The sequence below is a fragment of the Agarivorans sp. 2_MG-2023 genome (assembly GCF_030548085.1).
In the GTDB taxonomy this organism is placed as follows: domain Bacteria; phylum Pseudomonadota; class Gammaproteobacteria; order Enterobacterales; family Celerinatantimonadaceae; genus Agarivorans.
In genome coordinates, this window is the sequence record NZ_JAUORQ010000012.1 from 115,344 (window position 1) to 157,802 (window position 42,459).

The 42,459-nt window shown below is 44.5% G+C and carries 39 protein-coding genes and 1 tRNA gene (1 of these 40 cut by a window edge); 15 read left to right on the top strand and 25 right to left on the bottom strand.

The window, feature by feature from the left end; genetic code table 11:
* From Q4549_RS17450 to Q4549_RS17475, 6 genes are all read right to left on the bottom strand, one after another.
* A protein-coding gene (locus Q4549_RS17450) for a cystathionine gamma-synthase family protein (protein WP_303553640.1) crosses the window boundary here: on the bottom strand, positions 1 to 832 show its 5' portion. The gene continues 404 nt to the left of window position 1, outside the view; 832 of the gene's 1,236 nt are visible here — the first part of the coding sequence; it begins with the start codon at positions 830 to 832; its stop codon lies beyond the left edge, outside the window.
* A 77-nt stretch (positions 833 to 909) separates the two neighbouring features.
* Positions 910 to 2,052 carry a beta-aspartyl-peptidase gene (gene iadA / locus Q4549_RS17455; RefSeq protein WP_303553639.1) on the bottom strand — a complete coding sequence of 381 codons (1,143 nt, stop codon included), beginning with the start codon at positions 2,050 to 2,052 and terminating at the stop codon, positions 910 to 912.
* 54 nt (positions 2,053 to 2,106) lie between these two features.
* Positions 2,107 to 2,826: an ABC transporter permease gene (locus Q4549_RS17460; protein WP_303553638.1), complete on the bottom strand. Its 720-nt coding sequence runs from the start codon at positions 2,824 to 2,826 to the stop codon at positions 2,107 to 2,109.
* A gap of 9 nt (positions 2,827 to 2,835) precedes the next feature.
* A complete protein-coding gene (locus Q4549_RS17465; RefSeq protein ID WP_303553637.1) occupies positions 2,836 to 3,534 on the bottom strand; it encodes an ABC transporter permease in 699 nt (232 codons plus the stop codon).
* A 57-nt stretch (positions 3,535 to 3,591) separates the two neighbouring features.
* The gene (locus Q4549_RS17470) at positions 3,592 to 4,356 is read right to left on the bottom strand and encodes a transporter substrate-binding domain-containing protein (RefSeq protein ID WP_137672633.1); all 765 of its coding nucleotides are present in this window, start codon (positions 4,354 to 4,356) and stop codon (positions 3,592 to 3,594) included.
* A gap of 59 nt (positions 4,357 to 4,415) precedes the next feature.
* Positions 4,416 to 5,177: an ABC transporter ATP-binding protein gene (locus Q4549_RS17475; protein ID WP_303553741.1), complete on the bottom strand. Its 762-nt coding sequence runs from the start codon at positions 5,175 to 5,177 to the stop codon at positions 4,416 to 4,418.
* Between the two features lie 861 nt (positions 5,178 to 6,038).
* Here Q4549_RS17475 and Q4549_RS17480 point away from each other — a divergent pair.
* The 4 genes from Q4549_RS17480 to rlmA all read left to right on the top strand — a co-directional run bounded on the left by Q4549_RS17480 (position 6,039) and on the right by rlmA (position 11,649).
* Positions 6,039 to 7,580 (top strand): DUF3360 family protein, encoded by a 1,542-nt coding sequence (locus tag Q4549_RS17480; RefSeq protein ID WP_303553636.1) that lies wholly within the window; start codon positions 6,039 to 6,041, stop codon positions 7,578 to 7,580.
* A 127-nt stretch (positions 7,581 to 7,707) separates the two neighbouring features.
* Positions 7,708 to 9,990: a formate C-acetyltransferase gene (pflB, locus tag Q4549_RS17485; RefSeq protein ID WP_137672630.1), complete on the top strand. Its 2,283-nt coding sequence runs from the start codon at positions 7,708 to 7,710 to the stop codon at positions 9,988 to 9,990.
* A 90-nt stretch (positions 9,991 to 10,080) separates the two neighbouring features.
* Complete coding sequence (gene pflA, locus Q4549_RS17490; protein WP_303553635.1) at positions 10,081 to 10,821, top strand: pyruvate formate lyase 1-activating protein; 741 nt, start codon at positions 10,081 to 10,083, stop codon at positions 10,819 to 10,821.
* 30 nt (positions 10,822 to 10,851) lie between these two features.
* The gene (rlmA, locus tag Q4549_RS17495) at positions 10,852 to 11,649 is read left to right on the top strand and encodes a 23S rRNA (guanine(745)-N(1))-methyltransferase (RefSeq protein ID WP_303553633.1); all 798 of its coding nucleotides are present in this window, start codon (positions 10,852 to 10,854) and stop codon (positions 11,647 to 11,649) included.
* On the opposite strand, the gene yfbV is transcribed toward rlmA, so the two are convergent.
* Positions 11,637 to 12,098: a terminus macrodomain insulation protein YfbV gene (yfbV, locus tag Q4549_RS17500; RefSeq protein WP_137672627.1), complete on the bottom strand. Its 462-nt coding sequence runs from the start codon at positions 12,096 to 12,098 to the stop codon at positions 11,637 to 11,639. The two genes, rlmA and yfbV, sit on opposite strands and share 13 nt — an antisense overlap.
* A 303-nt stretch (positions 12,099 to 12,401) precedes the next feature.
* Here yfbV and Q4549_RS17505 point away from each other — a divergent pair, with 303 nt between their 5' ends.
* A complete protein-coding gene (locus Q4549_RS17505; RefSeq protein WP_137672626.1) occupies positions 12,402 to 13,604 on the top strand; it encodes an acetate kinase in 1,203 nt (400 codons plus the stop codon).
* A gap of 68 nt (positions 13,605 to 13,672) precedes the next feature.
* Entirely contained in the window at positions 13,673 to 15,811 is a 2,139-nt protein-coding gene (pta, locus tag Q4549_RS17510; RefSeq protein ID WP_303516023.1) for a phosphate acetyltransferase, read from the top strand.
* Positions 15,812 to 15,885: 74 nt separating this feature from the next.
* Here pta and Q4549_RS17515 read toward each other — a convergent pair whose 3' ends face one another.
* The 8 genes from Q4549_RS17515 to Q4549_RS17550 form a co-directional block, all read right to left on the bottom strand.
* Positions 15,886 to 16,446: a hypothetical protein gene (locus Q4549_RS17515; RefSeq protein WP_303553632.1), complete on the bottom strand. Its 561-nt coding sequence runs from the start codon at positions 16,444 to 16,446 to the stop codon at positions 15,886 to 15,888.
* Entirely contained in the window at positions 16,447 to 16,962 is a 516-nt protein-coding gene (locus tag Q4549_RS17520) for an RNA polymerase sigma factor (protein ID WP_303553740.1), read from the bottom strand.
* Positions 16,963 to 17,037: 75 nt separating this feature from the next.
* Positions 17,038 to 17,967 carry a DoxX family protein gene (locus tag Q4549_RS17525; protein WP_303553631.1) on the bottom strand — a complete coding sequence of 310 codons (930 nt, stop codon included), beginning with the start codon at positions 17,965 to 17,967 and terminating at the stop codon, positions 17,038 to 17,040.
* A gap of 422 nt (positions 17,968 to 18,389) precedes the next feature.
* The gene (locus tag Q4549_RS17530) at positions 18,390 to 18,743 is read right to left on the bottom strand and encodes a P-II family nitrogen regulator (RefSeq protein ID WP_303553629.1); all 354 of its coding nucleotides are present in this window, start codon (positions 18,741 to 18,743) and stop codon (positions 18,390 to 18,392) included.
* A complete protein-coding gene (locus tag Q4549_RS17535; protein WP_303553628.1) occupies positions 18,733 to 19,527 on the bottom strand; it encodes a DUF1538 domain-containing protein in 795 nt (264 codons plus the stop codon). The genes Q4549_RS17530 and Q4549_RS17535 overlap by 11 nt, the downstream gene beginning before the upstream one ends.
* The gene (locus Q4549_RS17540; RefSeq protein WP_303553627.1) at positions 19,527 to 20,261 is read right to left on the bottom strand and encodes a DUF1538 domain-containing protein; all 735 of its coding nucleotides are present in this window, start codon (positions 20,259 to 20,261) and stop codon (positions 19,527 to 19,529) included. The genes Q4549_RS17535 and Q4549_RS17540 overlap by 1 nt, the downstream gene beginning before the upstream one ends.
* Positions 20,262 to 20,375: 114 nt before the next feature.
* Positions 20,376 to 21,260, bottom strand: coding sequence for a class I SAM-dependent methyltransferase (locus tag Q4549_RS17545; protein WP_303553626.1), 885 nt, complete (start codon positions 21,258 to 21,260; stop codon positions 20,376 to 20,378).
* On the bottom strand, positions 21,250 to 22,311 hold the full coding sequence (locus Q4549_RS17550) for an AI-2E family transporter (protein WP_303553625.1): 1,062 nt from the start codon (positions 22,309 to 22,311) through the stop codon (positions 21,250 to 21,252). Before Q4549_RS17550 ends, Q4549_RS17545 begins: the two co-directional genes overlap by 11 nt.
* Positions 22,312 to 22,408: 97 nt before the next feature.
* On the opposite strand from Q4549_RS17550, the gene Q4549_RS17555 reads away from it, so the two are divergent.
* A complete protein-coding gene (locus Q4549_RS17555) occupies positions 22,409 to 22,888 on the top strand; it encodes a 2-amino-4-hydroxy-6-hydroxymethyldihydropteridine diphosphokinase (RefSeq protein WP_303553623.1) in 480 nt (159 codons plus the stop codon).
* On the opposite strand, the gene Q4549_RS17560 is transcribed toward Q4549_RS17555, so the two are convergent.
* Positions 22,847 to 23,560: an SDR family NAD(P)-dependent oxidoreductase gene (locus Q4549_RS17560; protein WP_303553622.1), complete on the bottom strand. Its 714-nt coding sequence runs from the start codon at positions 23,558 to 23,560 to the stop codon at positions 22,847 to 22,849. The two genes, Q4549_RS17555 and Q4549_RS17560, sit on opposite strands and share 42 nt — an antisense overlap.
* A gap of 85 nt (positions 23,561 to 23,645) precedes the next feature.
* Here Q4549_RS17560 and Q4549_RS17565 point away from each other — a divergent pair, with 85 nt between their 5' ends.
* Positions 23,646 to 24,548 (top strand): TIGR01777 family oxidoreductase, encoded by a 903-nt coding sequence (locus Q4549_RS17565; protein ID WP_303553621.1) that lies wholly within the window; start codon positions 23,646 to 23,648, stop codon positions 24,546 to 24,548.
* 15 nt (positions 24,549 to 24,563) lie between these two features.
* Here the strand turns inward: Q4549_RS17565 and Q4549_RS17570 are convergent, their stop codons facing one another.
* Together Q4549_RS17570 and Q4549_RS17575 are read right to left on the bottom strand one after the other, a co-directional pair.
* On the bottom strand, positions 24,564 to 25,424 hold the full coding sequence (locus tag Q4549_RS17570; protein WP_303553620.1) for a hypothetical protein: 861 nt from the start codon (positions 25,422 to 25,424) through the stop codon (positions 24,564 to 24,566).
* A 104-nt stretch (positions 25,425 to 25,528) separates the two neighbouring features.
* Positions 25,529 to 26,221 carry a DNA-3-methyladenine glycosylase I gene (locus Q4549_RS17575; protein ID WP_303553619.1) on the bottom strand — a complete coding sequence of 231 codons (693 nt, stop codon included), beginning with the start codon at positions 26,219 to 26,221 and terminating at the stop codon, positions 25,529 to 25,531.
* 244 nt (positions 26,222 to 26,465) lie between these two features.
* Here Q4549_RS17575 and Q4549_RS17580 point away from each other — a divergent pair, with 244 nt between their 5' ends.
* The 3 genes from Q4549_RS17580 to Q4549_RS17590 all read left to right on the top strand — a co-directional run bounded on the left by Q4549_RS17580 (position 26,466) and on the right by Q4549_RS17590 (position 29,276).
* Entirely contained in the window at positions 26,466 to 27,431 is a 966-nt protein-coding gene (locus Q4549_RS17580) for an acetylxylan esterase (protein WP_303553618.1), read from the top strand.
* A 2-nt stretch (positions 27,432 to 27,433) separates the two neighbouring features.
* Positions 27,434 to 28,162 carry an esterase family protein gene (locus Q4549_RS17585; protein ID WP_303515995.1) on the top strand — a complete coding sequence of 243 codons (729 nt, stop codon included), beginning with the start codon at positions 27,434 to 27,436 and terminating at the stop codon, positions 28,160 to 28,162.
* Positions 28,163 to 28,367: 205 nt separating this feature from the next.
* Positions 28,368 to 29,276, top strand: a complete 909-nt coding sequence (locus tag Q4549_RS17590) for a homocysteine S-methyltransferase family protein (protein WP_303553617.1) — start codon at positions 28,368 to 28,370, stop codon at positions 29,274 to 29,276.
* A gap of 58 nt (positions 29,277 to 29,334) precedes the next feature.
* Here the strand turns inward: Q4549_RS17590 and Q4549_RS17595 are convergent, their stop codons facing one another.
* Positions 29,335 to 31,194 carry a TIGR00341 family protein gene (locus Q4549_RS17595; protein ID WP_303553615.1) on the bottom strand — a complete coding sequence of 620 codons (1,860 nt, stop codon included), beginning with the start codon at positions 31,192 to 31,194 and terminating at the stop codon, positions 29,335 to 29,337.
* 493 nt (positions 31,195 to 31,687) lie between these two features.
* Here Q4549_RS17595 and Q4549_RS17600 point away from each other — a divergent pair, with 493 nt between their 5' ends.
* The 3 genes from Q4549_RS17600 to Q4549_RS17610 all read left to right on the top strand — a co-directional run bounded on the left by Q4549_RS17600 (position 31,688) and on the right by Q4549_RS17610 (position 34,271).
* Positions 31,688 to 32,482: a transporter substrate-binding domain-containing protein gene (locus Q4549_RS17600; RefSeq protein ID WP_137674990.1), complete on the top strand. Its 795-nt coding sequence runs from the start codon at positions 31,688 to 31,690 to the stop codon at positions 32,480 to 32,482.
* 96 nt (positions 32,483 to 32,578) lie between these two features.
* On the top strand, positions 32,579 to 33,526 hold the full coding sequence (locus tag Q4549_RS17605; protein WP_137674989.1) for an amino acid ABC transporter permease: 948 nt from the start codon (positions 32,579 to 32,581) through the stop codon (positions 33,524 to 33,526).
* A gap of 19 nt (positions 33,527 to 33,545) precedes the next feature.
* Positions 33,546 to 34,271 (top strand): amino acid ABC transporter ATP-binding protein, encoded by a 726-nt coding sequence (locus Q4549_RS17610; protein WP_154675882.1) that lies wholly within the window; start codon positions 33,546 to 33,548, stop codon positions 34,269 to 34,271.
* A 43-nt stretch (positions 34,272 to 34,314) separates the two neighbouring features.
* Here Q4549_RS17610 and Q4549_RS17615 read toward each other — a convergent pair whose 3' ends face one another.
* Positions 34,315 to 35,184 carry a LysR family transcriptional regulator gene (locus Q4549_RS17615; RefSeq protein ID WP_303553614.1) on the bottom strand — a complete coding sequence of 290 codons (870 nt, stop codon included), beginning with the start codon at positions 35,182 to 35,184 and terminating at the stop codon, positions 34,315 to 34,317.
* A gap of 140 nt (positions 35,185 to 35,324) precedes the next feature.
* On the opposite strand from Q4549_RS17615, the gene Q4549_RS17620 reads away from it, so the two are divergent.
* Positions 35,325 to 36,047: a sulfite exporter TauE/SafE family protein gene (locus Q4549_RS17620; RefSeq protein ID WP_303553613.1), complete on the top strand. Its 723-nt coding sequence runs from the start codon at positions 35,325 to 35,327 to the stop codon at positions 36,045 to 36,047.
* Positions 36,048 to 36,590: 543 nt separating this feature from the next.
* Here Q4549_RS17620 and Q4549_RS17625 read toward each other — a convergent pair.
* From Q4549_RS17625 to Q4549_RS17645, 5 genes are all read right to left on the bottom strand, one after another.
* Positions 36,591 to 39,182 carry an AAA family ATPase gene (locus Q4549_RS17625; protein WP_303553612.1) on the bottom strand — a complete coding sequence of 864 codons (2,592 nt, stop codon included), beginning with the start codon at positions 39,180 to 39,182 and terminating at the stop codon, positions 36,591 to 36,593.
* Between the two features lie 825 nt (positions 39,183 to 40,007).
* Entirely contained in the window at positions 40,008 to 41,003 is a 996-nt protein-coding gene (locus Q4549_RS17630) for a GGGtGRT protein (RefSeq protein ID WP_303553611.1), read from the bottom strand.
* Positions 41,004 to 41,014: 11 nt separating this feature from the next.
* Positions 41,015 to 41,707: an iron-sulfur cluster assembly scaffold protein gene (locus tag Q4549_RS17635; RefSeq protein ID WP_137674982.1), complete on the bottom strand. Its 693-nt coding sequence runs from the start codon at positions 41,705 to 41,707 to the stop codon at positions 41,015 to 41,017.
* Between the two features lie 146 nt (positions 41,708 to 41,853).
* Positions 41,854 to 42,252 carry a hypothetical protein gene (locus Q4549_RS17640; RefSeq protein ID WP_303553610.1) on the bottom strand — a complete coding sequence of 133 codons (399 nt, stop codon included), beginning with the start codon at positions 42,250 to 42,252 and terminating at the stop codon, positions 41,854 to 41,856.
* A 131-nt stretch (positions 42,253 to 42,383) separates the two neighbouring features.
* Positions 42,384 to 42,459, bottom strand: a tRNA-Ala gene (locus tag Q4549_RS17645).

Consider the following 42,459-nt stretch of genomic DNA (forward strand, 5'->3'; position numbering starts at 1 on the left):
CCATTGTCTCCGCACCCACCGATAATAAATGAGCCGTTTGCGAACAAAGGGCGCCACCAAAGTCACGCAGGCCTTTTTTCTTAATCTGATTAATGCCCCACATTTTAGGGTCACCGCTACGATAACCTTCAAATATGTTGGGGTAATTCGTCCAATCAAATAAGCCAGTATCACTTACCGAGCCGCCTAGCGCATTGCCATGGCCACCCACGTACTTGGATAACGAAGTAACGATTAAGCTAGCGCCCACGGTTTTTGGCTGGAACAAATAAGAAGACGTTAGGGTATTGTCTACCACGTAAAGTAAACCACGTTGCTGGCAAAGCTCGCCGATACCCGCTAAATCAACAATTTGAGTTGCAGGGTTAGCAATGGTTTCTACAAACACCATTTTGGTGTTAGCTTGGCAAGCCTGTTCTACCGCATCTGCATCGGTGGCATCAACCAAAGTAACTTCGATTCCGTAACCTTTTAAGGTGCCAAAAATGCTGCTGGTATTGCCAAATAAGAAGCGGCTAGCAACAATGTGATCACCCGCTTTTAGCAGAGTAAGAAATACTGTGCCAATTGCCGCCATGCCTGTGCCAAATACTAAGCAGCCTATACTGTCATCTAACATGGCAATTTTGCGCTGCAGGTAATCTAAGGTAGGAGTAGATTGACGAGCATAAGCATGCCCTACTTGTTTGCCTTGAAATACATCAACTAAATCTTGTGTGGCGGCATATCCATAAGGCACTGAGTTATGAATAGGTGCATGTACTGCACCGTCTTCTACACCAGCTAAGCGGTCGCAATGTACCAACTGGGTAGTAAATCCTTTAAACGTCATAGGGCTACTTCTGCTAAAAATCCAATTGAAGCTATTATGCCCTAGCCCTTAGCCAAAAACGACCCGAGGCACTTGGCTTATTTAGCCCAAATACTCTGGCCTTTAGCAATCACTTGCTTGATCTCTAGTGTATCGGGGTTCAATACCACCATGTCGGCGTCAAATCCCTTGGCAAGCTGACCTTTATTAGTAAGCCCCAGAATCTTAGCAGGGTTGGCACTGATCACCGACAAAGCAACCTCTAGAGGAACATCATAATCCTGAACAGCTTGCCTCGCCGCTTCATACAAACTCTCGAGTTTACCGGCTTGCATGCCCACTAATTCGCCTTCTGAATTGAACAGAGGCAAACTCGCATTGGCGTCAGAGCTAAAGCTCACCCGTTGCCAATCTAAGCCCTTATCAACAATGGTTTTGAGCGTTTGAGGACAACTTACCTCGCCTTCTTCGATAAACTGAGGAATAGTACTGGTAGTGAAATCGATGGCTCCGCCTTCATTCAAAAAAGCTAATGCGTCGTTAAACAAGGCTTGATTGCGATTGCAATGTGTAGGGTAAAGCTGAGTGATTGATAAGTCGGATTGCTTAATAATCTCTCTTAACATGCTCAGTTTGCCTTTACCGTCACCAACATGGAAAAAACTGATGCCCTTTTTACCTGCCAATAAGCCAGCAACACGCGCTTCGGCGGCCACTTCAATAAAGGCTTGAACCGAGGCTTGGCTGGCTCGGTGGTCGGCAATAGCAATTTCACCCACCCCAATCATTTCGGGAATGAGTACGATATCTTGCTCAATCGAGCCGGTGATGGTTTTCACTGGCAAATGATAAGAGCCAGTGTAGCAATAACAGCTTAAACCCTGCGCCGTTAACTCACGTGCCTTTCCCAACACTTGTGCGGGGCTACGGGTGACACTATCGGTACCTAAGGCACCGACCAAAGTGGTCACGCCTGTTGGCGCAGCTTCATCAAAACTTAACTCAGCGGTACGATAAGCAAAACCACCCTCGCCGCCACCGCCAGTAAAATGCACTAGCGCGTCAACAAACCCCGGCGCTAAAATTGCGCCAGCCAAATCCAAGGTGGAAAACACAGCTAGATTACTTTTCAGCTCTATGTGTGGAGCAATTTCAGCAATTTTTCCATTGGCGATCAGTAAGTCCATTTTACCCTTTGGACTTGGCGAATAGAGCTGAGCATTTTTAAGCAGAGTAAGCATGATGTGATTCTTGTTGAGCTGATAAACAAAAGGGGCTTTCGCCCCTTTCAATAATTAACTTAATGGCCGTAAATGGCGGTGCCAACGTTTTTCCCACTGCTTAAATCCAAACACCAGTAAAAAAGTGACACAGAGATAAATCAATGCAGCAAAAGTGAATGCTTCAAACGGCGCGTAATACTTGGCATAAACATCGCGAGCGGCACCAGTTAAATCAATAATAGTAACAATGCTGGCAATCGAGCTAGCGTGCAGCATAAAGATGACTTCGTTGCTGTAGGCGGGTAATGCTCTACGTAAAGCACTAGGCAAAATAATACGCGTCATCGCTTTAGCGTCAGACATACCGTAAGCTTTAGCTGCTTCAATCTCGCCACGTGGCGTCGCCACAATCGCGCCACGGAAGATTTCGGTGGTGTAGGCAGCCGTATTCAGCACAAAGGCCAATAAACATGGATAGAAGGCTTCTCGCACAATTGGCCAGAACATCGACTCTTGAATGCCTTCAATGTAGGTTACGCCGTAATAAATTATATAGAGCTGAATCAACAACGGCGTACCACGAAATACATAAGTAAATAGCCACACACTGCGACTAACTAACAGATTATCTGAGGCGCGAAGAATGGCTAGCGGTACCGCCAGAATCAAACCCAAAATCAATGATAAAAAGACTAACTGCACGGTCATAACTAAACCGTCCCAATAGCCTAGAACCGTGGTGAGGGTGAAGATGTCGTTGTTGGCGAGTAAGTTTTCGATAGATTCATACATAATAATCGCCTACCTTACCGTTCCAGCGCTAAATCGAATCTCTAAACGCTTGAGGAAAATTTCAGACACACTGGTCAGCGCAAGATAAACAAATGCTACCGGTATAAAGAATAAGAAAGGTTCATGCACTGCACCAGCAGCCTCTTTAGCTAAGCGGACCATGTCAGCTAAACCAATCACCGACACTAAGGCAGTGGTTTTAACCAGCACTAACCAATTATTACCAATCCCCGGAATAGCATGACGCATCATTTGCGGCACAGTAATTCTACGGAACACTTGCATGGCACTCATCCCGTAAGCCTTGCCTGCTTCTATCTGGCCGTTATCTACCGCTAAAAATGCTCCGCGAAAAGTTTCTGCCATATAAGCGCCAAAGATAAATCCAATGGTTGTTACGCCAGCGACAAACTCATTAATATTTATGTAGTATTCAATATCAAAATTGTCGTATACCCAATCAGAAACAGCATTAACGCCGATTTGAGCACCAAAGAAGATGAGTAGCATTAACACCAAATCAGGTACACCGCGAATAATGGTGGTGTAAGCCACAGCGATAAAATTCGCAATTCGATTTTTAGATAAACGCGCTACCGCGGCTAACATCCCTAAAGCCAATGCTACCGCCAATGATAAGAAGGCCACTTCGATAGTGATAATTGCCCCCATAAATATGGAAGGGCCGTAACCATGAAGATCTAACATAATGAGTCTCTTAGAAAGTTAACCCGAGCATTGCTCGGGTTAATGGTAGTGCAAGGCTTACTTTTTAATACTGTATTCGAAGTATTTGTCGTTAATTTTGTCGTAAGTACCGTTAGCTTTAACTGTAGCTAAGGCTTTATTGAACATTTCAATCAATTGGCCGTCACGCTTACGTGCAGCTACACCAACGCCTTCACCCAATTGTACGTTGTCGCCAAGTACTTTAAATTCAGCACCCTTCTCTACTTCAAGAATAGTACTTACACCTACAGGGAAATCGATAACAACAACGTCCAAACGGCCGCCGTGTAAATCAACCACTAGGTCATCACCAGTAGTGTAACGTTTAATGTCAGCAACTTTTGAGTAGTTGTCGGTAGCGTAAGTATCTTGAATAGTACCGCGCTGAACACCTACACGTAGCCCTTTAAGAGTGTCTGGCTTGGCAGGATCAACCGCGCTAGCTTGAGGGCCAAAAAAGCCGGTAGGCGTGTTGTAGTAAGCCTCTGAGAATAGTACTTTTTTAGCGCGTTCTTCGTTAATAGACATTGATGAGAAAATCGCATCATATTTACGTGCTAACAAACCTGGAATAATGCCATCCCATGCCTGAATAACCCACTCACACTTCACTTTCATTTCTTCACAAACCGCATTACCTAGATCGATTTCGAAACCAGTTAGAGAGCCGTCTGGCGCTTTATACTCAAATGGTTCGTAAGGCACGTCTACTGCTAAACGTACAACTTCCCAATCTTTTGCTTCAACTGCAGTGGTGCTTAGTGCAATAGCACCGATCATCGCGACTAGTGTTTTTTTCATGTGTTACTCCGTGTTGTTTGCTTTAAGCGAATAAACGCTTGTCTTCCATATTTATAATTTTAGTATTTTGGCGCTAGAAATTGCTTCATACGCTCAGAATCTGGGTTTTCAAAAACTTTTTTCGGTGAGCCTCGTTCTTCAACAATACCTTGATGGAGAAACAGTACTTGGTTAGAGACATCACGTGCAAAGGCCATTTCATGAGTAACCACTAACATGGTGCGGCCTTCTTCTGCCAAGCTGCGCATCACTTTAAGCACTTCGCCCACTAATTCAGGGTCTAATGCAGACGTAGGTTCATCAAATAGCATCACTTCGGGGTTCATTGCTAGCGCACGAGCAATCGCTGCGCGTTGCTGCTGACCACCCGACATGTGCGCGGGGTAGTAATCTTTACGATCGTACAAGCCAACCCGCTCTAACAAACTTTCAGCGTGCTCTGTGGCTTCTTTTTTGGGGATACCTAATACGTTAATGGGTGCTTCAACAATGTTTTCTAATACCGTCATGTGTGACCACAGGTTAAACCCTTGGAACACCATTGAGAGCCGAGAACGAATCCGTTCAACTTGCTTATTGTCGGAAGGTAAGCGTTCACCGTTACGCAAATGCTTAAAGCCAATTTGCTCACCATGAACCAAAATTTCGCCTTGAGTGGGGATCTCAAGTAAGTTCATACAACGTAGAAAAGTACTTTTACCAGAGCCCGAAGAGCCAATAATAGAAATTACGTCGCCTTTGTTTGCTGTAAGGTCAATGCCCTTTAGTACTTCATTATCACCAAATACCTTGTGGATATTTGAAGCTTCTAGTGCAGCCACTTCACTCATAGTTATTTTTTTACCTTGTTAATGACTGCTAGCAGCAACCATGCCTAATTCCTGAGGCGCGTACGATTGTTAAATCATTTGTTACACGTTCAACCCAACAAAAAGTATCACCGCAAAAGACAAAACTCAACATTTTATGGGGCATCTAGCGCTCTTATGATTACAAAACACCCTAATAAGCCAAATTGTCAGCATCTTTATATTCAAGCAGATTGCATAGTTATATGCTCACAAGCCAAGCTAGCGCATTTATTTTCAGTTTTAGAATTTTAGCTCAAAATTTTAGCTTATTAAGGTTTTTGCGGGTGTGAGCTAATACGCCCCAAAGAATTGTTATTTTTTTGTAAAAAGAAGCCTGTGTTAGAAGTCTATTTAAGTGACTTAGCTCTCAATCTAACAACCACAACTTTAGTAAGTAAATTACAGAATAATCAGAATTAAGCAGAATTTCATCCCGCAAAACCCACAAAAAAGTAGTAAAATTACACAAATTATGGGCTTTTTTGATGTAGATCAAATTCCAAAACTTGCTTACTTTGATACAATTTCGCTAACTAAAGTAGAAGGCAGATGTTGTGGTAGCAAACAGCAAAAGAACGGACATAGCAAACAGCGCTTCACCGCTTAATCGTCGCCGTATTTTGTATTTCTTTAATGTTTCTTTACTACAGTTACCCACTGCACTTTTTACGCTAAACTGCATGCAGTTATTTCACTTTTTATACTCACTATCCTTATATGTTGTTCGTCCTGTTGAGACGATTATCGCCAGTGAGAAGGATCTCAGGCTTAAAGCTACTTAATTTAAGCATCTGCGATTAATCAGTTTTTATTTTTGTTTTTGAGGAAACTATGTCTAGTAACAACCACCAGTCTCAAGACGAAGAGCTGAGTTATTCCGAAGCACACCGCCCTGCTTCTGAATTTGAAACTCGCTCTGACTACTTAGACCACGAACTACAAATCATGAAACCTCGTCGCTGGGGTTTAAATTTACCAGGTCGTGACTTCCGCTTTGAATGGGAAGATTTGGTTCCAGCCATTGCCGGTACTATTGGCATTATCGCCATGTACTCTGCAGTAATGATGGCTTGGGCAGACGGATTAACCGAGCGTTGGGATCACATCAACCTAGGTACTGAGTTCGCCATTGAAGTGGCGCGAGTAGAAATGCTTATACCTGCATTGCTGTTCTGTGTATTGGCCTCTGGAATATTTAATCCACGGGCGAACTTAGCCGGTAACCACGGCCCAATGATTCCATTAATTGGCGCGATTGCTTTAGCGGGTGCTCACCCACTGGCCTTAGCGATTCTGTTGGGCGTATTCGGCTTACTATTAAGTTTCTTTAAAGGTGGTTCTAAACTGGTGAACTTAACCAGTGAAGGGGTAGCCGGCGGCTTATTAGTGTTCTTAGGTTTTGGCGGCACCATGTCAATGATTGGTGACATTCAATCATGGGCTAAAGGGCTAGAATCAGTTGATGCAGGCATTGCAGCAGGCGAAATGGGTTATGTGGGCTTAGTGGTATTAGCCGCTACCATCGTGCTGTACGCATTCTTAGCTAAAGTGGGTAAGCGTTGGTTAGCTATTCCAGCTTGTGCGGTAATGGGTCTAGTGATTGCCTTAGCTTTTGGTGCTGGTTTCGACCTTACCTTTAAAACAGAAATGGGCTTACCAAACCTAAACCCTGTTTACTGGTGGGGCTCTACTGAGCAAGGTTGGCAGTTAGGTTTACCTAATGCAGAACACTTTATTGCTTCATTACCGTTCGCTATTTTAGCGGTAGCAATGTGGTCTCCTGATTTCTTAGGCCACCGTATTTTCCAAGAGTTAAACTACCCACGCGGTACAGACAAAGTACTAATGGATGTAGATGACACCATGACGACCTGTTCTGTACGTCAAATCGTAGGTACAGCAGTAGGTGGCGGTAACATCACGTCTAGCTGGGGTACGTACATGATTCCTGCAGCCATTGCTAAACGCCCAATTCCTGGCGGCGCAATTTTGCTAGGTTCATTGTGTATCATTATTGCAATCTTAGGTTTCCCAATGGATGTGGCTGTATGGCCTCCAGTAATGAAGATTGCATTATTAGTAGGTGTATTCTTACCGTTATTAGAAGCCGGCATGCAAATGATTAAAGATACTAAAGATTCACAATCTGCTGGTATATGTATCTTTGCAGCTGCAGTAACTAACCCAGTATTGGCTTGGGCTCTAACCATGTTACTTGATAACAATGGTTTGATTGGTGATAAAGAACGTCCGAAGAAACTATCGTTTGCGGACCGTATCATTATCCCAGCATCAGTATTGTTGATTTGTTTTGTCGCCATGATGGCGGTAGGTATGTTGGAAGGCAAATACGGCATTCCAGCACTACTATAGAGTTAAAGTTTTTTACCTCTTGGAACAAGCACTATACTTGTTCCAAGAACAGACAATAGCGGCATTATCGCTATTGTTTAAACCATAGAATATTCATTTGTATACCAACTTATAGGTGGGACAAAAAATGGCAGAGAAGAACGATGTTTTTGCTAGTGCTTGGGCAGGCTTTACAGCCGGCGAATGGCAAAATGAAGTTAACGTTCGTAGCTTTATTCAAGCTAACTACACTCCATATGAAGGCGATGAAAGCTTTCTAGCTGGCGCCACCGAAGCTACGGATCAGCTTTGGGACAAAGTTATGGAAGGCATTAAAGAAGAAAACCGCACTCACTCGCCGGTAGACTTCGATACTTCAGTTATCTCAACCATCACTTCTCACGATGCGGGTTACATCAACCAAGATCTTGAGACAATTGTTGGTCTTCAAACTGAAGCGCCACTAAAACGTGCGATTATCCCTAACGGCGGTATTCGTATGATTGAAGGTTCTTGTAAAGCTTACGATCGCGAATTAGATCCAATGGTAAGCAAGATTTACACAGACTACCGTAAGACACATAACCAAGGTGTATTCGACGTATACACTGGCTCTATTATGAAATGCCGTAAGTCTGGCGTTTTAACTGGTTTGCCAGATGCATATGGCCGTGGTCGTATTATTGGTGATTACCGTCGCGTAGCACTTTACGGTATTGACTTCCTAATGGCTGACAAAGTTAAGCAGCACCGCTCTTTAGAAGCTGACTTTGTAAACGGTTCAGATCTTGAAGCAACAATGAAGCTTCGCGAAGAGATCAGCGAGCAACACCGCGCTTTAGCTCAAATCAAAGAAATGGCAGCTAAATATGGTTGTGATATCTCTGGTCCAGCAACTACAGCTAAAGAAGCAGTTCAGTGGACTTACTTCGGCTACCTAGCCGCAGTTAAATCTCAAAACGGCGCTGCAATGTCGTTTGGTCGTACTACCACTTTCTTAGACGTATTCATCGAGCGCGACATCGCAGCTGGTACGCTAACTGAGTCTGAAGCTCAAGAGCTAGTAGATCACTTGGTAATGAAGCTACGTATGGTTCGTTTCCTACGTACTCCTGAATACGATGACTTGTTCTCTGGTGACCCAATCTGGGCAACAGAATCAATGGGTGGTATGGGTACCGATGGTCGTACACTTGTAAGCCGTACAGCTTTCCGTTTCTTGAACACACTTTACACAATGGGTCCTTCTCCAGAGCCGAACATTACTGTTCTATGGTCTGAGCAATTACCGATTAACTTCAAGAAATACTGTGCCAAAGTATCTATCGATACGTCGTCAATCCAGTACGAAAACGATGACTTAATGCGTAGTGACTTCGACAACGATGATTACGCAATTGCTTGTTGTGTATCACCAATGGTTGTTGGTAAACACATGCAGTTCTTCGGTGCTCGTGCCAACTTAGCTAAAACTCTTCTTTACGCAATAAACGGCGGTGTAGACGAGAAGCTTAAGATTCAAATTGGTCCTAAGTCTGACAAGATCACTGACGAAGTATTAAGCTACGACGATGTAATGGGTCGCTTAGACACATTCATGGATTGGTTAGCTGAGCAATACGTGACCGCACTTAACTGTATTCACTACATGCACGACAAGTACAGCTACGAAGCATCATTGATGGCTCTTCACGATCGTGACGTTCGCCGTACAATGGCGTGTGGTATTGCTGGTCTATCGGTTGCTGCTGACTCACTGTCTGCAATTAAGTTTGCTAAAGTTAAGCCTATTCGTGATGAAGACGGTATTGCTGTTGATTTCGATATTGAGGGTGACTACCCTAAATTTGGTAACAACGACGATAGCGTAGATGATATTGCTGTAGACCTAGTAAACCGCTTCATGACTAAGATCCGTAAGCTTAAAACTTACCGTGACGCGATTCCTACTCAGTCAGTTCTTACTATTACGTCTAACGTTGTATACGGTAAGAAAACAGGTACTACTCCTGATGGTCGTAAAGCAGGTGCTCCTTTTGCTCCTGGTGCTAACCCAATGCACGGTCGTGACGAGAAAGGTGCAGTAGCATCATTAACTTCGGTTGCTAAACTGCCGTTTGCTAACGCACAAGATGGTATCTCATACACTTTCTCTATCGTGCCAAATGCACTGGGTAAAGACGACGATACTCAAAAATCTAACTTAGCGGGTTTGATGGATGGTTACTTCTATCACAATGCTGACGTTGAAGGTGGCCAACACTTAAACGTTAACGTGATGAACCGCGAAATGTTAGTTGACGCAATGGAAAACCCTGAGAAATACCCTCAGCTTACCATTCGTGTTTCTGGTTACGCAGTGCGTTTTAACTCACTAACGCCAGAGCAACAACAAGACGTAATTACACGTACTTTCACACAAAGTATCTAATTGAACGTTAAGTAGTTCTGCTTAGCAGAGACTACGGTTATAATTAACCTTGCCCAAGTTTTTGGGCAAGGTTTTTTTTTGGAGAAACAAATGTCAAAGATTGGGCGAATTCATTCTACTGAGTCTTGCGGAACCGTTGATGGACCAGGGATCCGGTTTATTGTATTTATGCAGGGTTGCTTAATGCGCTGCCAGTATTGTCATAACCGAGACACTTGGGACTTACACGACGGTAAAGAAGTAAGCGTAAGTGACTTAATGAGTGACCTTACCCCTTATCGACGTTTTATGAACGCCAGTGGTGGTGGTGTAACCGCCAGTGGTGGCGAAGCCATTTTACAAGCTGAGTTTGTACGTGATTTATTCCGAGCGTGTAAAGAACAAGGTATTCATACCTGTTTAGATACCAACGGCTATGTGCGCAAGCATACCGAGGTCATTGATGAGCTGTTGGAAGTCTCTGATTTAGTCATGCTAGACATTAAACAGATCCACGATGATGTTCACCAAGATCTCGTTGGCGTAAGCAACAAACGTACTTTAGACTTTGCTCGCTACCTACACAAAATTGGCCAGACAACGTGGCTCCGTTATGTGGTTGTGCCGGGCTTTACCGATGATGAGCAATCGGCCCATGATCTCGGCAAATTTTTAGCGCCTTTCGATAACGTAGAAAAAATTGAACTGCTGCCCTACCACGAGCTAGGCAAGCATAAATGGACCGCCATGGGCGAAGATTACCCACTTGCGGGTGTTAAACCGCCGAGTAAAGAAACCATGGAAACCATCAAAGACATTTTATTGCAGTACCACTCAAAAGTGATCTACTAGCACTTTCTCGAAACAAAGGTTACTGCGTAAATGATAATCTGCCCGATTTGCCAAGCTAATTTGAGCAAACAACACAAACAATGGTCCTGTGAAAATGGCCATTGTTTTGATCAAGCCAAAGAAGGTTATACCAACCTATTGGCGGTACAGCACAAACACTCAAAGCAGCCAGGTGATAGCAAAGCAATGCTGCAGGCACGTCAGCATTTTCTTAACCAAGGGCATTTTGCCTTTTTGGCTAGGGCCATCAACCAAGCGCTTACGCCATTCTCAGTACAACATATCTTGGATATTGGCTGCGGCGAAGGTTATTACACCGACGCTCTTTGCCAAGGGCAAAAACAAGCGGAGTCTGTCACAGGCATAGACATTGCCAAAGACGGCATAAGAATGGCGGCCAAACGCTGCCAACAGGCACAGTTTTTTGTCGCCAGCAATCATCGCCTTCCTATTGCAGATAACAGTGTTGATTGTGTTATGCGGGTATTTGCACCTAGCGACGAACAAGAGCTATTACGAGTAAGCAAGCCCGGAGCTTACTTACTTAAAGTTGTGCCTGGGGCTCAGCATTTATCCAAACTACGCCAGCTATTATACAAAGAGCTACAAGCCCATTCAGAGCAGGCAGAAACCATGCAAGGTTGGCGTTTGGTCGAACAGAAAAAAATAGCTGAAGAGGCAGAGTTAAATCGCCAAGATATGGAGGCTTTGTGCATGATGACCCCCTTCGCTTGGAAGAAGAATCAACAACTTGAGCAGCAGTTAGCTGCGCAAAGTGAGTTTGAAATGAACTTCGAATTTGTATTACAAATATATCAGCGTGACTGATTATCTAGCTCATCGGCTAATACAAAACTCTTATCAAAACGCTTAAACGCTTTTCTTAATAAATCAGCTAATTCAGCATAACGGGGCTGAGTAACCGCCGGGGTAATACTCTCACCAGCCTCAGCTAACTTGTGATGCAAGTCACGATACCAGTTAGCTAAGCTAGGGGGTAAATGAGAATTAGCTCTACGCCCCAACCAATATAAACCATGTAAAGGCATCAAAAAGATCACCGTCGCCATCAACACAGATTGTGGTAATATTTCAGTCAAATTAGCCATATATGGCATCATTACAGTCACCACCGCAATCGCTGGCATGGTTTTCATTGCTAAAGAAGTAGCAAATATAACTCTATTCTCGGGAAATATCGGAGCCAGTACTCGCTGGTTAGGCCAGCGTTTCATGTACTCGCGCCCATCATTTAACATTTCAGAGAATTTGCCCATGGGCACCTCGCGACCTAAAATTGACTTAAACCAATAAACTAGTAATTTTTTTACATTTTCGTCTAGTTATTAGTATGACATATATGATTAAAACATGCTTTCGGTTATCATAACCTTGGCAAACGGTTTCATATAGATCAGCTTATTTGTTAAGTGTAGCTTGATTGAGACCATGGCACTAGGTCAAATCTAATTTGGCTTGGTGAGAGGTAGAATTTTTGAAGAAGGAACGTGTCTCGCTATGCCCAACGTTTTTTCTTCCACTGTCTATAATTGAACAAATTCAACAACAGGTGTCTATAAATGAGCAACAAGCTGGTACTCGTTCTTAACTGTGGTAGTTCTTCTCTAAAATTTGCTGTGCTTAACGCAGTAAGTGGCGAAGAGATTATTTCTGGTTTAGCAGAATGTTTTAATCTGGAAGATGCGCGCCTTAAATGGAAAGCGCTAGGTGAGAAAAACGAAGCAAGCCTTGGTGCTTATTCCGCTCACCGCGAAGCAATCGAATATATTGTAAAAAATATTCTAGAAACAAGCCCAGAAATCTTAAACGATATTGTTGCTGTTGGTCACCGAGTTGTACACGGCGGCGAAAAATTCACTAAATCAGCTATTATCGATGAAGCAGTGGTTGAAGGTATCGAAGCGTGTTCAGGTCTAGCGCCTTTACATAACCCTGCAGCACTTATTGGTATTCGAGCAGCTCAAGCTTGTTTCCCACAACAGCCTCACGTTGCTGTATTTGACACCGCCTTCCACCAAACCATGCCAGAAAGCTCATACTTGTACGCCCTGCCTTACAAGCTATACCGCGAAAAAGGCATCCGTCGTTACGGCATGCACGGTACCAGCCACTTGTTTGTATCGCGTGAAGCCGCTGCAATGTTAGATCAGCCTATTGAACAAACCAACGTTATTACCGCTCACCTAGGTAATGGCGCATCAATTTGTGCAGTTAAAAATGGTCTTAGCTTTGATACCAGCATGGGCTTAACACCATTAGAAGGTTTGGTGATGGGTACGCGTAGTGGCGACATCGACCCGGCGATTATCTTCCACCTGGTAGACCGCGAAGGTTACACTTTAAAAGAAGTAAACAACATGCTGCATAAACAGTCTGGCCTTATGGGTCTTACTGAAGCAAGTAGCGACTGTCGTTTTGCTGAAGAAGGTTATGGCGAAGGCAAAGAGCCAGCAATACGTGCAATGAACGTATTTACCTACCGCTTAGCAAAAAGCATTATGTCTTACGCGGCAGCGATGGATGGTAAGTTAGACGCACTTGTCTTTACCGGTGGTATTGGGGAAAACTCTGCCCTAGTACGTAAACTCACCATCGAAAAACTCGGTCTTTTAGGCTTTACCCTAGACGAGCAAGGCAACTTAGATGCACGTTTTGGTAATTCAGGTAATATTGGTACGAGTTCAAGCCGACCAATCTTGGTTATTCCAACCAATGAAGAAATGGTTATTGCGCAAGATGCTGTTGCATTAACCCAGGCTTAATACACATTCATTATCAAGGCTAAGCGTGGCTTAGCCTTGTTCTATTACTTAACTTAAGAGGTACAGCCGTGGCTCGTACAATTATGTTAATCCCAGTTGGCGTGGGTGTTGGTGTTACATCGGTCAGTCTTGGTATGGTTCGCGCCATGGAGCGCAATGGTGTAAACGTTAATTTCTTTAAGCCCATTGCGCAGCCAAAAAGCCGCGAAAAAGGCGCTGAACGTTCTACCGCAATTATTCGTCAAGCGTCAAACATTATTCCTCCAGAGCCCTTCACTCAGGCTTATGCTGAAAACCTAATTAGTGCCAATCAAATCGACGACTTGCTAGAAGGTATTGTTGCACGCTTCAACTCTGCTACGTCTAACGCCGAAATAGTAGTAGTAGAAGGTTTAGTTCCTACCTCGGAATCTCCTTACGCTACTAACGTAAACTACGGTATTGCTAAAGCGCTCGATGCTGACATGGTGTTTGTAACAAACCCAGGCAGCGATACCTCTCAGCAGCTTAAAGAACGCATGGAAATCGCATGTAACAACTTTGGCGGCTTGAAAAACAAACGCATCATTGGCTGTATCATCAACAAGGTTGGCGCCCCGATCGACGAGCACGAAATTACTCGTCCTGATCTTACTGAAATGTTTGATAACAAATCAGACCATTCAACCAACCTCGAAGTACTGCAAATGTTTGGCAAAAGCCCGCTACGCATTCTAGGGTGTATTCCTTGGAACGCCCCGCTGGTTGCGCCTCGTGCTAGAGATTTAGCTAATCACTTAAATGCCACCGTCATTAATGAAGGTGACATGGATACTCGCCTAGGCCGAGTAACATTCTGTGCTCGCAGTATTCCAAACATGGTTGAGCACTTTAATGCCGGCAGCTTATTAGTTACATCAGGCGACCGTTCAGACGTGATTGTTTCAGCCTGTTTGGCAGCCATGAATGGCGTTAAGGTAGGTGCACTACTGCTAACTGGCGGGTACCAACCAGAGCCTCAAGTACTCAAGTTGTGTGAAGGTGCTTTTGCTACTGGCTTACCAGTAATGCTAATTAACTCAAATACTTGGCAAACGTCACTAGCTCTGCAGAGCTTTAATGCCGAAATCCCTGTAGATGATTCTCAGCGTATTGAGCTAGTTCAAGATTACGTTGCTGGTCACATCGACAAGCATTGGATTGAGTCACTCACGGCTATTTCTGCACGAGCTCGCCGTTTATCACCGCCGGCTTTCCGTTACCAGTTAACAGAAATGGCGCGCAATGCTAACAAACGCATTGTTCTACCAGAAGGTGAAGAGCCACGAACTATTGCTGCTGCAGCTATTTGTGCTGAGCGCGGTATTGCTCGCCCAGTATTGCTAGGTAACCCTGAAGTCATTCAACGCACCGCGAGCCAACAAGGTGTGGTGTTGGGTGAGAATGTTGAAATTTTCAACCCAGCAGAAATCCAAGGCAAGTACGTTGCACCAATGGTTGAGCTTCGTAAAGGCAAGGGTCTAACCGAAGTGGTTGCTAAAGAGCAGCTTGAAGACAACGTTGTACTTGGTACGATGATGTTAGCCAACGACGAAGTTGATGGCCTAGTATCTGGTGCGGTTAACACCACAGCAAATACCATTCGTCCGCCACTTCAGTTAATTAAAACAGCACCGGGTTACAACCTAGTAAGCTCAATCTTCTTCATGCTATTGCCTGATCAAGTATTGGTTTACGGTGACTGTGCGATTAACCCAGACCCAACTGCTGAGCAGCTAGCAGATATTGCGATTCAATCTGCTGAGTCTGCTGAAGCCTTTGGTATTGAGCCACGTGTAGCAATGATCAGCTACTCAACTGGTAGCTCAGGCTCTGGTTCAGATGTTGAGAAAGTACGCGAAGCTACCAAGATTGCTAAAGAACGTCGCCCAGAGCTCATCATTGATGGTCCATTGCAATACGATGCAGCCATTATGGAAAACGTAGCCAAGAGTAAAGCGCCAAACAGCCCTGTAGCTGGTAAAGCTACGGTGTTTATCTTCCCAGATCTAAACACCGGTAACACCACCTACAAAGCGGTACAGCGTAGTGCTGACTTAATCAGCATTGGTCCTATGCTGCAAGGTATGGCTAAACCAGTGAACGATTTGTCACGTGGTGCCTTGGTAGACGACATTGTTTACACCATCGCCCTCACTGCAATTCAAGCAGGTCAAAGAAAGGTGTAAATACACCGTTCTAAAAAGCCGATCTTAGATCGGCTTTTTTTATACCTGCGATACAGTAATTAACAAGATCAGCGTTATTTAGCTAAACCAATTAGCAAGCCTTTTTCCTGCCACACCTTTACCGTAACGCCATCAACATTGAGCTCTTTTTGCTGAGTTATATTTAGCCACTCATCCGGTAATTTAGCTTGATAAAAAGTATGTACCTGTTGGCTTTGGCGGTTTCTCACTTTCAACTGAGCCGCAATACGCCCACCAATACTGCAATAACGACCACCTAATAACTCCCATTGTTGTTGGTCCAACTGGCTGGAATCAATCAAATTGAAATCCAAACGATTGAGGTGCTGCTGAATGTCATCGATAGACGAAGACACCACTTCCATTTGCATTTGGCTATTATGGTTATAAGCAATCTCCTTAGAAATGGCCGAGTAATTAATTCCAGTAAACATAAATATATAAACGGTAGCGGCCAATAAGCATGAGGCGGCGCTAGCCAATAACCAAGTTGTAGACTTAGGCTTTCCCTCTAAGGCTTGTAAATGTTTAAGCTGAGCAGCTGAGAGTGTTTGCTGTTTAAAGTAAGCACTAATTTGAGCTTTAAAGTTTCCGGTTTTAGGTTCCACACTCATTTAAGATACCTCCTCAACCAAATGGCTAAACTCATTACTCAAACGCTTCTTTAAACGAGAAACCCGTGACAACAACGTTCCTCTTGCAACGCCACTAGCATCTGAGATTTCTTGCATACTAAAACCCTCTACCGCCCATAAGTACAACAACTCAGCATCCTCAGCCGAGAGTTTTTGCATTAACAGCGCAACGTGCTGCTGGTCAATCACCAAAGACTCCATATCCTGCCAATGGTCTTCAGGCTTAACTAATTCGGCCTGCAGGGCATCATCGGCAACCAGTTCTAACTTTCGCCGGCGATATTGATCGATAAATTCATTGCGAATCACCCGCATCATATAGGGCTTTAATGGCTCAGGTAACCTAGCCTGCTGCAGTACCTTTTCACAACAGCTTTGCAGTAAATCATAAGCTTGTTGGTCGTTATTGCATAACGACAAGGCATAGCGATAAAGCTGATTAAGTAGCTCGTCTGAAAAAACTGGTTTTGTCGAGCGTCTAAAAATTTTAAACATCACACCCTGCTGCTTGTTAAGCAGACATTCCTTTGTAGCAGAAACAAACTCGGCGCTTTAACGCCGAGTCCCCACTCACTTACTCGTAGCTCGACGAAACAAATAGTAGCTTTTAGCTCGTTGAGCTAAATCAGCTAAACTAAACCGCTCACCACCACCTAACAGAGCGATTACCGCGCCAGCGGCTAACAAAGCAAACTCGCGCTTAAATCCGTTAAGATTTTTAATAAAGGATTTATCTATAGAAAACTTCTGTAACATAAACCACAGCATCACCAGCGCACAAAGCAACGCCCCCACTTTGAGTGTTTTTCCTTGAGCGAAAATCAATACTAAGCCCAAGGTAAGTAAAATAACCTGATGAGTAGCAAAACTGGGGATCTTGGCATAACCAGCAAAAAAGCCTGCCACAATAAAGGTCATTCCTAAAGAAAAACGAAGCAGTAGACCTAAAGTTTGCCAATCTATATGGTGCTCTTGGCTTGATAAGCGTTTGTCTACGCTATACAGCCCAGAACCAAGATTGAACAATACAAACATCATTCCCGATAAGGTGATATCCCTAATCTGCACAAAAATAGCGGGAGAAGTATAAGTACTCACCCCAACAGACGCGCCAGGCACTGTGTCTACGGGCAGTGACACCACAAAAGTCCACAACAGGAAAGCATAAAACAAGGCTAATGGGCGAACTAAAAATCCGGCGCACAATGCTAACCCCGAGAACAGCTCAAAGGCGGATAAGGCGGTTAAGAAAGACCATGGTGTTAACCAGCCAGCAGAAAACAAATAATCCTGAAATAACTCATTGATGTAACCTGTGGTCCCCATGTAGTTGGCTACCATCGCAGCTTGGCTAGAGGGGTCGAGTAACAAACTCAACTTAGAGGTTCCGCCAATTATAAACACTAAACCAAGACCTAAGCGTAACCAAAGTGCCGCTGTATCAAACTGCTTTTGCTCCATCATCATTCCCTTTTTAACGTAATTTAATAGATATTGCATAGCAGTAACGAATCAAACGAGCATTTGATTGCATAGCTTAAGAATTATTTTCAGATTTATCACTAGAAGGGACTAACAGATCAAAGCGTAGATAAAAGGGCGAACTTCCTTTTTAAAGCCAACTACAGATGATCAACAATAAAGGTAAGTTTAAAATATTGTGCTCCAGCTGAGCCATTTTTGTCATAAACAACGCCAAGTAAAACTTGAATTGCAACAAGTTTTTTAAGCCCTTAAAAACAGCGCTTCTTTTTTGAACAGTATTAAAATACTATTTAAAACAGCACCTTAGCTAAAAACACCCGTTTCATGCACACTTTAATCCACAGAATGTGTGGATAAGAAAGTTGAAAGACCAAAGTTATGCACAGGTGATAACAAATAATGAACTATAGGCTGTTATTTATTCACACTTATGTCGTTTATTCTTCATCTATAGGGACTTTGTGGGTTAAAGCTTGTATTTGATGGGCAACTCCAACAGCTTCTTCTACATCAAGCAAAACAGCGATACCTTGTCCTTCTTCTTGATCAAACTCAGCCACAGCACTGATCGTATTCAAAATGGGCTTGGCCAAGTGTCTTTCAACCACAAACAACAATACATCGCGCTGCGCTTCTAGATTCAAACCAAAGAAAGTTTTTTTACGATGAACACCCTCGCCTCGCGCGTTGTTTATTACAGTTGCTCCGGTAGCACCGGCCGCACGTGCCGAATCTAATACCAAGGCTGTTTTTTGGTCGTCAACAAAGGCCAAAATGAGTTTAAATTTCATCTTCATCTCCTGACAAAGTAGAACGAGCTAAATAGTGAGTGATTTGGGCATAAGCCAAAACAGAAATAATTGGAAATAAGCTAGCGAAAGCGATTAAACCGAAACCATCTAACAGTGGACTTCGACCAGGTACGGCTTCAGCCAAGCCTAAGCCTAATGCTGTAACTAAGGGAACAGTAACGGTGGAGGTAGTCACCCCGCCGCTGTCGTAGGCCAAAGGCACAATGGCTTTGGGCGAGAACAGTGTTTGAATCACCACCAGCACGTAGCCGGCAATAATGTAGTAATGCAGCGGATCCCCCACCACAATTCGATAAGAGCCTAAAGCCAAACCAAAGGCCACCCCAAACGCTACCGAGATACGTAAACCGCCAACCGAAACGGCCCCGCCAGACACCGCATTGGCCTTAATCGCCACCGCCAGTAAAGAAGGCTCGGCAATAGTAGTACTAAAGCCAATGGCCGCCGAAAATAAGTAAATCCAGGCATAAGCCATCCAATGTTCAGAGACTTGGTAGCTCTCTGGCTGTTCAATACCCAAAAATTCAGCACTGGTGAGTTGTTTGGCCATAGACTCACCTAATGGAAACAGCGCTTGCTCCAAGCCCAGCAAAAACAACACCATGCCTAAAATGACAAAAACGGTTCCCAACAACAGCTGCTTGGGTTGATGTAAGGGGCGCTTAATCACCAAGTATTGAAACACTAGAATGGTCACCACGATGGGAAAGATATCGCCAAGCGTGCCAAATAGAGTTTCAAAAAAAACTAACCAACTCGTCATCAATAGAAAATCCCATATAACATCACAAACATCATAGGGGTTAGGGATGCCAAAGCAATTAAGCCAAAGCCATCAAGCAAAGGGTTACGCCCCTTTATTGATGAGGCTAAACCCACACCTAAAGCAGTAACCAGAGGAACCGTGATTGTGGAGGTAGTCACTCCACCAGAGTCATAGGCTATACCTATGATTTCTTGCGGCGCAAACAGTGTAAGAATAACAATCAGTACATAGCCGCCAATAATGATTAGGTACAGTGGCCAGCCTTTAATAATGCGGATCACCCCAATCACAATCGCCAGCCCTACAGCAAAAGCCACACTTAAACGCAGCCCTGCCGCGTATTCCGCCATGCTCTCGGCGTTGTTTTCAATATGCCTAGCCTGCGCCGCGACGTCGGCTGCTTCTTTGGCGACAGCCACCAAAGCAGGTTCGGCAATCGTGGTGCCAAACCCCAAGCAAAATGCAAACGCCAGCAGCGCGCTTAAGCTGCCTTTATTAGCAAAGGCATGCGCTAAGTTTTCACCTATTGGAAACAGGCCCAACTCCAAACCCATCACAAAAAAGCTCAAGCCCAGCACCACCATCGCAGTACCCGACAGAATCTCTAATACATTGGGTAGTGGGCTATCTAAAACAAAGAGCTGGAAAAATAAAATCACCACCACTATCGGTGATATATCGCGAAGACTTTTAATGAGAGAAGAAAAGAGGTGAGAGAAACGAAAGCCCATACTAGCTCCTTGTATTAACCCTTTACCTTAAGGGTTAATACAAGCTTAGCAGAGCCTTGTTAAGGCTTATGTTTAAGGCCGATAGAAAATGAAAAGTGTGAGCTTTACAGTTGTTTAAGCGGGGCTATTCTCAAAAATGAGTACTTTTAAGCCATCGTCTGGGCTTTGTTCCAACACAGTTTCCGGGCGGTCTAAAGTCTCTATTAAACGTAATTCCGGCGCTTCACTAGCAACCGCATCCAACAAAAACTGACAACTTAACCAAGGTGCATTTAAGCACAGCATGGCGATCCCGTTTTCGCTGAGTAAACTGGGCAATTGGCGAATAATTCTAGGGTAATCTTTCTCCACTAAAAAGCTGCCTTTTTGCATTGATGGAGGATCGGCAATCACTAAGTCATAAGGCCCATGTTTGCGAAGTTTTCCCCAAGACTTAAATAAGTCGTGGCCAAAAAAACGGGCTTTCTTATCGTCTAGCTGATTAAGTCGCAGGTTATCCCGCCCCACGCTTAGCGCGGCTTTGCTCATATCAATATTAACCACCGCATTTGCTCCACCAGCAATAGCAGCAACCGCAAAACCGCAAGTGTAAGAGAACAGATTAAGCACATTTTTGTCTTCGCTATGCTGCTTTACCCACTCACGCCCTTTAGCCATATCCAGAAACAAACCAAAGTTTTGATGTGTACCAACTTCAACTTTATAGGCTAAACCATGCTCATTAACCGTTGCCGGGGTTTGTTCACTGCCCCACAAATGCTTAACCGGCGCCATAGGCTGGTCTCGCTGTTGCAAGAAAACCCCTTCCACCAAGAGCTCAGCTTTTAGCTGCTCAAGCAATTGCTGAGTTAAATTTGCACTTAAGGGGGCATAAGCCACTATCAACATAACGGGTGGCAACCACTCAATGTTAAAAGACTCGGCGCCTTCTATACAGTGCCCGCGCCCATGAATAACTCTCAGGGCTTGCTGCTCAAGCGGGGGAAGATCAAGCTTCATCTATTTTTTCACTCTCTTTCGGTTTTAAGTCATCGGGATGGCTAAGAATACGTGAGAACCAATGGCCGCTATTGCTCGACTCCAAACCAATTTTAATGATCATGGTAAGAGGTACCGACAACAACATGCCAACGCTGCCAAATAGCCAGCCCCAAAAAATCAATGATAACACCACCACTAACGACGACAGACCTAAACCTTTGCCCATGATGCGCGGTTCTACAATATTCCCCATCACCAAATTAACGCTAACGTACAAACCGGCCACCGCGAGTGATTGGCTCGCACCAAGTTGTAACAAGGCCAGTAATACCGGTGGAACCGCCGCAATTAACGAGCCCACATTAGGTATGTAGTTAAGCAAAAACGCTAAAATACCCCATAAAATGGCATAGTCTAAATCCAATAAGCTCAACACAATGGTGATAGGAACAGCGGTAAGCAAACTAATCATGGTTTTCACCGCAATATAGCTATTAACCGATTTTAGAAACTTATTCACTTGAGACATGCGCACACCGGGATTATGAATGGCGTCGTGCATGCGCTGTGGCATGGTGTCTGCTTCGAGCAACATAAAAATAGTCACTAGCAAAATAATAAAGATGTTGGCCGCGGCACCACTTAAACCGGTTAACGTATTAGCAAACAACCCCAAGACAATGCCTGGGTCGAAGTAATCGGTGACAATGTTCATCGACAAATCAATATCGAACTTGGCAGCAAACTCCCCTAGCCCAGCGAGCTGCACCAGTAACTGTTCACGATAAATAGGAATTGAAGCCCGAAAATCGTTAACGGAACTCCCCACAACACCCGCTAACAATACAATTAAACACACGATAAATAGCAGAACTAACATTACCGATAAAACCCGAGGAATACGCAAGCGGGTTAAAAAGCTGACAATGGGGCTAGCGATAATGGCGATAAACATCGACAACAAAAATGGAATAAGCACAGGGGTGGCGGCTTTTAATCCCGCCAATAAAACCACTAAAGCAGCAGCCGTGACCAAGCTATGGCGTATCGAGGTGGGTTGATTCACCATTCACTCCTAGAAATAACTGATTATGCTCAGCAGTTTAGCTTGCATATGCCTTGGCGAAAAGGCTAAATAAAACTCAATAACGAGGAGCGAGTGGCAGATGTATTATCTTTGTAGTCTTGGAAGCAATATCGAGCCATTAATTCACTTGCCTAAAGCGGTGCAAGAATTAGGCGAACGCCTACAAATAATGACCTTTAGCGCGTTTATTGAAACCACGCCCATGGAACTAGATACACCCAATAAGTTTGTTAATGCACTGGCTTGGTTTCAGTCAGAGCAATCAGCTGCTCAGTTAAAACAGTTCTTTAATCAATTAGAGGCTAGGCACGGCAGAAATCGCAATGACCCTTTATCAAGCAGCAAAGACCGTAGTTTAGACATCGATTTATTTGGCCCTTGCCATAACCTTGCTGCCTTAAGAAATACCCCCGTAGATGCATTTTTAGTAACGCTACAACAGCAACTATTTGCTAGTGCGCCCAATACCCTACCCGATAGCTTAAGCCTAACTATCAAGCTCACTAACGGGCTTGTTTTACCACTGGGTGAGAGACCTACCACCATCAACTTTAATTGAACAGCCCGTTAAATAGTCATTATTGATGAGCAGTTCTATGGATTGCCACACTGGCATTAAACCACCTTCTTTAGCTAACGGTGTTTGAGCCAGCACCTTGTCTCGATGCTGTTGATCATGTTCATCTAAAAATAACATCGGGCCCGGCTCAATCGCATTCACTCTCACCTCTGGAGCCCAATGGCTGGCATAAGATTTTACCAAATTAGCCAAGCCCGCTTTAGACGCACAATAAGAACGAAACGATTTATGGGGTTGCTCGGCATAAATATCTGTCATTGCTACCACATTACCCTTGGCCTGTTTTAACGCTGGATAAAGCGCTTCGTTAATCAAGGTTGGCGCTAGCATATGAACCGCATACATCGCGTCAAAAAACTCAGCCTGTTCTAAGGCACTGTGGCAAGGGTCATCTTCAATAAACAAAGAAGCATTGTGAATTAACACCTCTAAGCAATCACACTGTTGTTTAACTGCGTCAATAAAATCAAGCAATTGCGTTCGCTGGCTAAAATCGGCTTGAATAAGCTGCACGCCTTTATTGCGTAATTCGGCCAACTCTGGCCTCTCACTGCGATATTGACCAATAACCTGATAACCTAAGCCAAGAAACTGATGCGCAAGAAAAAAGCCTAAACGCCGCCCTACGCCAGTGATCAAAACAGTTGCCATCTAGCTTCCCATCCTTAAAAACTCTGCTATTGTTAACTAAATCAAAGAGTAACACGACTTGCCCTAACAAGGACTGCGTACCCTAATGAAAATTTTACTCACAGGCGGAACCGGGTTTATCGGTAGTCGCCTAGTCAAACACTTACAATTTAGTCACGAACTGACAGTGTTGTCACGTAACCCCATCAAGGCTTATCAAAAGCTGGGTCATAATCTATTGGCTATTCCTTCACTTGATACCTTAGATAACCTTGATGAGTACGATGCGGTGATTAACCTAGCAGGAGAGCCCATTGCCAATAAACGCTGGAGCGAGCCTCAAAAAAAACGTATTTGTGATAGCCGTTGGCAGCTAACCGAACAGCTTAGTGAAAAGTTTGCTAACAGCAGTCACCCGCCACATACCTTTATTAGCGGCAGTGCTATTGGTTATTACGGTGAGCAAGGCCAACAAGCCGTAGACGAAGCCAGCATTATTGAAGATGATTCGTTTCCGCATACGGTGTGTAAAACCTGGGAGCAAACCGCTTTAAAAGCAGCCAGCGAAAATACGCGAGTATGTTTGCTAAGAACCGGCATTGTAATCGGCATAGAAGGCGGCGCATTAGCCAAAATGTTACCCGCATTTCGTTTAGGTTTAGGCGGACCAATCGCTGGCGGCCAACAGCAAATGTCTTGGATCCACATTAGCGACATGGTTGATGCCATTATCTTTCTACTAAACAATAAAGAGTGCCAAGGTGCATACAACCTTACCGCCCCCAATCCCGTCAGCAATCACGAGTTTAGTGTCGCGCTAGCTAAACAACTCAAGCGCCCTTGCGTATTACGCACTCCGGCTTGGCTACTAAACACCGCCCTGGGCGATATGGCCACACTCATCACTGGTGGGCAAAAAGTATTGCCGAAGCGCTTAGGCAACGAAGGCTTTAATTTTCGCTATAAAGACTTAAGCCATGCATTTAAAGAGATTTTGCTGCGCAGCTAATTGATGACTCAGCGACTACTCAACCACTACCGAGCGTAGTGGTTCAATCTGCTCTTCTTCTACAAACAACTGCCGACGTCGCTCAGCTAAAAACGCATCTAGTTGAGGCAATGATTCACAACGAATCGTTCCTCCAAATAAACCGGCAGCAATGCTTACGGCCTGCTTTACCGAATTACTACAATCAACTTTTACCGCCACGTTAGCTTTAAATATCTCATCTTCTGTTAGCTCACGCTTTACAAGCGGAGACTTTCGTTTTGCCGGTGTACGCTTTTGTTGCTGATAACGACTCGCCTGCTGCTTAGCTAACTGGTCTAGTTGCTGCTGTTGATAAACCTTTAAATACGAAGCCGCCGAGCGCGCTTCCACCGGTTGTACAGATTGTTCCGGTTGCTGCAAAGCTTCACTGTTGCTGGCCTTCGCATTTAGCTGCGGCTGACTATTAGTGTTTTCAGCAATCACGCCTTGAGACTGAGTAAGCTTACTATGACTGTCGAACTGGGTGAGGTCGTGACTAAGCGCAATTCCATTTTTTGATAATTTACGACTTTCTAAAGATTGGCTACTTTCTGGTGCGGCGCTGGTTTCAATGGTTTCAGCTGGGTGAATTAGCGGGTTCTCGAGCGCTGGTTGCCTAGGTGATTGTCGCTTAAGTGATTGTTGCTCCGGCGCTTCCGAAGATAAATCCGGTGAAAGCGCCGATTTAATGGGGGCAAGCACTAAGCTCGCCTGAATCAAGCTAGCACCAGCCTTTTTCTTTAGTGGCTTTTGTGGTTGGTACAAATCGCTGAGCAGCCAATAAAACAATCCACAATGCGCACTTATCGAAATAACTAAGGCCCATATTGGAAATGGCCTCCCTCGCTTACTCATCCCTGTTTAGCCTACCTAAGCTTAAAAAACAGTAGACTCATAACCTAGGGAGTAGTTCGGCTTAATTTGTGCCATTTTTGTCAGCGCCCCTCATAAAGTGGTGACTAAAGGTTATTTTCACCAATAGAGTAAGCGACCGTTTGGCTAATGGCAGCTAAAGGCATACCACTTTGTTGCTGCCAGCTATTAAACACTTGCTGCACCGCTTTCAAACCTTTAATGCTAGTAGGCGCTTTAGTCACCACGCCACGGTTAACTAAATAAGCCACCACATCACCAGACAAAATAAAGGTATCTTTACCCATGCGACGTAAGGCATAAGACGCAGAGTTACCGCCTAAGCGAGCACCATGTTTTTTGAGAAACAGCCACAAACCTACAATGTCATCTGTGGGCCACTGGGCAATAAATTTAGCAAAGCTGCCGTGTTCGCTAGCCATATCCAAAATCATTTGGGCATTCTGTGGCACGGTAATAATTTTTTGCCGATTACGAATAATCGATGCGTCATTACATAAGCGTTCAATATGGCTATCATCCAGCATTAGCATTTTCTCGGGTTCAAAATCAAAAAATGCACGTTCAAAGTCTGGCCATTTGTTTTCTACTACCCGCCATACAAAACCCGATTGAAAAATAGTTTTTGTAAAAGCAGATAGCCAACGGTCATCGCTAATGCCGGCTAAATGTTCGCGACTTAATGGGGTGGTAAGTAGGTGTTGTAAGGCGGCATCGCCGCCTTTGCGCTCGGCAGCTCGTTGCCAAATAGAAGAAAAATCTTCAACCAAAACTTTCATCCTTTATTGGAAATCATCACTAGATAACTAACATCAATAGCAATAATTCTAAACCGCAATGGGGCCTAGGGTCACTATAGATTAAGCAAATAGTCTCTTTTGATTTTTAGGGTTGACCTGATATGCAGCTAAGCCTTTCATTCGCTTAACCATCAATCATTCACGGGCTAAATGCTTCGCTTTAGAAATCTGTAACAAAAAAGGGCTATAGTTTTCATAAACCTAGCTTATTGGTAGCCTCTTTATGCCCTGTAAACTTAAGCATAATTTTGAGTTTGAACCTGATTATGGATACAAGCTCACTCAGCTTAAAGCACTGCACCCAAACGATAAACCGCGCGGTTTTAAGGGCTTTTGGCAAGGTAAATACCAACAAGCTCTTCAAATAAAGAGCCATGTTTCCATTGAGAATACCCATAAAACGGTAAACAACTGGCGTATCTTCAAGTGCTATTACAACTCAACTAAACACCTTCGCTGCGGAGCGTGGTTATTGCTACCCAACAGCGGAGTGGTAGATTCCGCCATTATTAGCGCACATGGCTATGGCGGCATAGAGCAAGTTGATTGTGCAATTACACTCAATAACACCGCGGTCTTAATGCCTTGCTCTCGCGGTATAGGATTAAGCCCTAAACCGCCTATATCCGATAATCCCATGTGGCATGTGTTGCACAACATTCAAGACAAACAGCGCTACGTTATTGGTGGCTGCGTACAAGATTTATGGTGTGGCGTAAGTGCCTTATTGGATTTGTTCCCTCAAGTTAGCCGCAAACTAGGCTTAATCGGCAGCAGCTTTGGCGGCGGTTTAGGTATTTTTGCTAGCGCTTTTGATTCACGCATCCAACGGGCACATTTTCATGTTCCTACTTTTGGCAATGTTCCTCTGCGCCTAAAGTTGCCCACATTAGGCAGTGGGGCAGCACTGGCTAGCTTTTATCAGCAGCAACCTAAACTAGCCCTTAGCACGCTCAGATATTTTGACTCTGCTACTGCCGCTACCTACCTGCGTTGCCCTAGTCATTGGGCGCTGGCCTTGTTTGACCCACATGTTGCCCCTCCTGGGCAGTTCACCGCTTACAATCAAGCCCCCCAACCTAAACAGCTGTTTGTGCTTAGCGCTGGACACTTTGATTACCCAGAAAAACAGACCCAACAGCAACAACTCAATCAGCAATTAGCCGCCTACTTTGCAGAGCTCGCATAAACATGAATCGTGAATATCATCGGTGGTGGAGCCCTAATTTACAGCGCGATATGGAGTTACTGGTATTTGGGCATGCTGGGGCTAAGGTACTGGTGTTTCCGACTCGTGGCGGGCGCTTTTACGAATACGAAAACTTGGGCTTAGTAAACGCCATTGCTCACAAAATTAACGCCGGTCAACTGCAGCTATATTGTGTAGACAGTATTGACATAGAAAGTATTTATTGTTTTTGGGCACACCCAGCTGGGCGAATAGAGCGCCACCAGCAATACGAAGATTACATACTGCGCGAAGTATTACCCTTAATGGCGCAAAAGAATGATCATCCCTGCACCATTTCCCACGGTTGTTCTTTAGGTGCTTTTCATGCGGCCAACATTGTATTCCGCCACCCTCACCTATTTAACAAACTTGCCGCCTTTTCTGGGCGTTTTGACCTAACTTGGCAAGTTGAATCGTTCTCAGATTTATTCGACGGCTTCTACAACGACAAAGTGTACTTTCATACCCCTACTCACTACCTAATGAACATGCACTGCCAGCAGCGCCTAAACGCGCTAGCCAATACAGATTTGCTGTTTATTATTGGCAAGCAAGATCCCTTTCTACAAAACAATCATGCCTTAAGCCACATTCTTAATCACAAAGGCTTATCTCACCAAATGATTGAATGGGATGGCCGCGCCCACCGCGGACGCTACTGGCGACAAATGGTACCGCTGCATTTATAGGAAAGATCATACAAACCTTAAGTAAGTATTAAGTTGCCCAGCAAAAGTAACTACATTTTCAACTAAGCAACTCTCAAGTACTACCACAACCACTCAGCGATAGTGCTTTTCCAAATATGAATAAATTTCACTGTTTTAAGATTTACTTTGAGCTCAACTCATTCATGATATTCAAAGTAGTTGCCGGTGAGTAATAGTGTAAATAATGAAAAAGCAATTTGTGGTGTTAGACGGTGGAATGGGCCGCGAGCTAAAGAGAATGGGAGCGCCCTTTTCCCAACCGCTATGGAGTGCGCAGGCACTAATTGAATCGCCTTCGCTGGTGCGAAAAGCCCACCAAAACTTTATTGATGCCGGAGCCGAAATCATTACGGTGAATAGTTACGCCTGTGTCCCTTTTCACCTTGGTGAAACATTGTATCAAAGCAAAGGAGCCGAACTCGCGCAGCAAGCCGCCGTTATTGCAAACGCGGTGGCCAAAGATGAATTAGCAACCACTAACCGCTCTATCGCCGTTGCCGGCGCCATCCCTCCGGTACTGGGTAGCTACCGACCTGATCTATTTGACTCAAACAAAGCCAAAGGCATTCTCGAAACACTGGTGCAATCTCAAGAACCCTACGTTGATTTATGGTTGGCCGAAACTATCTCTAGCCTAGAAGAACTCGACGCCATTCAGCAGGCACTTAGCCTTAGCCCTAAGAAAAAGTATTATGCGTTTACCCTACAAGACAGCCCCAATGGCAAAGCAATGCTAAGGTCTGGCGAATCTGTATCAGAAGCAGTGGAACAAGTTTGTTCATCAGGTGCTGAGGGTATTTTGTTTAACTGTTCTATTCCAGAAGTTATGGGGCAAGCGATTAAGCTAGCAAAAGAGCTCAGCACCAAACTTGAAACACCGCTTGAAATAGGTGCTTACGCCAATAGCTTTGGTCCTATCAAACCAGGCCACAAAGCCAATGATTCACTCAATCAAACCAAAGAACTATCGGCCGAAGAGTACTTGGTTTTCGCAAAGCAATGGCATGAACTAGGCGCCACCATCATTGGCGGCTGTTGCGGTATTCACCCAGAACATATTCAGGCTATAGTTGATTGGAAACGGGAGCATTAACCAACCGCGTCACCTTAGAGGCCATTGGTAACAAAAGCGATGACTGTATCTGCACATGCTAGCGCCGAATAATGATAGAGGCCTCTAAATTAAAAGGCCGCTTTAGTTCCGCTTGAATACTATCTTTAAGCATATCTAATTGCTGGTCGCTCAAGGCTTTAGCGCTAACCAGTTGCACATGCAAAGTGAGTGGTTTGGTGCTTTGAGCGCGTACCGTTCTAAGTAGTACCTCATTAAAGGTTTTACCCTGTAAGCGTTGTACGATTTGCGCTTCTTCTGACAGCCGATTAAAACTAAACACCAATGGCACACTCACCAATACCACTGCCGCCAGCGCAATGGCGAGTCCTTTCTTAGCCCGAGTAAACGGTGCATAGCCTAAAGCTAAAAAGGTTAAAGCCGCCGAGAATACAATGCCCGCCAAGTTGGTAAGAAACAGCAATAATGCGCCAGAGGCTACCGATGCATCTAACCAACCCAAACCAATACCAGCAACCGCAAGTGGCGGTACCAGCGCTACGGCAATCGCCACACCAGCCAAGCTTTTGGCGGCGTCGATACGTGCATGGGCATAAGCGCCGGCTATACCAGAGATAATCGCCACCCCTAAATCCAGCAAATTAGGGCTAAGGCGCGCCGCAATTTCAGGAGTCACCACTTCCATGGGAATAATAAAACTGGCGCTAGCAGCAAAACCCAAGGCGACACATAAACCAGTAATTAAAGTGCCTAAGCTAGCGGTGGTTAAACTGGGATCTTGCCGAGTTAAGCCCATTGATAAAGAGATAATTGGCGCCATTAGTGGCGCGAGTATCATCGCGCCAATAATCACAGGCGCAGAGCTGGCATACAAACCAATGGTGGCAAGTAAGGTTGACAACACCATTAAGGTAACAAACGCCGGAGAGGTAGTAGCGTTATCACGCAACAATTGATACAGCTCTCTAAACTCATCGGTGGCGGCGTGGGCTATCCATGGTAAAGGCCTTGCTGCTAAGGCATTAATCGCTTCGCCCTCTGGCAAATGGCTTATCTTGCGGCTTTCTTTTACCGCGACTACATTCTCTTGGCACACCATATCTGCAGCAGGCAAAACGCTTAAGGCTTTATGCTCGCATTCTACGGTTAACGCTTTGGCAGTTCTTTCTAAGCCGTCATGCCAATACACCATTTCTTGCTCTTTACTAATGGTAATGGCTTTGGATTTAATCAAGCTAAGAAAGCGTGGTTTCCTAATCACTCGGCCAAACATGGCCAACAGTAAAAATCGAAACATTTCCATAATACTGCGCGGCGCAATTAACATGCTTTCTAACATGCCGTCGTTGCAGTGGGTATCGGTAAGGATTTGCTTGGATAACATAGAGCCATGGGCGTGCTCTATAAGCACTAAGCCAACCAGCGAGGTTTCTAAACAGGTTTCGCTTGCGGTTGTAATGGTCAGTTTCTGCGGCTTTATGTGGCCTATTTTTCTAATATTTTGCCAAGTTTGCAATATACGCTGACGCCAAGACGCGTTGTGGCCGCCAGGTCGCAGGTTAAAGCTATGCCCCACCACAAGATGGTTAAGCACCACCTCTTGATTACAGCGCAGTACGTCTATTTGCACCACCTCAGCTTGCTGAACATGCTGAACCGCTTTATCTAAGCTATTGGCTAAACTAAACGCACGCTTGGCGTGACTCGCTTTAGGATGAGGCAGAATTGCCACCACCCATTGCTGGCTGCTGGCTAAATCAATCACTTGGCTTAAGTCTTTATCGCTTAAATAGCAATATACAATGCTGCCCGCTTCCCACTCCGGCGGTTCATTACTATCCCAAGATTTAGGTAGCACTACAGACTCAAACAAAGGCTGTATTTTTTGGCTCACCAGTTCCGTGGCGTCGGGCTCAAACAATAAAAAACTATCGGCCATTCCTGTTTCCGTACAAGAGTTTATATTTTCTCACAGCATGGAGGCTGGCTTTAAAAATCGCAAGATTACAAAGCAAAAAGTTTAGCCAATAAAGGCGTTATTCGGTGCTAGCGGGTCAAAAAATGACGTAGCCGAACGAGCTTTTAATGTTCTGCTAGTAGAATAGCTTTTAACCAAACTGGCTTTAATTTAAGCAAACAGAAAACATCCTAGAAAAAGTTACATGTTTCTTTTTTGCCTATTGTCGTTACTTGCTTACCGCACAAAATCTTCGCTAAGCCTTAAAACACGGGCGTTTAGACGGCTAAGCGGCCAAGTAACTAGTGAAACTGTAAAGTATTTACGGCAACTTGGAGTTAAAACCTCGCTATTCATCATTAGCGTATTCTGCTATAACTTCCCTGAAACACTGAGAGTTCAGGCTGTTTTACACGGATAGATCAGAACATGAACTCAATAAAAATAATTAATTAAAAACACAACAAGGACCATTATGAAACGTGTCATTCAATCTGCAATTGCCGCAGTTGCACTATTATCAAGTGCAGCATTTGCTCAGCAAACATTGCTACAAGAAATTTCTGAATCAGGTGAGTTACGTGCCTGTTTTGATGCTGGCTACATGCCGTTCGAAATGAAAGCCAAAAACGGCCAGTTTATTGGTTTTGATATCGACCTAGGCAAGCAAATGGCGCGTGCTATGGGTGTTAAATACGTACCTGTAAACACCGCTTGGGACGGCATCATCCCTACTCTGCTAACTGGCAAATGTCACCTTATTATGGGCGGCATGACCATTACACCACAACGTAACATGCAAGTTAACTTTGCCGACCCATACGTAGTTATTGGCCAATCAATCCTACTTAGCCCTAAATTAGAAGGCAAAGTCACTAGCTACCGTGACTTAAACAGCGACCAATACACTGTTGTAACTAAACTAGGTACTACCGGTGAAGGCGCAATTAAGCGTTACATTCCTAAAGCCAAAGTAAACTTGTTTGAAACCCAATCTGAAGCAGTACTTGAAGTCACCAACGGCAAAGCCGATGCCTTCATCTACGACTTACCGTTTAATGCTATTTACGCAGCAGAAAACCAAGGTCAGCTTACTCACCTAGACCAGCCGTTCACTTTTGAACCTCTTGGTTGGGCGGTACGCCAAGGCGATCCTGATTTCTTAAACTTCTTGAACGGTTACTTGCGTCAAATTAAAGGTGATGGCACCTACGACCGCATTTACGACAAGTGGTTTAAAGATGATGCTTGGTTAAAACAAGTACAATAGAAAGACTCAAGTGGCTGCCTTATCAGCCACTTTTCTTTATGGGTGTGCTTAACCACGCCCTTAAAGTAAAAACCAATAATAGATAAAGAGCTTTAGATGCAAACTCAAGCAAGCAAAATATTGTGGAATGGCGTTTTTGTGGCCATTTTACTTAGCCTGTGTGGCCTTATTTACCTGTCGGGTGAAAAAATCGACTACAACTGGAACTGGCAACGTGTAGTTCCTTATATTGTAAATAACGAAGCGGCCAGCGTGGCGGCCCCACAAGACGGCAGCATAACCAGCAATGCCGCCGGACACTTACAGCTAGTATCAGACGCCGGTGACTTACTGGTCGATCTAACCGACTATGAAAACATCACAGTGTACGAAGGTGACTTGGTGTTTGAGGGCGACCAGCTTGCGTCTTCAGAACAATGGCGCATTGGCCCGCTAACCCAAGGCCTTATTGTTACCATAAAAATCTCACTGTTCTCATTGGTTTTTGCCATTTTGCTTGGTTTAGTGATTGGTTTGATGCGCATCGCCGACAACCCAGCCTTGCGTAAGCTAGCCATTACCTACATTGAAATTATTCGTGGCACCCCCTTGCTGGTGCAAATTTTCATTGTATATTTCTTCATTGGAACGGTATTCGATTTAGAGCGCTTTACCGCAGGTGTTATTGCCTTGTCGGTATTCACTGCCGCTTATGTAGCAGAAATTATTCGAGCCGGTATTCAGTCTATTCCGAAAGGGCAAATGGAAGCCGCCCGCTCATTGGGCATGAACTACCCGCAAGCCATGGTAAACGTGATTTTACCGCAGGCCTTTAAGCGCACCTTGCCGCCTATGGCTGGCCAGTTTATTAACTTAATTAAAGACTCGTCATTGGTATCGGTTATCTCAATCACCGACTTAACCAAAGCTGGCCGAGAGGTAGTTAGTGGTAGTTTTGCCCCCTTTGAAGTGTGGTTTACCGTTGCCCTGCTTTACCTAGTACTTACCAGCAGCCTGTCTTGGGCTATTCAACGCTTAGAAAAGAGGTTAGCTGCCAGTGACTAAAGATTATCAAGGCGACGACATGATCGTTGCAAAAAAGGTTAACAAAATTTACCCCAATGGCTGCCACGCACTTAAAGATGTATCAGCCACGGTAAACCGCGGCGAAGTGGTGGTGATAGTTGGGCCATCAGGCTCTGGCAAATCAACCTTTTTACGCACCCTTAATCAGCTAGAAACCGTAAGCAGTGGCTCGGTACATATCGACGGAACCGATATGTACGCCAAAGACACCAACATTAATAGCTTGCGCGAAGAAGTAGGCATGGTGTTCCAAAACTTTAACCTATTTCCGCACAAAACAGCTTTGGGCAATGTAATGCTCGCCCCTTTAAAAGTGGCAAAACGACCTAAGCAACAAGTAGAAGATGAAGCCAAAGCCTTAATGCTAAAAGTTGGCTTGGCCGACCGAATGGCTAACTACCCTTCTCACTTGTCTGGCGGCCAGCAGCAACGTGTAGCGATTGCCCGTGCATTGGCAATGCAACCTAATATTATGTTATTCGACGAGCCTACCTCAGCGCTTGACCCTGAAATGGTTGGCGAAGTGCTAGACGTAATGAAAGGATTAGCCGCCGACGGCATGACCATGGTAGTGGTTACCCACGAAATGGGCTTTGCCCGTGAAGTGGCCGACCGCGTATTGTTTATGGAAGACGGTGAACTCTTAGTTGAAGAGTCTCCGGAGAACTTCTTCGACAACCCTAGCCACCCAAGGCTAAAACAGTTCTTATCAATGGTTCTTTAATTTCAAACCATTAGTGTTTAAAAGGGAGCCTAGGCTCCCTTTTTTATTGGCTAAATGATTGCCAAAAAGCCCGTACAATCTCTTTATCCGCTCGCTCGCGCAACTTAATCAGGTAAATAGGAACTTGGCTGCTTGAGGAAAATTGCTCAACCTTAAGCGGCACCAGCAAGCCTTGCTGCAACTCTTGTTTAATCATATGTTCAGGAATACGCGCCCAGCCCATCCCTGCCAGTAGTAGCTCTTTTTTAAGGTGATAATCATTCACAAACCAGCGTTGGCCACCAGCAATAACGTTTACGTTATCCAAGGGCTGTTCTGAGCCAGAATCGGCCAACAAAATATGTGGCTTAGTCCGTAATTCACTGTGTTTTATGCTGCCACTAGCCTGCTCAATGTAGCCCTTAGCCGCCACCGTTATCATGGTGATTTGGCTCACCTCAATAAAATCAAAACGGCCATCTAATCCAATATTAGGCGCCAGCGCTAAATCAGATTGCTGCTTTAACAAAGGTTCCAAAATGCCGGATAAATGCCCGGTACCCAAGGTAAGCTGCATATTGCGGTGGCTTTGCCCAAAGCCTTGAATTTGGCTCACTAAGGGCGGCAAGTAACACATAGGGCTTAACGTGAGGGTAAGAACAGGATCAGCACCTTGTGCTAACTCATGCCCTAATAGTTCAAGCTCATTGGCTTGCTTAAGTAAGCTTTTAGCTTTGCTAAGAAAGGCCTCGCCCTCAGCAGTTAAGCTAGGCCGATACGCATCACGATTAAACAGCAAAATAGAGAACTGCTGCTCTAAGTTTTTTACCGAGGCACTCACCGTGGGCTGAGTTTTGTTTAAGTGCAACGCCGCCGCCCTAAAACTCCCTAACCTAGCAACTGCCACAAATGCCCGTAACTGTTCATGATTCATCTAGTAAGCCTATTAGCAGACCGCTTTATCCAAGCTTAATCTAGATAGATAAAAACAATCAAGTTGATACGAAAAAGTCATTATTTTACGTTCATCTATTTTGTTACCCTACGCCCACATTCACAAGTAGTAGAGGTTATGTGGATAGCTCACTGATTATTCTTCATATTGTTGCCTTGTTGACCGGCATTTCTAAATTTTCTATCGGCGGTATGGGCGCCTTAATTTTGCCCCTGCTGTTAATTGCTTACCCCGACGGGCAAGCCTTAGCGATACTTATTCCCATGTTTTTACTTACCGACTTGCTCACCATGGTGGTGTATAGAACTCAAATAAAATGGCGAATACTGCTCCGTTTATTAGCGTTTATGGTGGTGGGTTGCGCAGCGGGCACCGCCTTGTTGTCTCAACTAGACCCTAGCAAATTTACCACCGCTATTGGTGGCATAGTGCTGGGAATGCTTTTCTTAAGCGTATATTTAGAGAGAGGGAAATCACAATGCATGAAACACTCAAGCGTAGCGGCTGGCGCAGGCATGTTTGCCGGTTTTATTAGCATGACAGCCAATTCAGCCGGTCCAATCATTAGCCTGTATATGATGCAGCAACAACTTGGCAAAACCAGTTACGTAAGCACCCGCGCTTGGGTAGCAGGATTAGTGAATGTGGCTAAAGTCCCCATGCTAATCAGCATTGGCTTACTAAACCTCGACACCGCCAAAACCAGCTTAAGCGCCCTTCCCAGTTTATTTGTCGGTTGCGCCTTAGGCTTTCTTATCCTTAAAAAGATAAACCTCAAACAAATGACCTGGGCGATTAGAGTGCTAATTTTGTTCGCGGCAGTGAAACTGCTTATTGGATGAGTGTATTGGCTATTCAACTAAGACTTCTAACTCGTTTGTGCCCCTTTATCAGATAGAGTAATTACTCATTAACAAGCTATTCATTTACATTTCCCTTACTAAAAGTTATCCGGTGTTTAATAGTTATAAGCCCTGAAAATTTCAGGACTTATATTAACTAATCTCAGGCTTGTTATTGTGTGGGCCAAGAAATCGATTTGAAAGCTTGCCCAGAATGAAGATAGGAAAGTATGATTCGGCATGGAAACGGTAGTTTGTGTATGATTTTTGTTCGGCGACTAAACCATGTCACTTACTACTGTTTTTGTTTTTAGTTCCCGCTAATCCGCGATGAACCAAAATTAACTCTATTAAAAAAAGTAAAAGTTGCCCTGCATTTAAAGAACCGAAGCCAGAGCTTAAACCAGAACCTAAGAAAGACAGAGACCCAAACAAGCGATGCGGCATGTACCACATGTGCAATCAGATATCATAATAACTATCTCCACTCTAGGTTAAAAAAGCCCACCTCTCGCGAAGTGAGCTTTTTTTATCATTTAAGCGCTATTTTTTGGTTCTGCGCGCTTTTAGTGCAGCAAAGTAGGCCTTTAGCTTCTCGAAATCATCTGCAACTTCAGCAAAGTCAGGAACGCCTTCATTCAGCTCAGGCGCTTGGTCATGTCCATACATAAAAGTACTGCACTTAGACATGCCTTCCTCTATGGCAGCATAGTCTTCTGGGGTGATACCTCCCTTTTCGACAACATCCTTGAGGCTTTGTGTTTTCACACTTCGACCAAATCTTTCCACGACTTTCTTGAATAGCCATTCCTCAACAAGCCTTTCCCATGTTTCACGCATCTTGTTATACGTTAACTTGGCCATAGCTTCGTAGCCGTCAACATCTCCGGCATCTTCAAGCTGCTTCAAAGGAACCATTATCTTGTTTAGATCTTTGACTCGATCGCCTGTTGATTTAACATCCCACGGTGGCTCAGATGTAGGGAACCCAGCAAGTTTCCCACGTTTAACAATTGAAATAGCCGAGTACTTCGAATTGGCCTTTTTAGTTGCCTCTCCGAGCATGACTAAAAATGACATGTCATGGGTAAACACAATGACCTGACGGCTTTGTGCTTCCTCTGCGATGCGGGCAGCAAACTTTCTTCGCCACTTATGATCGAGAGAGTTAATTGGGTCATCAAAAACAATCGCTGATTTTCGGTCATCAACAATAAGTTCAGCCATGAACCCAGCCAAAGCAACGCACTTTTGCTCGCCTTCACTGGCGATGTCAGCAATGTTGTTTCGCTTGCCTGTCATACTAAACTTCAACATTTGCTTGCCGCGAGAGCCGCGAGTTTCAGTGCCTACATCGAAGTTTCTAAACTCAAGTTTCTTCAACTCAGCCTCAAACACTTTGCTTAGATCGCCAATAGCACCCATTTTGGCAATGTTATTTGTTTGAGTGGTTATGATTGTTGATAAGCAAGATTGAGTGACAGCGTTATATAAACCAATCATCCTCAGGCGCTCAATCTCGTGGAGAATGTTTTGCTTAGATAATGTAAACAGCTTTCTGTCATCAAGTTCGTTAATAGCCTGCGACGCAGTAACGATCTGCTTAGTTAACCCCTCATTGGTTTTAACTGCATCTTCTTTGGCCTTTAAAGAGACAATTTGCCCGTTGATCCAATCTAGCGCTTTGTAATCAATTGGAACAATAGAGAAGTCCGGTACCTGTTTAGTAAGATTCGAATAGAGAACTTTGAACGACTCTTCCAGTTCGTTAAAACTCTTACTGATTTCTGGATTAAATTCAGCCACCTTGCCTAGAATAAACTCATAAGGTTTTAGGTTGAATGACAGTAGCCTTAGAGCCGCAATTGAACTATCAAATTTAACTTTGGCCTTGCTGGCTTCCATCTGAGTTTTATCTTGCAGATAGTCGTTAAATAGCTTTAGTTTTTCGGCAGATGCTTCCGAGACAGGTTGCAAGCAAGTAGGGCAGGCTTCGCCCGCTGCTGCTGGGAACGATAATGCCGCATTATGTTTTAGTACGAATGTCTGAACGTGATTCCACATCTCTCTCCACTCAGGTGAGCAAATGCCTGATAGTTCGTGACCTTCAATTGCCTGCTTGCGAGCTATCTCTGCTGCTGCCTCTTTAGTTTGATAGTCATTGTAATTGAGTTTTATCGTCTCAAACTGCTTTTCATCGAGTTTGGCTCTTAGTTGATTAAAGTAAGTACTAAGAGGGGTTAGCTCTTTTCGACTGTCACTAAACCCTTTTCTAAGCTGCTCAGGTGTACTGGTCTGCAGCTTAACAAGCTCTGCTTTTAATACTGAGATTGATTCATCTTCCTCTTTGCTCAGACAGATGGCATCAACGACCTCTGATTCTGTGGCGCCAGACAAGCCAGATACAAACGCCGCTGTTTTACCTCCGGGTCTACATTGAGGTAACGGAGCGGCAACGTTATATGGTCTTTTCTCTGAATCGTTTGCGGCTCTTACATAATCACAAGCCCTCATTAGCTGAGACAATAATTTCATTCCCGCAGGCTTGTAATCAATCGAGTCCTCGTCAGAGATGTAATGCGCCGCCGAAGTGTTGTCAAAAATTCGAATCGATTTTAAGTCTTCATGTGAGTTTCCAGAGAGAAGCCATGGAATGTCGTGCTTGTTCCCGCCAATCAAAAGAGAAATGTCCGCAGCAGGCTCACCAGTTTGTGCGTCGTAGATGTTCGAGAGGATTTTTGGAGTACTACCGCGAGTAAGACAGGCGTTCTTTAAAATCTTTGCATAGCTAGATTTACCCGAACCATTATCGCCATAAACTGCGGTCAGTCCTTCGCTTTCAAATGCAATAGATTTGTTCGGGGCAAGCGCTGAAACATTAGCAACGTTGCTAATACATGCCAATTTTACTGGATGCTTTTCTTCGCCAAAGCCTGCTAGATCTAGTAAAGCTATGCTGGCCGCATAAGCATCACTTTGTGGTTGCAAACCTGCTTCTTCTTTAGAAAGAGCAAACAGTAATTGCAAATCACCGTCATCAAGTTCGCCTTTATTTGCTGCCAATCTGAGAGCGTGACGCCACCAGAGGTTCTTCTTTAGCTTGTTAGCCCAGCCAACAACGCTTCCTATCGACATATTATTCTCCAAACAGGTTATGTTTCGAGAATATATACGCCTATTTTCATAATAGTATATTGGTTGCAATCACCTTTGAGACAATCGGACACGAGGAATATTCAGCCAGTGCGATATAGATCCCACAATTGTAGTGTGGGATATTGCGATTTGCTCTAATTGATACCCCATTTTAATATTGTTATATTTCTTAAGCGGTTAGGGGATGATTAATCACTAGGCCTGTTTAGCTGTCGCGATATTTGCAACAGAGGTAACTAGACCACAGCCACTTATTTCAAAAAAGCACCTCATTGAATACGACGGTAAGATGATCACAACTCACAAATTGTGTCAGCAAACTAATTCAGATTATCGACGAGTTAAGAGACGAATGAATGTTAGTGTGGCAGCAAAAAATGCTGTAAGGAAGCTAATCGACAAGCGAGGAGCTACCACCAAAATAGCAAAACTATCGCCCTGTGATGTGATTAGCATTTACGTGACATTATTTAGAAAAGAGAAAGGTCAAGCGGTGTTAGCTACAGAGTTTGATGGTCTATTAAGGAAAGAGTGAATTGTCTTGTATAGGCTGTTTTAAGTAGAGCTTCTCCTTATCTTCGTTGGACGTCCAGTTCAGCTATTTGCCTTACTTTTAGTTATTCATGAATCGCTAATGCTCGATTCTCTGAAACTAATTTCTATCCAAAAACTTGTTAGCAGCTACTGGGGGCATCAAGCGCTAAGTACACTCTCTTTATTAAGCTTTTCGTGTAATTCAAGCGTTCTTGAAACAACAAAAGCCGCTATATAGCGGCTTTTGAGTTAGAGAGCTATTACTGAACCTTATTGAGCTTGCTCAATCGCTACACTCACCGCCACACTCGCACCCACCATGGGGTTATTGCCCATGCCAACCAACCCCATCATTTCTACGTGAGCGGGCACTGAGGATGAACCAGCAAATTGCGCATCGCAATGCATTCTGCCCATGGTGTCGGTTAAACCATAAGAGGCTGGGCCAGCGCCTACGTTGTCGGGGTGCATAGTGCGGCCAGTGCCGCCGCCCGACGCTACCGAGAAATACTCTTTACCTAATAACAAACGCTCTTTTTTGTAGGTTCCCGCTACGGGGTGCTGAAAACGCGCGGCATTGGTGGAGTTACCAGTAATGGATATATCTACCCCTTCGTGATGCATTACCGCAACGCCTTCTACTACATCGTCGGTACCATAGCAGCGAATGCTGGCTCGGTGGCCTTTACCAAATACTTTTTCTCGAGTGATATTCAGCTCACCCGTTTGGTAGTCAAACTGAGTTTGCACATAGGTAAAGCCGTTCATACGGGCAATCATGTAGGCTGCGTCTTTCCCTAAGCCATTTAGAATGAGCCGTAGCGGTTTGCTTCTTACTTGGTTGGCATACTCCGAAATTTTAATTGCGCCTTCGGCTGCTGCGTAAGATTCATGACCGGCTAAAAAACAAAAACAATCAGACTGAGTAGACAGTAGCCGCGAGGCTAATTGCCCATGCCCTAAGCCCACTTTTCGTTGGTCGGCCACTGAACCAGGTACACAAAAACCTTGCAGGCCTTCGCCAATCGACAGTGCCGCTTGCTCGGCAGTTTTATCTTGTTTCTTTATCGCAATAGCTGCACCTAATACATAGGCCCAGGCAGCGTTCTCAAAAGCAATAGGTTGGGTTTCTAATACAATGGCGTGTGGATCAAAGCCGCGTGCATGACACAGTCCGTGAGCGGCTTCTAAAGATTCTATTTGGTACTGGGCTAATACTTGATTGATCCGCTCGATACGGCGCTCAATGCCTTCAAATTCGACCATTATTTTGCTCCCTATACTTTTCTTGGATCAACAAATTGAACACCATCTTCAAACCGACCGTAATGCGTTTTACTGTCGTCTAAGGCTTTGTTTGCATCTGTTCCGTCGGCAATGGCACTCATCATTTTGCCCATTTGAACGATTTCGTAACCGATAATTTCGTTGTCTTCGTCTAGGGCCATGCGGGTTACGTAGCCTTCGGCTAGCTCTAAGTAACGCGCGCCTTTGGCTTTTGTGCCATAAGCGGTGCCCACTTGCGAGCGTAAACCTTTGCCTAAATCGTCTAGGCCAGCGCCCACCGGTAAACCACCTTCGGAGAAAGCGGTTTGGCTGCGACCATAAGCCAAGTTTTCAAATACTGCGCGCATGGCAACGTTTATGGCATCACAAATTAAATCGGTATTGAGTGCTTCGAGTATGGTTTTGCCAGTGAGTATTTCCGAAGCCATAGCAGCGGAGTGTGTCATGCCTGAACAGCCCACCGTTTCAATCAAGCATTCTTCAATGATGCCGTTTTTAACATTGATGGATACTTTGGTGGCGCCTTGGTGCGGTGCGCAAGTCCCCACACCATTAGATAACCCCGAGATGTCGGTGACTTCAATCGCGTTCACCCACTTCCCTTCCATAGGGATGGGCGAGTTACGGTGATCTGGCCCGCGGGCAATTGGACACATGGATTCGATGGTATTTGTAAAAGACATACTTTCAGCTCCTCAATACACTTTTCTTATCAAGAGGATAGACGATAAGCGCGGCGATATCACCGCAAGCTATCAACTAATCGAATAATTAGTAAACTAAATATACACCCTTATTGGCTGAAGCCAATAGAGCCTAAACACTCCACCTAATAAGGCAAACGCGAGCAGTTGTTATCACTTTGAATACTTTGGTAAAGCAGCGAGCCGTCGCCCGAGTTAATACTTAGCTTAACCCTTACCCCTCGGTACAAAGCGTCTTGGTCATACTTGCAAATATCATTATTAAGTTGGGCAGCAAGCTGTTGCACTTGTTGATTTGAGGCGGTATTGGGCAAAGTAAGCTGATAGTGAACTACATCGCCCTGCGCACTGGCATGGCTGGCAAGCGCTTTGTCTTCAAAGCTTGGCGATTGGAGGTTATAACTGGCGGCTAGAGCCTGAGCGGCATGATCGCGGGTAGGCAGTGGCTCGGCCTGTACTGAACTAACAATACTAAGCAAGCCGAGTAAACACAGTGTTTTGGACCTAAGGTTTGCTAACAACATAAGGACTGCTCTGTGGAGTAAACAACAAAAACAGTTTAGTGTTTTGTGGGGGATAATCACAGCAAAGGGGAATGAATAGATGCCTCACAGGTGTGAGCAAACCATTACATAGGAATAACAAAAAGGAAATTTGGTGGAGCTACGCGGGATCGAACCGCGGACCTCTTGCATGCCATGCAAGCGCTCTCCCAGCTGAGCTATAGCCCC

What these genes read in the sequence shown, in the direction of transcription:
- iadA (WP_303553639.1), bottom strand. Translation starts at nt 2,052, where the DNA reads ATGCTTACTCTGCTTAAAAATGCTCAGCTCTATTCGCCAAGTCCAAAG.
- Q4549_RS17460 (WP_303553638.1), bottom strand. Translation starts at nt 2,826, where the DNA reads ATGTATGAATCTATCGAAAACTTACTCGCCAACAACGACATCTTCACC.
- Q4549_RS17465 (WP_303553637.1), bottom strand. Translation starts at nt 3,534, where the DNA reads ATGTTAGATCTTCATGGTTACGGCCCTTCCATATTTATGGGGGCAATT.
- Q4549_RS17470 (WP_137672633.1), bottom strand. Translation starts at nt 4,356, where the DNA reads ATGAAAAAAACACTAGTCGCGATGATCGGTGCTATTGCACTAAGCACC.
- Q4549_RS17480 (WP_303553636.1), top strand. Translation starts at nt 6,039, where the DNA reads ATGTCTAGTAACAACCACCAGTCTCAAGACGAAGAGCTGAGTTATTCC.
- pflB (WP_137672630.1), top strand. Translation starts at nt 7,708, where the DNA reads ATGGCAGAGAAGAACGATGTTTTTGCTAGTGCTTGGGCAGGCTTTACA.
- pflA (WP_303553635.1), top strand. Translation starts at nt 10,081, where the DNA reads ATGTCAAAGATTGGGCGAATTCATTCTACTGAGTCTTGCGGAACCGTT.
- rlmA (WP_303553633.1), top strand. Translation starts at nt 10,852, where the DNA reads ATGATAATCTGCCCGATTTGCCAAGCTAATTTGAGCAAACAACACAAA.
- yfbV (WP_137672627.1), bottom strand. Translation starts at nt 12,098, where the DNA reads ATGGGCAAATTCTCTGAAATGTTAAATGATGGGCGCGAGTACATGAAA.
- Q4549_RS17505 (WP_137672626.1), top strand. Translation starts at nt 12,402, where the DNA reads ATGAGCAACAAGCTGGTACTCGTTCTTAACTGTGGTAGTTCTTCTCTA.
- Q4549_RS17515 (WP_303553632.1), bottom strand. Translation starts at nt 16,446, where the DNA reads ATGAGTGTGGAACCTAAAACCGGAAACTTTAAAGCTCAAATTAGTGCT.
- Q4549_RS17520 (WP_303553740.1), bottom strand. Translation starts at nt 16,962, where the DNA reads ATGTTTAAAATTTTTAGACGCTCGACAAAACCAGTTTTTTCAGACGAG.
- Q4549_RS17525 (WP_303553631.1), bottom strand. Translation starts at nt 17,967, where the DNA reads ATGCAATATCTATTAAATTACGTTAAAAAGGGAATGATGATGGAGCAA.
- Q4549_RS17530 (WP_303553629.1), bottom strand. Translation starts at nt 18,743, where the DNA reads ATGAAATTTAAACTCATTTTGGCCTTTGTTGACGACCAAAAAACAGCC.
- Q4549_RS17535 (WP_303553628.1), bottom strand. Translation starts at nt 19,527, where the DNA reads ATGACGAGTTGGTTAGTTTTTTTTGAAACTCTATTTGGCACGCTTGGC.
- Q4549_RS17540 (WP_303553627.1), bottom strand. Translation starts at nt 20,261, where the DNA reads ATGGGCTTTCGTTTCTCTCACCTCTTTTCTTCTCTCATTAAAAGTCTT.
- Q4549_RS17545 (WP_303553626.1), bottom strand. Translation starts at nt 21,260, where the DNA reads ATGAAGCTTGATCTTCCCCCGCTTGAGCAGCAAGCCCTGAGAGTTATT.
- Q4549_RS17550 (WP_303553625.1), bottom strand. Translation starts at nt 22,311, where the DNA reads ATGGTGAATCAACCCACCTCGATACGCCATAGCTTGGTCACGGCTGCT.
- Q4549_RS17555 (WP_303553623.1), top strand. Translation starts at nt 22,409, where the DNA reads ATGTATTATCTTTGTAGTCTTGGAAGCAATATCGAGCCATTAATTCAC.
- Q4549_RS17560 (WP_303553622.1), bottom strand. Translation starts at nt 23,560, where the DNA reads ATGGCAACTGTTTTGATCACTGGCGTAGGGCGGCGTTTAGGCTTTTTT.
- Q4549_RS17565 (WP_303553621.1), top strand. Translation starts at nt 23,646, where the DNA reads ATGAAAATTTTACTCACAGGCGGAACCGGGTTTATCGGTAGTCGCCTA.
- Q4549_RS17570 (WP_303553620.1), bottom strand. Translation starts at nt 25,424, where the DNA reads ATGAGTAAGCGAGGGAGGCCATTTCCAATATGGGCCTTAGTTATTTCG.
- Q4549_RS17575 (WP_303553619.1), bottom strand. Translation starts at nt 26,221, where the DNA reads ATGAAAGTTTTGGTTGAAGATTTTTCTTCTATTTGGCAACGAGCTGCC.
- Q4549_RS17580 (WP_303553618.1), top strand. Translation starts at nt 26,466, where the DNA reads ATGCCCTGTAAACTTAAGCATAATTTTGAGTTTGAACCTGATTATGGA.
- Q4549_RS17585 (WP_303515995.1), top strand. Translation starts at nt 27,434, where the DNA reads ATGAATCGTGAATATCATCGGTGGTGGAGCCCTAATTTACAGCGCGAT.
- Q4549_RS17590 (WP_303553617.1), top strand. Translation starts at nt 28,368, where the DNA reads ATGAAAAAGCAATTTGTGGTGTTAGACGGTGGAATGGGCCGCGAGCTA.
- Q4549_RS17595 (WP_303553615.1), bottom strand. Translation starts at nt 31,194, where the DNA reads ATGGCCGATAGTTTTTTATTGTTTGAGCCCGACGCCACGGAACTGGTG.
- Q4549_RS17600 (WP_137674990.1), top strand. Translation starts at nt 31,688, where the DNA reads ATGAAACGTGTCATTCAATCTGCAATTGCCGCAGTTGCACTATTATCA.
- Q4549_RS17605 (WP_137674989.1), top strand. Translation starts at nt 32,579, where the DNA reads ATGCAAACTCAAGCAAGCAAAATATTGTGGAATGGCGTTTTTGTGGCC.
- Q4549_RS17610 (WP_154675882.1), top strand. Translation starts at nt 33,546, where the DNA reads ATGATCGTTGCAAAAAAGGTTAACAAAATTTACCCCAATGGCTGCCAC.
- Q4549_RS17615 (WP_303553614.1), bottom strand. Translation starts at nt 35,184, where the DNA reads ATGAATCATGAACAGTTACGGGCATTTGTGGCAGTTGCTAGGTTAGGG.
- Q4549_RS17625 (WP_303553612.1), bottom strand. Translation starts at nt 39,182, where the DNA reads ATGTCGATAGGAAGCGTTGTTGGCTGGGCTAACAAGCTAAAGAAGAAC.
- Q4549_RS17630 (WP_303553611.1), bottom strand. Translation starts at nt 41,003, where the DNA reads ATGGTCGAATTTGAAGGCATTGAGCGCCGTATCGAGCGGATCAATCAA.
- Q4549_RS17635 (WP_137674982.1), bottom strand. Translation starts at nt 41,707, where the DNA reads ATGTCTTTTACAAATACCATCGAATCCATGTGTCCAATTGCCCGCGGG.
- Q4549_RS17640 (WP_303553610.1), bottom strand. Translation starts at nt 42,252, where the DNA reads ATGTTGTTAGCAAACCTTAGGTCCAAAACACTGTGTTTACTCGGCTTG.